The 57,671-nt window shown below is 62.5% G+C and carries 43 protein-coding genes, 1 tRNA gene and 1 rRNA gene (1 of these 45 running past the window's edge); 34 read left to right on the plus strand and 11 right to left on the minus strand.

The annotated features are described in order from the left end of the window. The first annotated feature begins 38 nt into the window (after positions 1 to 38). From rrf to HMPREF2674_RS07335, 22 genes are all read left to right on the plus strand, one after another. Positions 39 to 155, plus strand: a 5S ribosomal RNA gene (gene rrf / locus HMPREF2674_RS07230). Positions 156 to 502: 347 nt separating this feature from the next. Beyond that, the gene (locus HMPREF2674_RS07235) at positions 503 to 1,621 is read left to right on the plus strand and encodes a tetratricopeptide repeat protein (RefSeq protein WP_070825298.1); all 1,119 of its coding nucleotides are present in this window, start codon (positions 503 to 505) and stop codon (positions 1,619 to 1,621) included. A 184-nt stretch (positions 1,622 to 1,805) separates the two neighbouring features. Further along, entirely contained in the window at positions 1,806 to 2,843 is a 1,038-nt protein-coding gene (locus HMPREF2674_RS07240; protein WP_070825299.1) for an HAD-IIA family hydrolase, read from the plus strand. A gap of 13 nt (positions 2,844 to 2,856) precedes the next feature. Then, entirely contained in the window at positions 2,857 to 3,006 is a 150-nt protein-coding gene (locus HMPREF2674_RS07245; protein WP_239662766.1) for a GTPase, read from the plus strand. Between the two features lie 72 nt (positions 3,007 to 3,078). Beyond that, complete coding sequence (locus HMPREF2674_RS07250; RefSeq protein ID WP_049343494.1) at positions 3,079 to 3,831, plus strand: TlyA family RNA methyltransferase; 753 nt, start codon at positions 3,079 to 3,081, stop codon at positions 3,829 to 3,831. A 227-nt stretch (positions 3,832 to 4,058) separates the two neighbouring features. Beyond that, positions 4,059 to 5,075, plus strand: a complete 1,017-nt coding sequence (locus tag HMPREF2674_RS07255) for an NAD kinase (protein ID WP_084824451.1) — start codon at positions 4,059 to 4,061, stop codon at positions 5,073 to 5,075. A 101-nt stretch (positions 5,076 to 5,176) separates the two neighbouring features. Then, a complete protein-coding gene (gene recN / locus HMPREF2674_RS07260; protein ID WP_049343493.1) occupies positions 5,177 to 6,898 on the plus strand; it encodes a DNA repair protein RecN in 1,722 nt (573 codons plus the stop codon). A gap of 253 nt (positions 6,899 to 7,151) precedes the next feature. Next, positions 7,152 to 8,846 (plus strand): CTP synthase, encoded by a 1,695-nt coding sequence (locus HMPREF2674_RS07265; protein ID WP_049343492.1) that lies wholly within the window; start codon positions 7,152 to 7,154, stop codon positions 8,844 to 8,846. A 142-nt stretch (positions 8,847 to 8,988) separates the two neighbouring features. Then, positions 8,989 to 9,657, plus strand: coding sequence for an NUDIX domain-containing protein (locus tag HMPREF2674_RS07270; RefSeq protein ID WP_070825300.1), 669 nt, complete (start codon positions 8,989 to 8,991; stop codon positions 9,655 to 9,657). Positions 9,658 to 9,753: 96 nt separating this feature from the next. Then, positions 9,754 to 10,926, plus strand: a complete 1,173-nt coding sequence (locus tag HMPREF2674_RS07275; RefSeq protein ID WP_070825301.1) for a site-specific tyrosine recombinase XerD — start codon at positions 9,754 to 9,756, stop codon at positions 10,924 to 10,926. Between the two features lie 93 nt (positions 10,927 to 11,019). Then, on the plus strand, positions 11,020 to 11,880 hold the full coding sequence (locus HMPREF2674_RS07280) for a ParA family protein (protein WP_012903857.1): 861 nt from the start codon (positions 11,020 to 11,022) through the stop codon (positions 11,878 to 11,880). 256 nt (positions 11,881 to 12,136) lie between these two features. Beyond that, positions 12,137 to 13,150, plus strand: a complete 1,014-nt coding sequence (locus HMPREF2674_RS07285; RefSeq protein ID WP_049346523.1) for a segregation and condensation protein A — start codon at positions 12,137 to 12,139, stop codon at positions 13,148 to 13,150. Beyond that, entirely contained in the window at positions 13,143 to 14,105 is a 963-nt protein-coding gene (gene scpB / locus HMPREF2674_RS07290) for an SMC-Scp complex subunit ScpB (RefSeq protein WP_070825302.1), read from the plus strand. The genes HMPREF2674_RS07285 and scpB overlap by 8 nt, the downstream gene beginning before the upstream one ends. Before the next feature lie 81 nt (positions 14,106 to 14,186). Next, positions 14,187 to 15,326 (plus strand): pseudouridine synthase, encoded by a 1,140-nt coding sequence (locus tag HMPREF2674_RS07295; protein ID WP_049343488.1) that lies wholly within the window; start codon positions 14,187 to 14,189, stop codon positions 15,324 to 15,326. A gap of 18 nt (positions 15,327 to 15,344) precedes the next feature. Then, complete coding sequence (locus tag HMPREF2674_RS07300; protein ID WP_084824452.1) at positions 15,345 to 16,514, plus strand: prephenate dehydrogenase; 1,170 nt, start codon at positions 15,345 to 15,347, stop codon at positions 16,512 to 16,514. A 50-nt stretch (positions 16,515 to 16,564) separates the two neighbouring features. After that, the gene (gene cmk / locus HMPREF2674_RS07305; RefSeq protein WP_049332579.1) at positions 16,565 to 17,257 is read left to right on the plus strand and encodes a (d)CMP kinase; all 693 of its coding nucleotides are present in this window, start codon (positions 16,565 to 16,567) and stop codon (positions 17,255 to 17,257) included. A gap of 111 nt (positions 17,258 to 17,368) precedes the next feature. Next, positions 17,369 to 18,949, plus strand: coding sequence for a ribosome biogenesis GTPase Der (gene der / locus HMPREF2674_RS07310; protein WP_049346614.1), 1,581 nt, complete (start codon positions 17,369 to 17,371; stop codon positions 18,947 to 18,949). 252 nt (positions 18,950 to 19,201) lie between these two features. After that, positions 19,202 to 19,275, plus strand: a tRNA-Pro gene (locus HMPREF2674_RS07315). 694 nt (positions 19,276 to 19,969) lie between these two features. Beyond that, a complete protein-coding gene (locus HMPREF2674_RS07320) occupies positions 19,970 to 21,607 on the plus strand; it encodes an L-lactate permease (protein WP_049343486.1) in 1,638 nt (545 codons plus the stop codon). 521 nt (positions 21,608 to 22,128) lie between these two features. After that, on the plus strand, positions 22,129 to 23,751 hold the full coding sequence (locus HMPREF2674_RS07325) for an L-lactate permease (RefSeq protein ID WP_070825303.1): 1,623 nt from the start codon (positions 22,129 to 22,131) through the stop codon (positions 23,749 to 23,751). 569 nt (positions 23,752 to 24,320) lie between these two features. Beyond that, positions 24,321 to 25,943, plus strand: a complete 1,623-nt coding sequence (locus tag HMPREF2674_RS07330; RefSeq protein WP_070825304.1) for an L-lactate permease — start codon at positions 24,321 to 24,323, stop codon at positions 25,941 to 25,943. Positions 25,944 to 26,235: 292 nt separating this feature from the next. Continuing rightward, on the plus strand, positions 26,236 to 26,628 hold the full coding sequence (locus tag HMPREF2674_RS07335) for a DUF1304 domain-containing protein (protein WP_070825305.1): 393 nt from the start codon (positions 26,236 to 26,238) through the stop codon (positions 26,626 to 26,628). A 129-nt stretch (positions 26,629 to 26,757) separates the two neighbouring features. On the opposite strand, the gene HMPREF2674_RS07340 is transcribed toward HMPREF2674_RS07335, so the two are convergent. From HMPREF2674_RS07340 to HMPREF2674_RS07365, 6 genes are all read right to left on the minus strand, one after another. Next, the gene (locus tag HMPREF2674_RS07340) at positions 26,758 to 27,558 is read right to left on the minus strand and encodes a DNA-3-methyladenine glycosylase I (protein WP_070825306.1); all 801 of its coding nucleotides are present in this window, start codon (positions 27,556 to 27,558) and stop codon (positions 26,758 to 26,760) included. 263 nt (positions 27,559 to 27,821) lie between these two features. Then, positions 27,822 to 28,535 (minus strand): methylated-DNA--[protein]-cysteine S-methyltransferase, encoded by a 714-nt coding sequence (locus HMPREF2674_RS07345; protein WP_084824453.1) that lies wholly within the window; start codon positions 28,533 to 28,535, stop codon positions 27,822 to 27,824. An 86-nt stretch (positions 28,536 to 28,621) separates the two neighbouring features. Further along, positions 28,622 to 28,930, minus strand: coding sequence for an N-acyl-D-glutamate deacylase (locus tag HMPREF2674_RS07350; protein ID WP_070825307.1), 309 nt, complete (start codon positions 28,928 to 28,930; stop codon positions 28,622 to 28,624). A 679-nt stretch (positions 28,931 to 29,609) separates the two neighbouring features. Further along, positions 29,610 to 31,166 (minus strand): glycerol kinase GlpK, encoded by a 1,557-nt coding sequence (glpK, locus tag HMPREF2674_RS07355; protein ID WP_070825308.1) that lies wholly within the window; start codon positions 31,164 to 31,166, stop codon positions 29,610 to 29,612. Positions 31,167 to 31,205: 39 nt separating this feature from the next. Beyond that, positions 31,206 to 32,003, minus strand: coding sequence for an MIP/aquaporin family protein (locus tag HMPREF2674_RS07360; RefSeq protein ID WP_070825309.1), 798 nt, complete (start codon positions 32,001 to 32,003; stop codon positions 31,206 to 31,208). Positions 32,004 to 32,355: 352 nt separating this feature from the next. Next, complete coding sequence (locus HMPREF2674_RS07365; protein WP_070825310.1) at positions 32,356 to 34,101, minus strand: glycerol-3-phosphate dehydrogenase/oxidase; 1,746 nt, start codon at positions 34,099 to 34,101, stop codon at positions 32,356 to 32,358. 128 nt (positions 34,102 to 34,229) lie between these two features. Between HMPREF2674_RS07365 and HMPREF2674_RS07370 the strand changes: the two genes are divergently transcribed. The 3 genes from HMPREF2674_RS07370 (at position 34,230) to HMPREF2674_RS07380 (ending at position 37,598) form a co-directional block, all read left to right on the plus strand. Further along, entirely contained in the window at positions 34,230 to 35,177 is a 948-nt protein-coding gene (locus HMPREF2674_RS07370) for a sugar-binding transcriptional regulator (protein WP_070825311.1), read from the plus strand. Positions 35,178 to 35,443: 266 nt separating this feature from the next. Next, complete coding sequence (locus HMPREF2674_RS07375) at positions 35,444 to 36,820, plus strand: 6-pyruvoyl tetrahydrobiopterin synthase (RefSeq protein ID WP_070825312.1); 1,377 nt, start codon at positions 35,444 to 35,446, stop codon at positions 36,818 to 36,820. Positions 36,821 to 36,833: 13 nt separating this feature from the next. Then, the gene (locus HMPREF2674_RS07380; RefSeq protein ID WP_070825313.1) at positions 36,834 to 37,598 is read left to right on the plus strand and encodes a transcriptional initiation protein Tat; all 765 of its coding nucleotides are present in this window, start codon (positions 36,834 to 36,836) and stop codon (positions 37,596 to 37,598) included. Here HMPREF2674_RS07380 and HMPREF2674_RS07385 read toward each other — a convergent pair. Next, entirely contained in the window at positions 37,595 to 38,533 is a 939-nt protein-coding gene (locus tag HMPREF2674_RS07385) for a LysR family transcriptional regulator (protein ID WP_049332608.1), read from the minus strand. The genes HMPREF2674_RS07380 and HMPREF2674_RS07385 overlap by 4 nt on opposite strands. A gap of 563 nt (positions 38,534 to 39,096) precedes the next feature. Here HMPREF2674_RS07385 and HMPREF2674_RS07390 point away from each other — a divergent pair. The 6 genes from HMPREF2674_RS07390 to HMPREF2674_RS07415 all read left to right on the plus strand — a co-directional run bounded on the left by HMPREF2674_RS07390 (position 39,097) and on the right by HMPREF2674_RS07415 (position 48,845). Beyond that, positions 39,097 to 42,588: a bifunctional proline dehydrogenase/L-glutamate gamma-semialdehyde dehydrogenase gene (locus HMPREF2674_RS07390; RefSeq protein WP_070825314.1), complete on the plus strand. Its 3,492-nt coding sequence runs from the start codon at positions 39,097 to 39,099 to the stop codon at positions 42,586 to 42,588. 332 nt (positions 42,589 to 42,920) lie between these two features. Continuing rightward, complete coding sequence (gcvH, locus tag HMPREF2674_RS07395; protein WP_070825315.1) at positions 42,921 to 43,313, plus strand: glycine cleavage system protein GcvH; 393 nt, start codon at positions 42,921 to 42,923, stop codon at positions 43,311 to 43,313. Between the two features lie 580 nt (positions 43,314 to 43,893). Continuing rightward, positions 43,894 to 44,667, plus strand: coding sequence for a transcriptional regulator FtsR (locus HMPREF2674_RS07400; protein ID WP_049332614.1), 774 nt, complete (start codon positions 43,894 to 43,896; stop codon positions 44,665 to 44,667). An 817-nt stretch (positions 44,668 to 45,484) separates the two neighbouring features. Beyond that, the gene (locus HMPREF2674_RS07405; protein WP_141754217.1) at positions 45,485 to 46,054 is read left to right on the plus strand and encodes a MerR family transcriptional regulator; all 570 of its coding nucleotides are present in this window, start codon (positions 45,485 to 45,487) and stop codon (positions 46,052 to 46,054) included. A gap of 298 nt (positions 46,055 to 46,352) precedes the next feature. Then, a complete protein-coding gene (locus HMPREF2674_RS07410; protein WP_049332619.1) occupies positions 46,353 to 47,165 on the plus strand; it encodes a ParA family protein in 813 nt (270 codons plus the stop codon). 219 nt (positions 47,166 to 47,384) lie between these two features. Continuing rightward, positions 47,385 to 48,845 (plus strand): mycothione reductase, encoded by a 1,461-nt coding sequence (locus HMPREF2674_RS07415; RefSeq protein ID WP_070825316.1) that lies wholly within the window; start codon positions 47,385 to 47,387, stop codon positions 48,843 to 48,845. A 145-nt stretch (positions 48,846 to 48,990) separates the two neighbouring features. On the opposite strand, the gene HMPREF2674_RS07420 is transcribed toward HMPREF2674_RS07415, so the two are convergent. Both HMPREF2674_RS07420 and HMPREF2674_RS07425 read right to left on the minus strand, forming a co-directional pair. Beyond that, a complete protein-coding gene (locus HMPREF2674_RS07420; protein WP_070825317.1) occupies positions 48,991 to 51,186 on the minus strand; it encodes an AMP-binding protein in 2,196 nt (731 codons plus the stop codon). 82 nt (positions 51,187 to 51,268) lie between these two features. Continuing rightward, a complete protein-coding gene (locus HMPREF2674_RS07425; protein WP_049345248.1) occupies positions 51,269 to 52,198 on the minus strand; it encodes an alpha/beta hydrolase in 930 nt (309 codons plus the stop codon). Positions 52,199 to 52,474: 276 nt separating this feature from the next. Here HMPREF2674_RS07425 and HMPREF2674_RS07430 point away from each other — a divergent pair, with 276 nt between their 5' ends. Together HMPREF2674_RS07430 and HMPREF2674_RS07435 are read left to right on the plus strand one after the other, a co-directional pair. After that, positions 52,475 to 53,233 carry a lysophospholipid acyltransferase family protein gene (locus tag HMPREF2674_RS07430; protein WP_070825318.1) on the plus strand — a complete coding sequence of 253 codons (759 nt, stop codon included), beginning with the start codon at positions 52,475 to 52,477 and terminating at the stop codon, positions 53,231 to 53,233. A gap of 173 nt (positions 53,234 to 53,406) precedes the next feature. Continuing rightward, the gene (locus tag HMPREF2674_RS07435) at positions 53,407 to 54,780 is read left to right on the plus strand and encodes a class II 3-deoxy-7-phosphoheptulonate synthase (protein ID WP_070825319.1); all 1,374 of its coding nucleotides are present in this window, start codon (positions 53,407 to 53,409) and stop codon (positions 54,778 to 54,780) included. 241 nt (positions 54,781 to 55,021) lie between these two features. On the opposite strand, the gene HMPREF2674_RS07440 is transcribed toward HMPREF2674_RS07435, so the two are convergent. Next, positions 55,022 to 56,779, minus strand: coding sequence for a serine/threonine protein kinase (locus tag HMPREF2674_RS07440; RefSeq protein ID WP_084824454.1), 1,758 nt, complete (start codon positions 56,777 to 56,779; stop codon positions 55,022 to 55,024). 166 nt (positions 56,780 to 56,945) lie between these two features. On the opposite strand from HMPREF2674_RS07440, the gene HMPREF2674_RS07445 reads away from it, so the two are divergent. Beyond that, positions 56,946 to 57,314: an Rv2175c family DNA-binding protein gene (locus HMPREF2674_RS07445; RefSeq protein ID WP_049332634.1), complete on the plus strand. Its 369-nt coding sequence runs from the start codon at positions 56,946 to 56,948 to the stop codon at positions 57,312 to 57,314. 225 nt (positions 57,315 to 57,539) lie between these two features. Here the strand turns inward: HMPREF2674_RS07445 and HMPREF2674_RS07450 are convergent, their stop codons facing one another. After that, on the minus strand, positions 57,540 to 57,671 hold the end of the coding sequence (locus HMPREF2674_RS07450) for a polyprenyl synthetase family protein (protein ID WP_371441259.1). 951 nt of this gene lie beyond the right edge of the window; only the last 132 of its 1,083 coding nucleotides appear in the window; its start codon lies beyond the right edge, outside the window; it ends in the stop codon at positions 57,540 to 57,542.

A 57,671-nucleotide genomic window follows, 5' to 3' on the forward strand; every position in this document is an offset into this window, starting at 1 on the left:
GTTCACTGTATGGTTTTTGGATAACAATCCCGTAGGTTTGCGGTGATTATAGCGAGAGGGAAACGCCTGGTTCCATTCCGAACCCAGAAGCTAAGACTCTTTGCGCCGATGGTACTGCACTTTTGTGGGTGTGGGAGAGTAGGTTATTGCCGCTTTATTATTCAATAGCCCCGGCTTCGCCGGGGCTATTTTTGTTTAACAAACTATTCTGCTTGACGGGTAGTGCACCCGGTGGAAGAAACTCCGGGCAGAGAATAATAGGGGAGAGGTGCCTCTCCTCCCTAACGTCCACGGTCGAGGCCGCCCAGGCGCTTAGAGAGGCCGCGGATCCGCATCGTTACAGGTGCACGAAAGCCGCCCTCTATACTAGAATGGTATGGCTTATATTGGGCATTAAAGACGGGCCAAGCGCCCCTCCATAGAGTTGATGCCTCAGGCAGCGGACCGTCCGGACCGACTGCATCCACGACCCGCCACGAGCGGATACCTCCCAAGGAGATTCATGTCTGAGACCCCCCGCCACGAGTCTAACGGCTCCGGCCCCCGTCAGCACCGCAAGAACAACGGCGGCAAGGATTTCCGCTCCAAGAAGGGCGGCAAGAACTTCGGCGGTAAGGGCGGTTTCAAGCGTAACGATCGCGGAGGTAAGAAGTTCGACGGTCGCCGCTCTGACTCGCGTTCGAAGGCACCCCGCTCCAATGGACCCGAGGGTGACGCACCCCGCGAAGAGGTACGTAGCATCGGTGGCCGTGCAGGCTACCGTCCCGCTAAGCCCAAAGCACCCGAGATTGACAGCGATGTGACCGGTCGCGAACTGGACGGTGCAACCTACCGTCAGCTACGTGCCCTGGAGCCTCGTAACGCTGAGACCGTTGCCAAGCATCTGGTGATGGCGGGTCGTTACCTTGACATCGACCCCGAATTCGCGCTGGCGCACGCCGTTGCTGCCTCCCGTAGCGCCGGTCGTATCGCCGCCGTGCGTGAAGCCGTGGGTATCGCTGCCTACGTGGCAGAGGACTACGAGCTGGCCCTGCGTGAGCTGCGTACTCACCGTCGCATCAGCGGTTCCGTGGACCACCTTGCGCTGCTGGTGGACTGCGAACGTGCACTGGGACGACTGCCCAAGGCACAGGAAATGATTGCCGAATTCAAGCGTGAAGAGCTGCCTGCCGAGGTGCGTGTGGAACTGGCTATCGTCGAGTCCGGCATCCTGACCGATCAGGGCAAGAAGAGCCAGGCCGTGGTAGCCCTTCAGATTCCCCAGCTGAACCCCAAGCGCGCATTCGAATACAGCCCGCGTCTCTTTAGCGCCTACGCCGATGCCCTCGCCAACGCTGGCCGCAATCAGGAAGCCGAGCGTTGGGCACGCCTATCTGTCGTAGCTGAGGCAGCGCTGGGCCAGGGCAACTTCGCGGAGCCCGAAATCTTCGATATTTTTGGCGAGGCAGACCTCTTCGAGAAGGAAGAGACGCCCGCAGAACGCCCGGTCAAGGCTGCAGATGAGGAAGCCTCCGAGAAGGCAGAAGCAACCGGCTCCGAAGAGAATACCTCCGAGGACTCCGCCGCGGAAGCACCTGAAGATTCTGAAGCCGAGGAAAAGGCCGAGGCTGACGTAGAGTAATAGCCTGTACATACCGAACCGCCGGATGCGGCTCCCCGAGAGCTCGCCTCCGGCGGTTCGCGCTATATCGGAGAGGCTACCCGTCCGAATAGGAACTGCCCGTGACGAACGATAGGCCCCGGTAGTGCGGAACGGGTACGATAGAGGGAAAATACTAGCCGCTCAGACCCCGGAAGAGGTTCCTATGACCACGACCGCACTCCTTGCCCGATACGACGCGCTCCTCTCAGACCTGGACGGCGTTGTCTACGCTGGCCCCTTCGCCATCGAGGGAGCTCCCGAAGCCCTCAACCGTGCGGAGGAAGAGCTCAACGTACCGGTCATCTTCGTGACTAACAACGCTTCCCGTTCGGTAGAATCCGTCGCAGAACACCTTCGCGACCTTGGAGTGCACACCCTGGCAGAACGAGTCGTCAGCTCCGCACAGGCCGGCGCAAAGCTTCTCGCGCAAAAGATTCCTGCGGGCTCCAAAGTGCTGATTACCGGTACCGAGGCCCTCGCCGACTGTGTGCGCGACGCAGGCCTGGAACCCGTACGCACCGAGGCCGAGGGGCCAGTAGCCCTCATTCAGGGCTTTGACCCGAAGATGGGCTGGGAGGATCTCGCGGAAGCCGCCTACACCCTCGCTAACCCCGAGGTGCTGTGGATCGCCACTAACACCGATCAGACCATCCCTAAGGAACGCGGCCAGGCCCCCGGCAACGGCACCCTCGTCGCAGCCGTGGCAACCGCTTCGCGCCGTACCCCGCTCGTTGCGGGCAAACCCGAAGCCCCCATCTTCCACACCGCAGCACAGGCCCTGAACTCCGAGCGTCCCGTCATTGTGGGTGACCGCCTGGATACCGATATTCTCGGCGCTAATAACGCGCAGATGGACGGCGCGCTCGTGCTCACCGGTGTGCAGACCTACCGCGACGTCATCGAAGCCGTACCCGAACAGCGCCCGACCTACGTGCTGCGTACCCTGGACGACTTCTTCGCACCCTACCCCGAGATTGAGGTGCTCTTCGAAGGCTACGAGGTGATTGCGACCGGCCCCACCTGGCAGGCACGGGTGCGAGGCGAGAACCTGATTCTCACAGGCCCCGAGAACCTCGACGAGGGCACCTTCGCCGGAAGCGAGAGCGAAGCAGAGGCCTGGCGCGTCGCCTACGCCGCCTGGTGGGCAGCCAACCCCGAGCAGGCCGCCGTACCCGTCATCAAGGGTCTTCCCGGTGCCTAAACAGAACGAAACTATGAACGCCGAGACCACCGACCGTTCTATCGCGGATGCCGAATTTGAGCGGCAACTGGCGGCGACCCTCGCCATGGACCCGGTAGAACGCGTCAAACGTCTCGAAACGATGAGCGAGCAACTGGAAAAGGATCTCGAGAATCTCTCCTAACCTCGCGGCGGTGAGCTCTCAGACGGTAATGTTCTGAGGGTTCACGGCACTACACGACGACAGAAAGAAGATATGGGCAAAGACACCGCGCGCCTCGATAAGTACCTGGTCGAAGCCGGATTCGTGAGCTCCCGAACCCTCGCCGCAAAGCTCATTGCCGCTGGAGACGTGCAGGTCAATGGCAAGGCCGCGCGCAAAGCGTCCAGGCTCGTGGGACCGGAGGATACCCTCTACGTGCGTCAGAGCGAACTGACCGAATACGTCAGCCGCGCAGGCCACAAGCTCGCGGGTGCCCTCGATGCGTTCCCCGATATCGAGGTTGAAGGCAAGCGTTGCCTGGATGCGGGAGCATCCACCGGAGGCTTTACCGACGTGCTACTTCGTCGAGGGGCCCGGCATGTGGCGGCCGTGGACGTGGGGCACGGACAGCTCGTGGACGCGTTACGCGAAGATCCCCGAGTTGGCGTGTACGAAGGCCTCAACGTTCGTTACCTGAAGCCCGAAGATATTGGCGGACAGGTTGAGCTGACGGTCTCGGACCTGTCGTTCATCTCGCTGACCCTGGTCATGGAGGCGCTAGCGAACGCCACCGAAACCGGCGGTGATCTGGTGCTCATGGTCAAACCGCAGTTCGAGGTCGGCAAGCACCGCATCGGACGCGGGGGAGTGGTCTACGAAGAATCCGCCCGCCGTGAAGCGGTGGAAAAGGTACAAGCCTCCGCCATCAGTCACGGGCTGCGGGTGATGGGCATGGAGCCCAGTCCGCTCCCCGGTCAGGACGGCAACGTGGAGTACTTCCTATGGTGTCGAAAAGAAAATAAATAGCGTTGAGATAGTCTGAGAGGACTCCAATCGAGCGTGAGTAAAGCGCTACGGCCGGGGACTTCTCGGGCTATCGCGCTATCGAGGTGCCTTGGCAACGGGCCTCCGCAGATTATTCGAAATAATTTTCTAAAAATAGAGTATTTTAGAAAATTTTCGAGAACATATTCGGTATGATGGGTGTAGATACACCAACTCAATACCCCAACCATGAATGGGAGAGAGTCGTTATGGCAGAACAAAAGAGCCATGTAGAAAAGGGAGCTGCTCTCGCGCAGGTGCAGTCGGAGGGCGAGCATCACGCGGCGGAACGTTCAGTCAATCGCGGGCGAAAGATCTTGGTCTTTGCGCACGTGGGACGCAAAGAAGCACGAGATGCCGCTCGCCAGGCCTGTGCCCAGCTCTACAAGGCAGGGCTGACCCCCGTCATGACTCGCTCCGATCTGGAAACCCTGAGCGAGAACTGGGCTGAGCCCGTTCCCGTGCAGGTGGTGCATGAATCGGTGGCCCTTATCGATATTGAGCTTGGCGTGGTGCTGGGCGGCGACGGCTCGATTCTGCGTGCCGCCGAGATGGTGCGCCGAACCAGTATTCCCCTGATTGGCGTGAATCTGGGGCACGTCGGCTTTCTCGCCGAATCCGAAGAGAGCGACCTGAGTGAGACGGTGCGTCACATCGTTAACAGCGAGTACACGGTCGAAGAGCGTATGGCCATTGACGTTGAAGTCTGGAACGACGGTAAGCGCGTGCATAGCGACTGGGCACTGAACGAAGCCAGCGTCGAAAAGGGTAACCGCGAAAAGATGATCGAGGTCATCATCGAGGTAGACTGCCGGCCGCTGAGTACCTTCGGCTGTGACGGCGTGGTCATGGGGACCCCCACCGGCTCGACCGCTTACGCTTTCTCGGGTGGTGGTCCGGTGGTCTGGCCCGAGGTTGAAGCGATCCTGATGGTTCCGCTCTCGGCCCATGCGCTCTTTGCGCGCCCGCTCGTGGCGGCTCCCACCTCAACCCTGGCGGTAGAGCTCATGCCCGAAAACGGTGCCTCCGGTGTGCTGTGGTGCGATGGTCGCCGCACTGTGGAGCTTGACCCTGGCTCGCGTATTGAAGTGCGTCGATCCGAGAAGTCCGTGCTGCTGGCCCGCATCCACCCCGCGCCCTTCTCGGAGCGTCTGGTGCGCAAATTTGAGTTGCCCATCCGCGGCTGGCGCGGTCCGCAGGAGGCTGAGACGCAGTCCTCCAAGTAGGGGAGGCTACTTACAATATTCGCTGCGCGACGGCAATTGTCACCTCTGCAGAGGGGGGCGAGAAAAGTTCGAGACGGTCAAAAGAAAAGGAATGAACGTTCGTGATTGAGGAAATTCATATTCGAGACCTCGGCATCATTACCGATGCGAGGCTCCCCCTCGAACCGGGGTTCTCCGTTCTGACCGGTGAAACCGGTGCGGGTAAAACCATGGTTGTCACCGCCCTCGGAATGCTTCTGGGTGCTCGCTCGGACGCCTCCAGCGTGCGCAACGGCGCCAAGAATGCGCTCGCCGAGGCCGTCATCCGCTTGCCGCGAGGCCACCGTGCCCTCGCCCTGGCCGAAGAAGCCGGCGGAACCACCGAAGAGATTGACGAACAGAGCTCGGAGCTGTTGCTGGCTCGCACCGTCAACGCTTCCGGACGCTCGCGTGCCCACGTCGGCGGTTGCTCCGCACCCATCGGCACTCTCGCCCAGATTGGGCAGAGCCTCGTGGCCGTGCACGGCCAGTCGGACCAGCTACGCCTCAAATCGCCCGCAGAACAGCGCCAATCCCTCGACCTGTATGCGGGGGAGGAGCTGGCCTCCCTACTGGAGAAGTATCGAGAGAACTACGAACGCTACCGTGCCGCTGCCGCGGAACTCAAGGAAGTTCGGGAGAACTCTCGCGCTCGCGCACTAGAGGCGCAGAGCCTGCAGGGGGCGCTCGAGGAGATCGCCGCCGTCAACCCCCGCGCGGGTGAAGAGGATGAGCTCAAGGCCGAAATGGTGAAGCTCATGAACGTTGAGGCTCTGCGGATTGCCTCCGCGACCGCCCTGACCGCGCTGAGCGGTAGCGAATACTCGAGCGGCGAGGAAGCCAACGTTATGGGTCTGCTCGATGCCGCCCGTAGCGCCCTGCAGGGACAGGCCTCTGCCGATGAAGAGCTTGCCGCCCTGGAAGCTCGTGTCAACGAGCTCATGATCCTGACCACCGATATCGCCTCGGATCTTTCCTCCTATGCGGCTTCCCTGGATGTGGAGGGGCCCGAGCGTCTGGCTCAGGTGCAGACCCGCCGCGCCCAGCTGGCAACGCTCATGCGCAAGTACGGGGCGGATATCGCCGAGGTGCTTGAATGGGCCGAGGAATCCCGCGCCCGCCTGGACACCCTCGTTGACGACCCGCAGCGCCAGGAAACTCTCGAAACGGAACTCGTGCAGTTGCGCAAGGTCTTGGGGGAACAGGCAGAAGAGCTGACAAACCTGCGCCGCGCGGCCGCCCAAAAACTTGCCGATGCGGTGAGCGAGGAGCTGACCGCCCTGGCCATGCCGAACGCCTCCCTTGTGGTGGAAGTTGCCGAGGCGGAGAAATTCTCGGTACACGGCCGCGACACCGTCACCTTCATGCTGGCACCCCACCGCACCGCCGTGCCCCGCCCGCTCGGCAAGGGTGCATCCGGCGGTGAGCTCTCCCGCGTGATGCTCGCCCTCGAAGTGGTACTCGCCGAAGTGGATCCCGTGCCCACCTTCATCTTTGACGAAGTCGACTCGGGTGTGGGCGGCAAGGCCGCCATCGAGATTGGTCGCCGACTGGCCATGCTTGCCCGGCACGTTCAGGTGCTGGTGGTGACCCACCTGCCGCAGGTGGCAGCCTTCGCCGACCAGCACATCCTGGTGCTCAAGAACGACGACGCCTCGCTGTCTAAAGTGCAGGTGCTCACGGAGGAAGAGCGCGTGGTGGAGTTGGCTCGTATGCTCTCCGGTCACGACCAATCCGAGTCGGCTCGCGAGCACGCTCGGGAGCTATTGGAAGCCGGGCGACAGGTGTCCCAGAACCAGGGGTGAAACACCCCGAACCGCAAATAATGTACCTCGAAATCCACCGCCTGAAAACGGGAGTACCGGACGACCAAACCCGGCGCACGTGGGGCGGAGGGTATGAGATACTCAAGGGGTACTTGAGGAAAATCTATGAACGGAGTTGCGGGAATATAAAACCCCCGCAGACGTTACAGTGGAGACAGAACCCGAGGGGAGAGCTCCGGCCTGCGAGAATCATCTCGCGGCGTAGTTCTCTGCTTGGATAGCAGACAAGAAAATGGTAGGCTTGAATTCCGTGGTGAATGAAAAAAATAACGCTCAGAACGCGTCCTCTAACGACAAGGTAACCCGCCAGATTTTCGTGACCGGCGGTGTTGCATCTTCTCTCGGTAAGGGCCTGTCGGCCTCTTCCCTCGGTCAGCTTCTTCGCTCTCGCGGCCTCTCTGTGACCATGCAGAAGTTCGACCCCTACCTGAACGTCGACCCCGGTACGATGAACCCCTTCCAGCACGGTGAAGTCTTTGTCACCGACGACGGTGCAGAAACCGACCTGGACATCGGACACTACGAGCGTTTCCTGGACGAGAACCTCGACCAGTCCGCTAACGTGACCACCGGTCAGGTTTACTCCTCCGTTATCGCGAAGGAACGCCGCGGCGAATACCTCGGCGACACCGTCCAGGTGATTCCTCACATCACCGACGAGATCAAGTCCCGCATGCGTCACGCCGCGGAAATCGACAACGCCCCCGACATCATCATTACCGAAATCGGCGGCACCGTTGGCGATATTGAATCCCTGCCCTTCATGGAAGCTGCACGCCAGGTACGCCGCGATGTTGGACGCAAGAACGTCTTCTTCCTGCACGTCTCCCTGGTGCCCTACATCGGCCCCTCCGGCGAGCTGAAGACCAAGCCTACCCAGCACTCCGTCGCAGCACTGCGCGGCCTGGGTATTCAGCCTGACGGCCTGATTCTGCGCTGTGAGCGCGAGGTTCCCGCATCGCACCGCTCCAAGATCGGTAACGCCTGCGACGTGGACACCGACGCTGTCATCTCCTGCGCCGATGCCCCCAGCATCTATGACATCCCCAAAACCCTGCACAGCCAGAAGCTCGACGACTACATCCTCGACTACTTCGGCATCGAGGCACCCGAGCCCGACTTCACCCAGTGGGACCGCCTGCTCGACGCAGTGCACCGCCCCGCCGCAGAGGTGAACGTGGCCCTGGTCGGTAAGTACATCGACCTGCCCGACGCATACCTCTCGGTCTCCGAGGCTCTGCGCGCCGGCGGCTTCGCAAACAACGTGAAGGTCAACATCAAGTGGGTTGCCGCCGACCTGTGCGCAACCGACGAGGACGCAGACCACCAGCTGCGCGGCATGGACGCCATCCTAGTGCCCGGCGGCTTCGGCATCCGCGGCCTGGACGGCAAGATTGGCGCCCTCAAGTACGCACGCGAGCACAAGATCCCGACCCTGGGTATCTGCCTGGGTCTGCAGTCCATGGTGATTGAGTACGCGCGTAACGTGCTGGGTCTGCCCGAGGCGTCCTCCACCGAGTTCGACCCCGAGACCCCCGTACCCGTTATCGCCACCATCGAAGAGCAGAAGCAGTTCGTCGAGGGTGCCGGCGACCTGGGCGGCACCATGCGCCTGGGCCTGTACAAGGCAAACCTGGTGCCCGGCTCTCAGGTAGCTAAGGCATACGGCGCAACCGAGGTTGCAGAGCGTCACCGCCACCGCTACGAGGTGAACAACGAGTACCGCGAGCAGCTCGAAGAGGCTGGTCTCGTGATCTCCGGTACCTCCCCGGATTCCTCGCTGGTTGAGTACGTGGAGCTGCCCGCAGAGGTTCACCCCTACTACGTGGCAACTCAGGCACACCCCGAGTACCGCTCCCGCCCGACCCGCCCGCACCCGCTCTTTGCAGGCCTGATTAAGGCTGCCCTGGAGCGCCGCGGCGCATAAGGCGGCCGAACGCGTTGAGTGCCCCATCCGTCCCCTCGGCGGCTGGGGCGCTCGCCGTTTAACCGTCTTAACCCATCGGGGTCCGCCGAGTAACGGGGAGACGCGCGAGGGGGTTCCGAAACGAACCCTCTAGAATAGAAATATGAGCGAAAACCAGCATATTATCGACGAACCCTCCGAACGCACGATTCGCACCCGGACCGTCAAATACAGCGGATACGTCATCGAAACCGTGGTCGAGGATTACGAGCTGAACGAGGACACCGTACTCACCCGCGACGTCGTGGAGATGCCCGGTGCCGTCGCCGTAGCGGTTCTCAACGAACGCAACGAACTGCTGATGCTCAACCAGTACCGGCACCCGGTGCGCATGAACCTCTGGGAGGTGCCCGCCGGCCTGCTCGACATCGACGGTGAGGACCCTCTGCACGCCGCACAGCGCGAGCTCGCCGAGGAGACCGACCTGCGAGCCGCCAGCTGGCACGCCCTGACCGACTACTTCAGCAGCCCCGGCGCAACCAGCGAGGCGGGTCGCGTCTACCTGGCCCGCGACCTGAGCGAGCTGCCCCGCCAGGAGCGTACCGAACGCACCGAAGAAGAGGCGGAGATGACCTACCGCTGGGTTCCCCTGCAGGATGCGGTGCAGTTGGTTCTGGACGGTAAAGTGCACAACGCGCTGGCCATCCAGGCGATTCTGGCCACTTACGCCGCCTCAGCGCGCGGCTTCGAAGGCTTGCGCGAAGCCGCCGGCGGCTGGGAATTCCACCCCTACATGGGGCATCGCCGACAGAAGCCGCAGACCTTCCGTTAGGGTTCGGAGTCTTCTCGCCCGATCCCTCGAAGAGGCATTTCGCGCTACCGTGCGCATCCGAACAAATCCGAACGACCGCGTGGGAAGGGAAGAGATATGGCACAGCCCGCGCTGAAGAGCGCTACCCCCGCGGTTGAGGGGACCGGCGAGCAGACCCCCCTGGAGCGGGCCATCGACCAGTACCTGGTGCATCTACGGGTCGAGCGGGGTAGCAGCGAGAACACCATCGCCTCGTACGCGCGAGACTTGCGCCGCTACGCCGCGTACCTCTCCACCCTCGGGGTGATCGACCCCGAACGCATTACGACCGCGCAGGTGCGTTCATTTATGCGCGAGCTTGCCGCGCCCACCGTACCCCTACCTGGCCTGGCCGCCCCAGTTAAAAAGCGGCCGGGGGAAGAGAACTCCGTGGATGCCGAAGAGGCCGCAGAATCCCTGGCCGTCCTCATCGCCGCCGACGGGGGTCGCGGTACCGAGCCGGGGGAGCGGGGGAGCGGCGAGGGAAGCATCCCGCTGCCACTGGGTCCTAACTCCATCGCCCGCACCATGGCCGCCGTGCGCGGAGCCCACGCCTTCTGGGTCTCTGCCTTTCTGGTGGAAAAAGACCCCGCCGCGACCGTGACGCCGCCCAAAAACGTCAAGCGCCTACCCAAAGCTATTACCGTGGAGCAGATGCAGCGCCTCCTCGCCGTGCCGGATCGAGACACTCCCATCGGCCTGCGAAACCGCGCCATACTTGAATTCCTGTACGCCACCGGTGCCCGCGTGAGCGAAATGCTCAACGCCGATATCGACGACGTACACAGCGAAGAAACCCTGACCGACGAGGATGGCAACGACATCACCCTCCCCGGGTACGTGCGGCTCTTCGGCAAGGGGAGCAAGGAACGCCTCGTGCCCCTCGGAAATTACGCCCACAAGGCCATTCAGGATTACCTGGTGCGCGGCCGGCCCGCGCTCGTGGCCCACGGCAAAGGCACCGCCGCGCTCTTCGTCAACGGACGAGGCGGCAGACTCGGACGCCAGGGCGCCTGGCTCATCCTTAAGGAAGCCGCCGAGGCGGCGGGCCTCAGCGCGGACTTCTCTCCGCACTCCATGCGGCACAGCTTCGCAACCCACCTGCTGCAGGGCGGCGCCGATATTCGCGTGGTGCAGGAGCTACTGGGGCACGCCTCCATCGCGACCACGCAGGTGTACACCAAGGTCACTCCCGAGGGGCTCATGGAGGTTTACCGGATGGCGCATCCGCGTGCCCACGAGCGGGGATAAAACCCCGCCAATCCGCGGAACAGCCGCTCTTGAGGTAACCTTATAGACAACGCTTAAACTTAAAACTTCGAATTCATTGATGAAGGTGAACCATTGACTGAAGCTCAGGCACAAGAACTCGGCCCCACCGGTCGACCCCTGCGCGTGTACCCCGACCCGGCTCCGCTGAGCAGCCACGGTCCCGCCCGCATTATTTCTATGGTGAATCAGAAGGGCGGCGTGGGTAAGACCACCTCCACCATTAACCTGGGCGCGGCACTGGCAGAATGTGGCCGCAAGGTGCTGCTGGTCGACTTCGACCCGCAGGGTGCCCTCTCCGCAGGTTTCGGCGCGAACCCGCACGAGCTGGACCTGACCGTCTACAACGTCATGATGGACCGCAAGGTCGACATTAAGGACGTTATCCTGCCCACCGGCGTGGAGAACATCGACCTGCTGCCCGCGAACATCGACCTTTCCGCAGCCGAGGTGCAGCTGGTCAATGAGGTGGCTCGCGAGCAGGTTCTCGCTTCGGCCCTGCGCAAGGTGCGCGACGAGTACGACGTCATCCTCATCGACTGCCAGCCCTCCCTGGGCCTGCTGACCGTCAACGCGCTGACCGCCTCCGACGGCGTGATTATTCCGCTGATTTGTGAGTTCTTCGCCCTGCGTGCCGTGGCCCTGCTCGTGGATTCCATCGAGAAGGTGCAGGACCGTCTGAACCCCGACCTCGAGATTGTCGGCGTGCTGGCTACCATGTTCGATGCGCGCACCATCCACTCCAAGGAAGTTCTGGCGCGCATCGTGGACGCTTTCGGCGACAAGGTGTTCGACACCGTCATCAAGCGCACCGTGAAGTTCCCGGACGCATCGGTGTCTGCTGAGCCGATTCTCAGCTACGCCTCGAGCCATCCCGGTGCTGAGGCGTACCGTCAGGTTGCTCGCGAACTGATTTACAAGGGCGGCGCACGCTAGCCCTTCCCTCGATGCGCCCCCTACCGATGCGGCTTGCACGACCCCTTGAGCCGCGCCGGTAGGGGGCGTATAATTATGGGGATTCATTCCCACCCGCACCGGCTACTTCGCCGATTAACGACCGAAGATGCCGAAGATGCCACCGAGAAATCGCTGAGGGCGCGAGCCGCACGATACCGGCAGGCACGCCCGGCGCATCGACCGGATGCAACGCGCAGAACGCGGGACGGAAAACACATAAGGAGAACAGGTCTTTATGACCACACACGTCGCTGCCGTGAGGGTACCGACACCGAACGCAGAGGCCGCCCAGAACGCCCGACCCGAGGGCCGCGGCCCGCAGAACCCGGAACGCGGTTTCACCCTCACCCTCAGTAATTTTGAGGGCCCCTTTGATCTTCTATTGACCCTCATTTCGCGCCGCAAACTCGACATTACCGACGTTGCACTCGCCGAAGTGACCGATGAGTTCCTCGCCTACCTGCAGGCCCTCTACGCCGAGGGCACGGAGCGAGCCCTGGACGAGGCCAGTGAATTTCTGGTTACCGCCGCAACCCTCCTCGAGCTCAAGACCGCGCGCCTGCTACCGCAGCACCGCGAACCCCTTGAGGAAGATGTCGCCCTGCTCGAGGCCCGCGACCTACTCTTTGCGCGTCTGCTGCAGTACCGCGCCTACCGTGTGGTCGCCGATATCTTTGCCGAACGCTGGGCGCAGGAAGCGCGGCGTTTTCCCCGCGCGGTCGCCCTCGAAGAACGCTTTGCCCACGCCCTACCCGAACTGATTCTGGCCGGAGGCGCCGAAGAGTTTGCGCGCATTGCGGCCGCCGCGCTGAGCCGGCAGCCCGCCGAACCCGAGCCCGCCGCGGAAGAAATCGTGGAGGGGCTGAACGAGCACCTGCATGTTCCGGTCACCACCATCGCCGCCGAAGAACACTATCTGCTGCACGCCCTGCTTGACGCCTCCGGGCGCGAACTGCGCTTTGACGAACTTGTGCGGGGCGCGGGCGACCTGGAAATTGCGGTGGTTCGTTTCTTGGCCCTGCTGGAGCTCTACAAGGAGGGGGCTCTGCACGTGGAACAGGAGCAACCCCTGGGCGAGATTCTGGTGCGAGCCAGCGCCACGGCGGGAAGCTTCGTGATTCGCCCCGAGGCTCTCCCCGCAGCGCGGGACGGCTCGGAGCCTGTACTCCCCGAGAGCGCGGAAGCCCGCGAAACCCCGGAGGCGGAGTTCACCGAGAACGGCATCGACCCGGAGGAGGAACGTGACTAACCCCGAGAACGGATCGCGCTTCAACCGCGAATTCACCCCCGATGACCTGGCCATCGTGAACCTGGGTTACTGGGATCCGAACGCTGAGGACGATACAGAGCCGGCCGCCTCGGCGCCGGTCGAGTCCGCGGTCGAACCGGTAGCTGAGAACCGGGAGCCGGTAGCGGCCGAATCGGCTGAGCCCGATGCCGAACCCGCCGAGGAACCGGAAGAGCCTGAAACGGCGGAGGCACCCGACAGCCCGGAAGCACCGCAGGAACCTGCACCTCGTGCAGAGAAGAGCTCGGTGAAAATACCCGCGGGCGGGCCCTCCACAGCACCCAGCGTGGCGGTCGACCCCGACGCCGAGTTTTCCCGTGTCGAGGCTATCCCCGGCGGCGTCAAAAGCGCCATCGAAGCAATCCTCGCCGTCGCTGAGGCCCCCGTGAGCGTGCGCGAACTCTCCGCCGCGCTCATCGTCAGCGAACGAGCTGTTGAGCACGCGCTCGACCAGCTGTACCGCGAGTACAACGGCGAGGAGACGGAATACGGTGAGGAAGGCATCTCACCCGAGCCGCGCGGATTCCAGCTGCGTCGCATCGCCGGTGGCTGGAAGCTCTACGCCCGCGACGACTTCGCCCCCTGGGTGGCGCGCTTCGTGACCCGTTCCAAGAGCGCGACCCTGAGCAAGCCCGCCTACGAGACGCTTGCCGTGATTGCCTACCGGCAGCCGGTGACCCGCGCGAGGGTCGCCTCGATCCGCGGCGTGAACGCGGACGCGGCCATCCGCCAGCTGCTGCAACGGCAGTTGATTCGCGAGGCAGGGCGAGAAGCCGGAACCGGTGCGACCCTCTACGAAACCACGGAGCTGCTGCTGGCGAAGCTCGGTCTGGACTCCCTGGAGGAGCTGCCGGCGCTCGCGCCCTTCCTTCCCGATGACACGGAAGCCGCAGTGCTTGCCGAGGGCAACGACTAAGACAACAAATCAATAAGACGAACGAACGTTCGGGAAATGCCTGAAACGTTCGCACTATACGACAGAAAAGAGAAGAACACCATGGCATACGGAAACTCCTCCCGCGGCGGCCGCTCTGCATCCGGTCGCCCCCAGAACTCCCGCGGTGGCCGACCCGGCGCAGGCCGTCCCGGCCAGGGCGGCAAGCCCGGCGCTAAGGGCGCAGGCGCACGCGGCGGTCGCCCCGGCGCACCGAAGAACGGCGCAGGCAAGGGCGGCGTAAAGGGCTTCGGCGAGAAGAAGTTCGGTGACAAGAAATTCGGCGCGGGCCGCGCGGGTCGCGGTCGCGGCACCGAACTGCCCAAGCGCGAACGCCGCGCACCCGGCCGCCCCTACCGCTCCGGCGAAGCCTTCGCCCACGAGCGCGGCGAGTACCGCGTCAGCAACTACGCCGGCCCGCACCGTCCCCGCCGCCCCCGCAACGCGCCGGTCGACCACTACGAGTTTTACGACCACGACGGTGTGCGCCTGCAGAAGCTGCTGGCTCAGGCCGGCGTGGCCTCCCGCCGTGTGTGTGAGGAAATGATTACCGAGGGCCGCGTCACCGTCAACGGTGAGGTCGTGACCGAACTGGGTGTGCGCGTTGACCCCTCCAAGGTGACCGTGCAGGTGGACGGCATGACCGTGCAGACTAACGACAAGCTCGTCTACATGGCCTTCAACAAGCCCGCCGGCGTGGTCTCCACCATGGAAGACCCCGAGGGCCGCCCCTGCATCTCTGACTTCCTGCGTTCCTCCATGAGCGAGCGCGTGTTCCACGTGGGCCGCCTGGACGTCGAGACCGAGGGCCTGCTGCTGCTGACCAACGACGGCGAGCTGGCCAACCGCCTGACCCACCCCTCCTACGAGGTGCCTAAGACCTACCTGGTGCAGGTGCCCGGCCCCATGGAGCCCGGCGTCGGCGCAGCCATGAAGAAGGGTATTCGCCTGGAGGACGGCGTGACCCGCGTGGACGAGTTCAAGCTGGTGGATTCCACCCCCGGCCACGTGCTCGTTGAGGTGACCATCCACTCCGGTAAGAACCGCATCGTGCGCCGCCTCTTCGACGCCGTCGGCTACCCGGTCGAGCGCCTGGTCCGCGTTGAGATGGGCCCGATCCGCATCGGTTCGCAGAAGCAGGGCACGATTCGTAACCTCTCGAAGGTGGAGATCGGTCACCTGCTCGCTTCGGTGGACATGTAAGAATCCGAGGAGAGTGTCATGAGCCCCTCTACGACATCCCTTCTGCCGGAGCTGCCGATGAGCCCGACCCTGAACGGCCCGGTGCTCATCATCGGCTCCGGCCTGCTGGGCGCCTCGATTGGCCTGGGTCTGCACGCGGCCGGGTACGAGGACGTGTACGTTCAGGACATTTCACCCACCGCCGAGGCCGTGGCGCAGGATATTGGCGCCGGCACGAGCTTCTCCTCACTGACGGAGGACCAGCGGGCCCGCTTTGAGCCGCAGCTGGTGGTTGTGGCCGCCCCTCCGGATGTGGCCGGCACCGTGTGCGCGCAGGCCCTGCGGACGTACGGGCCGCGTCCCGAGACCGGCTACCCCGGCGCCACGGTGACCGATGTGGCCTCGGTGAAGGTGCGGCCCCTTGCGGATGTGCTGGCCTCCGGCGCGGATGCGTCGCGCTACGTGGGTTCGCATCCGATGGCCGGCCGTGAGAAGTCCGGGCCGGTGGCGGCCCGCGGTGAGCTGTTCCAAGCGCGCCCGTGGATTATCTGCGAGCACGATTCGGTTCGCCCCGAGTGCGTGCGCCTGGTGCGTTCCGTGGCGGTGGAGCTGGGCGCGATTGTGACGGCGCTGAGCGTACAGGAGCACGATCATACGGTGGCCCTCATCTCGCATGTTCCGCAGGCGATGAGCTCGTTGCTGGCCTCGCGCCTGCAGGATACCCCGCTGTATGCTCTGTCCCTGGCGGGGCAGGGGCTACGCGATACGGTGCGTATCGCGGCTTCGGACCCGACGCTGTGGGTTCAGATCTTTGCGGCGAATTCCGAGCCGATTGTGCAGACCCTCTACGGGGTTCGCGATAACCTGAACCGGCTCATCTCGACGCTGGAGAACCCGACGGCTTCCGGCGCTCGCCTGGATTTGGCGCAGCTGATGAGCGAGGGTAATGCTGGTGTCGCCCGCATCCCGGGTAAGCACGGTACGGCTCCGGCGGCCTTCGCGACGATGACGGTGCTGGTGGACGATACCCCCGGCACCCTGGCCCGGTTGCTCGCCGAGATTGGTGAGCTGGGCGCTAATATTGAGGACCTGCGGCTGGAACACTCGACGGGTGCTCCGGTGGGTATGGCTGAAATCTCGGTCAACCCCTCGATTCTGGAGTCGCTGGTCCGCGATTTGTCGGCCCGCGGCTGGCGTGTGGTGAAGTAGAGTTAATGCTGTATTTTCCGGCATGGAGCGAGACGAATTAAAGGAGTGCAATGCACGAGAACCCTAAACTGACGATTGCTATCGACGGACCTTCCGGCTCCGGCAAGTCGTCTGTGTCTAAGGAAGTGGCCCGTCACTTTGGCCTGGCCTACCTGGATACCGGTGCGATGTACCGCGCCGCAACCTACCGTGTGCTGGAGCTCGGCATTGACCTGAATGATGCCGAGGCCATCGCGAAGGCCGTCAAGGAGATGCCCCTGGTGTTCGGCACGAACATCAACGAGGAAGAGATCATGATGGGTTCCACCGATATCCGTGAGGAGATTCGTAGCGAGCGCATTTCTTCGGCCGTGTCTGCCGTGGCTTCGGTTCCGGCTGTTCGCGAGTACCTCATCGGTCTGCAGCGTTGGACGATTGACCACGCCGTGAACGGTATGGTCGCCGAGGGTCGCGATATTACGACCGTGGTGGCTCCCGATGCTGACGCACGCATCCTGCTGACCGCCTCCGAGGAAGTACGCATGGCTCGCCGCGGCCTGGAGAACTCCGAGAAGTCCGGCGCTTCGGGTGATTTGAGCAAGCAGATCGCCGAGCGTGACGCGAAGGATGCGAAGGTCAATAACTTCATGGAGGCCGCCGAGGGTGTGACCCTGGTGGACAGCTCGGACCTTGATTTTAATGAGACGGTCTCCGCGGTGATTAACGCCGTGAACGACCAGTTGAAGGCGAAGCGCGCGGGCTAGGTTCCGTGGAAACGCCGGGGGAGCGGGGTATTCGCTCCCGAGAAGACGTTGAGCCGCGCTCGCGTGCTGACCGATGGGTTGGCCGCGGGGCGGGTAGAGAAAGGAGCGCGCATGGCTGAGGACGCTATCCGCGACGATTACGAAGAGAAGTACCTGGGCGGTGGCGAGGACGACGTTACCGAGCGCCTGGCTGAGATTGACGACGAAACCGCCGACCAGCGTGCCCAGGCCTTGCTGGAGGGCCTGGAAGACTACGACCTGGATGAAGAGGACCGCGCCCTGCTGGGTGCCTGGGGCTTCGACATTGAGGAAGAGGAAGAGCAGCTGGCCGACCCGGTGGTGGCGATTGTTGGCCGCCCGAACGTGGGTAAGTCGACCATCATCAACCGTATTCTGGGCCGCCGTGAGGCCGTGGTGGAGGATAAGCCGGGCGTGACCCGCGACCGCGTGTCCTACAAGGCCGAGTGGCTGGGCAAGAGCTTCACCCTGGTGGATACCGGTGGCTGGGAGTCTGATGCCCGCGGTATTGATGCTCAGGTGGCCGATCAGGCCGAGATTGCGGTGGAGCAGGCCGATGTTGTGGTCCTGGTGGTGGATGCCCGCGTGGGCGTGACCGCCTCGGATGAGCAGATTGTGCGCATGCTGCGTCGCGTGAAGAAGCCGATCATTCTGATCGCCAACAAGATCGACGACGCCCACCTGGAGCCGGAGATTTATAACCTCTGGTCGCTGGGTATGGGTCAGCCGTTCCCCGTTTCGGGTCTGCACGGCCGCGGCCTGGCGGATGCCCTGGACGAGATCCTGGAGGTCATGCCGGAGCACTCGCAGTTCGCGCAGCCGGAGGCGCTGGGCGGCCCGCGTCGTGTGGCCCTGGTGGGTCGCCCGAACGTGGGTAAGTCCTCGCTCCTGAACAAGCTGGCGGGTTCCGAACGTGCCGTGGTGAACGACCTGGCCGGTACCACCCGCGACCCGATTGACGAGATCATCGAGCTGGGCGGCTACCCCTGGCGTTTTGTGGATACCGCGGGTATTCGCCGCCGCCAGCACATGGCGAAGGGCGCGGAGTTCTACTCCTCGCTGCGCACCCAGACCGCCCTGGAGCGTTCCGAGGTTGCCGTGGTGCTGCTGGATGTTTCCGAGCCGATTTCTGAGCAGGATGTGCGCATCGTGCAGACCGTGATTGACTCGGGCCGCGCGATGGTTCTGGCCTTCAACAAGTGGGATACCCTCGACGAGGATCGCCGCGAGATGCTGGAGCGCGAGATTGAGCGCGACCTGGCGCACGTGAAGTGGGCTCCTCGTGTGAATATTTCGGCGAAGACCGGTTGGCACAAGGACAAGCTGGTCCCGGCCCTGGAGCACTCGCTGGAGTCGTGGGATTCGCGTATTCCGACCGGCCGCCTGAACGCATTCCTGGGTGAGATTGTGGCCGCGCATCCGCACCCGCTGCGCGGTGGCAAGCAGCCGCGCATCCTGTTCGGTACTCAGGTGTCTTCGCGCCCGCCGAAGTTTGTGCTGTTTACGACCGGCTTCCTGGATCCGGGTTACCGACGCTTCATCATGCGTCGTCTGCGTGAGACCTTTGATTTCACAGGCACCCCGATTGAGATTTCGATGCGCGTGCGTGAGCGCCGCACCCTGGGGGAGCGCCAGAGTGCGAAGGCTAAGAAGGGTAAGGGTGGCCGCCGTTAGCGCGGTCTCGGCTCCTTGAATCGGAATGGGCTGCGCGCCGGGGTGACGGGTTGTGCCGTTGCTCCGGCGCGCGGTGCGTTCGGTGCCGGTTGCGTTTTCGGGAACGAGGTCGGCGGACCGACAGTAGATGCGTCCAAAAGATTTTTAAGATTTTTTCTAAAAACCGTGAATCTGGCTTGCGAGGTGCCGAAAACACCGGTATAGTTATTCGAGTGTTCGGGGGATGCCCCGGGCTAATCGTGAATAACGAATCGGGTTGTGGCGCAGCTTGGTAGCGCACTTGACTGGGGGTCAAGGGGTCGCAGGTTCAAATCCTGTCAACCCGACAGATAAAGCTCCGGGAGGATTTTCCTTCCGGAGCTTTTTTGTATGCTCTGAATCTTATACGGGCCATTTATCCGATTCGTGAGTATCGGCTGTTTGGCGCGACTGACGCGGTCGTGCGCTCGCTGGCGGTTAGAAAGTCCTTGCGCTTGTTCCACCCGTTGATGGAACCCTGGGCTAGGCCCGAGGAACCACTGAGCAATCTCTCCCGGCGAGAGCCTAGCTGACCTGTGCGCCAAGTGTATGTTGCGTTATGTTACCTCCTGCGGGCACAGATTTGGACGGGGGAGGGAGGGCTCGAGTCGCGAAACTGCCGATGGGACGGGTAGTTTGGGTAGAAATGTAAATATGAGCTTGAATCTAAATGTTGGAATACATCTGAATATGTGGGTATTCGATGGTACATTGGATACCAAGGAACCGTGTTTAAAGTTACGCAAACCACCCTTCAGGGGTTTAGATTTCCTTGATGTATCAAGGAATATTTGGGTTTATGTGACCTAAACACGGTCTGGCACACTCAGAATTCACAGCCGTAAAACCAACATAAACCCACGCGAAGACACCTCTTCGCACAGTACCTTTCTGGCACGACGAGAAGGACGCTCTCGGTATATCCCGCAGGGCAGGGAATCAGGCAGGTTTACGGCATAACGATCCCGCCCCTCGGGGCGCGGAAAGGAACGCAATACAATCATGTGGCAGCAAGTCTACGACCCGCTACACTCGAGTGCCCTCTCTGCACTCGTGGCAGCAGTCCCGATTATTTTCTTCCTTCTGGGCCTCACCGTCCTGAAGCTCAGCGGTATTAAATCTGCCGTCATCTCCCTGGCGCTCGCACTCGTGATTGGTTGCGCTATCTTCGGTATGCCCATCACTGCCGGTGCAGGCTCCATCCTCTACGGCTTCCTCTCGGGCATGTGGCCCATCGGCTGGATCGTGCTCATGGCAGTGTGGCTCTACCGCATTTCTGTGCGTTCCGGCGGCTTCGAAATTGTTCGCTCCTCCATCTCCTCCATCTCTACCGACCAGCGCATCCAGATGCTGTTGATCGCATTCTGCTTCGGCGGCTTCCTTGAAGGCGCTGCAGGCTTCGGTATCCCGATTGCTATCTGTGCTGCACTGCTCGTGTCCCTGGGCTTCAACCCGCTCAAGGCCGCAATGTTCGCACTGATTGCTAACGTGAGCTCCGGTGCATACGGCGCTATCGGTATCCCCGTGACCACCGCAGCAACCCGCGGCGGCGTGGACCTGCATGCACTGTCCATCGAAATGGTCCTGGTTATCCAGATCATGGCGGCTCTCATCCCCGTACTGCTTGTTGCTATTCAGGACGGTCTGCGCGGTATCCGCGAAGTCGGTCTGGTAGCACTGATTGTTGGTCTGATTTACTCTGGCGGCCAGTCTGTCCTGCTCGCAGGCCTCGGTAACCCCGAGCTCGTCGACATCATCCCGCCGCTACTGGCTCTGATTGCTCTGGCACTCATCATGCAGAAGTGGCAGCCCAAGAACATCTTCCGTGAGCCCACCGCTCCCTCCCTGGAAGAGGTTGAGGCTCAGCAGAGCGTCAAGCACACCGGTGGCGAAATCCTCAAGGCATGGAGCCCCTTCGTCTACCTGTCCGTCGTGATTCTGCTCTGGTCCACCGCGATGAAGCCGCTCTTTGCTAAGGGGGGCCTGCTGGCCTTCAGTAACATCACCTTCCCCGTTCCGTGGCTGCACCAGACCATCCAGCAGACCGCACCGATCGTTGCAACCCCCAAGGCAATTGACGTGACCTACACCTGGAACATCATTGGTGCTTCCGGTACCGCAATTCTGGTGGCTGCAATCATCACCATCCTGACCTCCTCCATCAGCTGGGGCGAGGCTATTGAGGAACTCGGTGCAACCTGGAAGCAGCTGCAGACCCCGATCATCATGATCTGCCTGGTCATGTCCGTTGCTAACGTCATGAACTACGCGGGTATGATTACCTCCATCGCACTGGCTGTTGCCGCTGTGGGCGCAATCTTCCCGCTGCTGTCCCCGATCATCGGTTGGATCGGCGTGTTCGTGACCGGCTCTGTGGTGAACAGCAACATCCTCTTCGCTGGCCTGCAGGCTACCACCGCACATCAGATTGGTGTCAGCCAGACCCTGCTGATTGCATCTAACACCGCCGGTGGTGTGATGGCGAAGATTGTTTCCCCGCAGTCCATCGCAATTGCAGCTGCTGCAGTAAACAGCGCCGGCGAGGAATCCAAGATTACCTCCATGGCAATCAAGTACAGCGCAATCCTGCTGGCTATCACCTGTGTTTGGAGTTACGTTCTGTCCCTGGTTGTTTCCTAAACAGCGTGAAGCTTCGATGCGTGTAACCTGCCTTCCCTGAAAGGTGAGGTACCGCGACACGGTTTAGCGAAAGCCCCCTTCTACTTCGGTAGGAGGGGGCTTTCGCATTTCTGTGTTTGTGTGCTGGGGAGGAGGTTCGCGGCTAAGGAGCGCAATTATGCACATAAGTATCATTTGTGCACACTTAAGGTCACCCTATCCTGAAGTCTCGAGGAAGACCTGTTAGCTTAGACAGATAAAGTCAAGAGCACCTAGTGAGAGGGAAAGGTTCCGCTCACCGCCGCCGCGCCACGGTATAGTGCCACGGTATATGGCCACGGTATATTGCCTCGGCATATCGCCACGTCATACAACCAAACGCCCGGCAGCTCAAGACCATCACGCTTCACCGATGGACCCATCCACGACGCAAGGACTGGGGCCATCGGTTTTTATGCGGCCTAACGCTTCCATACAGCGCAGGTGCCGTACCGGAAGAAGCGACCGCTAATACACACAGACCGAAAGGAACACCCCGCCCTATGTGGCAGCAAACCTACGACCCGCTGAACTCACCGGTGCTCTCCGCGCTGGTTGCCGCAGTGCCCATCATCCTCTTCCTGCTGGGCCTGACCGTCCTGAAACTCAGCGGCCTCAAATCAGCACTGCTGACCCTCGGCACCACCCTCATCATCGGTTGTGCCGTCTTCGGCCTGCCCATCACCGCAGGTGCCGGTTCCATCCTTTCCGGCTTCCTCTCGGGCGCATGGCCCATCGGCTGGATTGTGCTCATGGCGGTGTGGCTCTACCGCATCGCCGTGCGCGCCGGTAACTTCGACATCGTGCGTTCCTCCGTCTCCTCCATCTCGAACGACCAGCGCATCCAGGTGCTGCTGATTGCATTCTGCTTCGGCGGCTTCATCGAAGGCGCGGCGGGCTTCGGTATCCCGATCGCTATCTCTGCGGCACTGCTGGTATCCCTGGGCTTCAACCCCCTCAAGGCATCCATGCTGGCGCTGGTAGCTAACGCCGCATCCGGCGCGTACGGCGCCATCGGTATTCCCGTGACCACCGCGGCTAAGGTCGCCAACCTTGACACCGCGCACCTTTCCGCCGGTATGGTCCCGGTCCTGCACATCTTTGTGGCCATCGTACCCCTGCTCATGGTCGCCATTCAGGACGGTCTGCGCGGCATCCGCGAAGTCGGTCTCGTGGCGCTACTGACCGGCATCATCTTCTCCGGCGGTCAGGCAGCTATCCTGATGCTGCTCGGCTCGCCCGAACTGGTCGACATCATCCCGCCGCTGCTGTCCCTGGTAGCGCTGGCGCTCGTGATGCAGAAGTGGCAGCCCAAGCACATTTACCGTGAACCCACCGCACCCAGCCTAGAAGAAGCCCAGGCGCAGCAGAACGTCAAACACACCGGTGGCGAGATTGTTAAGGCGTGGAGCCCCTTCATCTTCCTCTCCGCAACCATCCTGCTCTGGTCCACCGCCCTCAAGCCGCTCTTTGCGGCTAACGGCCCGCTGGGCGCCGCAACCCTGACCTTCCCCATTCCCGGGGTGCACGAAGCTATCGTTACCGGGGCGGGTAAGACCATAACGGCGACCTTCTCCTGGAACACCCTGGGGGCTTCCGGTACCGCAATTCTGGTGGCGGCACTGATTACCGTGCTGACCTCGAAGATTAGCTGGGCTGAGGCGTTCGAGGAGTTTGGCGGCACCTGGAACCAGCTGAAGATGCCGATTCTCATGATCTGCCTGGTGATGTCCGTGGCTAACGTGATGAACTACGCCGGCATGACCACCTCCATCGCGCTTGCGCTGGCTACGGCCGGTTCGCTCTTCCCGCTGCTCTCGCCGGTCATCGGTTGGATCGGCGTGTTCGTGACCGGTTCGGTGACCAACGCGAACGTGCTCTTTGCCGGCCTGCAGTCCACCACCGCAACCCAGATTGGTGTTGACCCGACCATGCTGGTGGCCGCTAATACCGCCGGTGGTGTGATGGGCAAGATCGTCTCCCCACAGTCGATCGCCATTGCGGCGGCGGCTGTGAATAGCGCCGGCGAGGAATCTAAGATTACCTCCATGTCTATCAAGTACAGCGCTATTCTGCTGGTCCTGGTGTGTGTCTGGTCCTACACTCTCTCGCTCATGGTGGGCTAATGCCGCTCACGGGTGCGGTTTGTGGGGCGACGGCACGATAGCCTCCCGACAAGCCGTAATGCGCCGGCCCCCTTCCCGATCGCCGACGGTCGGGAAGGGGGCCTTCGTGTTGAAGCGGGGAGTGTAAAGATGGCGTAAGGCTTGCGCTGTCCTCCCAGTCCGGGGACGCGGAATACAGAGCATGGATAATCAACATAGATAATCAATAAATGATAATGACACTCAAATGGTATTTCGCTCTGTAAAAGCTCCTAACATTCAACAAACGATGGTGATAACCTTCTATATGGGCATTGGCGCCGAAGGCGAGCTACGGACTGAGAGATTTTAGCCTCGAGGCCTCCGGCGAGAGAACCGATGCCCCATATCGTGCCATATCCTTTCCCGCGCTACGCCTTCCGTCAGAGCCCAGCACACAGACATGATGTTGCTACGCCTTCCGGGCGAAACTCGCAGTAGCAGAGGCGGCGTGAGGTTGCGTCTCCGCGCATCCCAAAATGGTAAACGGGCGTACCTTACAGCGACATCCAAGCCGCTGTAGGTACTCCTGCGGCGGGGAAGGACAGCATATGTGGTCTCAGACCTATGACCCTCTCAACGCCCCGGTGCTTTCGGCACTCGTGGCGGCATCCCCCATCATTCTTTTTCTGCTCTGCCTTACGGTATTCAAACTCAGCGGCATTAAATCAGCCCTGATTACCCTTGTCCTCACCCTGGGTATTGCACTGGGTGTTTTTCGGCTACCCGTGACGGCGGCGGCCGGTTCAATCCTCTATGGTTTCCTCTCCGCGTTCTGGCCCATCGGCTGGATTGTGCTCATGGCTGTGTGGCTTTACCGCATCACGGTGCGTAGCGGAAAATTTGCCGTCGTGCGAGCCTCGGTTTCCTCTATTTCACCGGACCAGCGCATCCAGGTGCTGCTCATCGCCCTCTGCTTTGCCGGATTTATCGAGGGTGCGGCTGGTTTCGGCATCCCGATTGCTATCTCGGTGGCGCTGCTGGTAGCCCTGGGATTCAACCCGCTCAAGGCCGCCATGCTCTCCCTGGTCGCCAACGCTACCGTGGGCGCGTACGGCGCGGTCGGCATTCCGGTGACCACCGGTGCCGCCATCGGTAACGTGGACCTGGGACATCTCTCCGACCAGATGGTCTGGGTTCTGCAGATTTTCGCGGCCCTCGTGCCTGTACTCGTGGTCGCCATTCAGGACGGCCTGCGGGGCGTCCGAGAGGTCGGCCCGATTGCTCTGGCTACCGGCATCGTGATTTCCGGCCTGCAGAGCATCATGCTGTGGGTCCTGCAGGCCCCCGAGCTCATCGGTATTCTGCCCCCGCTGGTCGGTCTGGTCTTCCTGGCAACTGTCATGCGTTTCTGGCAGCCCAAGCACATCTACCGAGAGCCCACCGCCCCGACCCTGGAGGAGCTGGCGGGGAAGAAGGACCCGGCCTACAGCCTGCGTGAAATTGCCAACGCCTGGAGCCCCTTCATCTTCCTTTCCGCGACCATCCTGCTCTGGTCCACCGTGCTGAAGCCCGTCTTCGATGCTAATGGGCCGCTGGGCTTTGCAAACCTTAGCTTCCACGTGCCCGGTATTCACCACCAGATTGGTGATGGCGAGGGCCTGGCAATTCACGCGGTCTTCAACTGGAACATTCTGGGTGCCGCAGGTACCGCGATTCTGGTGGCGGCTCTGCTCTCCGCCCTGACCTCGAAGATTACCGTGCGTGAGACCCTGCAGGAGCTCAACGGATCCTGGCAGCAGCTGAAGAAGCCCATCTATATGATTTGCCTGGTGATGTCCGTGGCAAACCTGATGAATTACGCGGGCATGACCTCTTCTATTGCTCTTGCGGTAGCTTCCGCCGGTGCATTCTTCCCGCTCTTCTCTCCCGCCATCGGCTGGGTCGGTGTGTTCGTGACCGGTTCGGTCACCAACAACAACGTGCTCTTTGCCGGATTGCAGGCAAGCACCGCGCAGCAGATTGGCGTGGATCCCGCTATGCTGGTGGCTGCCAATACCTCCGGTGGTGTGATGGGTAAGATCGTTTCCCCGCAGTCGATTGCGGTGGCGGTGGCCGCCGTGAACCAGGCCGGTCAGGAGTCGAAGGTTACCTCAATTACCATCAAGTACAGCCTCTTCCTGCTGGTGCTGCTGTGCATCTGGACCTACCTCCTCTCTCTGTTTATGCACTAGCCCGTCCCCGACTTCTCCTCTGAAGAAGTACGAGAGCTGAAGGCTTCTCGAGCGCCCGTTGCTACACGCCGTAGCGGCGGGCGTTCGCCGTATGCTCGGATGTCCGAATCTGAGCATGTGCGGCGGTGCAATGCAGGCATTACCGGGGAAGAGTAAAATGGGTGCTTGTGCCCATGCACCGAAGACGACGGGTGCGGAGGCGGCCGCCGGGTTGCCGGTCAGACAGTTACCCGCCCGTATATTGCGATGGATGCACACCTGACAGACGACCTACTAGTATGAGGAGACGGCGATGCAGAGCCTTGCAACGGTTACCACCGTTTTCGCCTTCGTGGCAATCGCAATTCACATCTACATCTGGGTTATTGAGTCCTTCCTCTGGACCAAGCCCAAGGGCCGTGAAATCTTCGGCATGACCGAGGAATTCGCGGAATCCACCAGGGAAATGGCGGCTAACCAGGGCCTGTACAACCTGATGATCGCGTGGATTGCGGCAACCGGCCTGCTGGCTTTCTGGTTTGGTTCCCCGCAGGTTGGTGTGGCTCTGCTCTTCGCGGGCCTGGGCGCCATGGCTATCGCCGGCATCTACCTGTTCCTGACCTCCCCGGCTAAGCGTAAGCCCGCGTTGATCCAGCTGGTTCCGCCGCTGCTGTCCCTGATTTTCCTCTTCGTGGCCATCCGCTAAGACCTGTCGGGCTCGCAGAGGAACGCCAATCTTCAGGCCGCGCGCTGCATCGAAAGATGCGACGCGTGGTTTTTCTATGCCCTCCGCGGTCGCGCCACGGCTGATCGCACCATGGGTGTAGAGGCGCGGCTAGTTGAAGAGGCCTGAGCATCCGCGCCGGTGCGAATCGAGCAGGTGCGCATCCACCATGCCCACCGCGCACATGAGCGCGTACGCGGTCACCGGCCCCAGGAAGACCCCACCCAACGCTTTGAAAGACTTGGCGAGCACCGCGGACTCGGCGGTATCGGTTGGAATCTCCTCCAGAGTGCGCGGTGCAATGGTCTCGTTCGGCGCAAAGGACCACAGCCATGCAGGGAGCCCACCCGGAACGCGCGTACCGTCGGGTAGGGTGCGCTCGCGCATCCGTTCCAGCTCTTCAATGCTTAGCGTTCGGCCCCGGCGACGAACCGTGCGCGGTACCTCGGCCTGTGGAGGTTCGGTGCGGCCCGCCTCGTTGGGGGCGGAGGAAGATGCGATGAGGGGGAGCGGAATCCCCTCGGCGGGAAAGCTATCGGAAGCTGCGGCCAGCTCGCGCATCCGCAGGGTGAGCTTGGCATTGGAAATTACCGCCCGAATCTTGCGTTCGTTACGGATGATGCCCTCATCCTCGAGCAGTCGCGCAACATCTTGCTCGTTAAAGGAAGCCACACGCTCGGGATCGAACCCCTCAAAAGCTCGTCGGAATGCCTCACGTCGCGCAAGAATCGTGCGCCAGGAGAGACCCACCTGGAACGCTTCGAGGCTGAGAGCCTCGAAAAGCCCGCGCTCATCGGTGACGGGAACGCCCCACTCCGTGTCGTAGTAGCCGCGCAGGAGGTCGTCGGTCACCCATGCGGGGTAGCTCGGGGAGCTCTTGGCGGTGACGTTATTGGGAACCTGCGAAATCATGATTGCTCCTCTCTGAGAATCTCGGTCAATTCGCGTGCCCCGAAAGTTATTCCGGAGATATGTTCTATTTAAACACTACCGCTCTGCGCGGTAATTTCGCAAGTATATTCGATGCAGTGTTGCGTGAGGGCTTGGAATCGAATACGAGCGTAGGAATACTGGTACGCAAAAAGGGTGGGACGCCCACCGATAAGCGGCGTACATCCCACCCTCTGCGCGGATTCTGTCTTCAGCCTCGCTTTGCCAGGTGAGCACAGCTGACGTTAGAAGAGCCTCGCCTCCCGCACCTCGGCGGGCTCCTCCAGAGCTAGCAGGAAACGCTTGCGGTCCACGCCCCCGGCATAGCCGGTCATGCTACCGTCGGCACCAACCACGCGGTGGCAGGGGATCATGATGGAAATCTTATTGCGGCCCACCGCCTGGCCCACCGCCTGCGCGGGGGCTCCCGGACCCACGGCCCGCGAAATGGCGCCGTACGTGGTGGTGTACCCGGCCGGGACAGTCTTTAGATGCTCCCAGACGATGAGCTGAAAGTCCGTGCCCTCCGGGTCGAGAGGGAGGTCAAAGGAGGTGCGCTCGCGGGTGAAGTACTCGTCCAGCTGCGTGCAAGCCAGCGCGAGTAGCTGTGCGGCGGCGTATTCGCCGGCCAGTTCGTCATCTTCCGCCGTGCCGTGTTCTCGCAGGTAGGCCTCAGGATTTTCGATGCGTGTGCCCAGCTCGTGGGGGAGAGGGAAGTGCTTCTGCTCCTCGTACCAGAGGCCTGTGATGGCGTCGGCTTTGGCCGCGATGTAGAGCGTGCCGACGGGGCTGTCGTGCCGGGTGTGCCACCGGGTGGCTCCCTCTTCCTCCGAAGCCAGCGGCGCGATGTGCGGGGGCTGAATATCAGCGGGCGGGTATTCGGCTGGCGGGACTTCACCCGTTGGGAGATCGGTGGGCTGGGGGTCCTGCGAGTGCGGGGATGCGGTCGCTTCGGTCATGGTCTTCCTCGGTGGGCTTGCGGGCGCGGTTAAAGGGTGGTGCCCCTCCATCCATCATAGGGGAGGGGCACCTGTACGCCGTCATCTTAGCGTTCGGGCTGCGCATCCTTATGCTCGTGGTGCAGGTGCGGCAGGTGGGTCGAGTGCAGATCGTGACCGAGCACGTCGTGCGCATCGGGGTCCTCAGCGGGGAGCACATGCGAGTACTCGGAGTAATAGCGGTAGACGGCGTAAGCACCAATCACGCTCAGAACAATAGCCACGCCAAGGGCCCAGGGTACGGCCGCGGCGGAATAAATCAGCGAGAAGATAACGAGTAGCCAGGATAGCGCGGCGGCGAGAACCGAAACGTTCATGGCGATAATAGCAAGCTTGCGGCGACGAACATCGACCATGGGTGGCGCGGCCTAAGCCGCTTCCTCCTTTCGGGAGCCAATGCTCCGCTACGGTAAACATCGGTATGCATCGTGCGCGCGCCTATCGTTATCGACGACCATGAGCGCGCCCCTATCTGCTGATATATCCATTGTACGGCGCTTTCAATAGACAGAGAAGGTGGGCAGTGGCGGGGCGTTGCGGCAGTCCGTATCGCAAGATGAATGCGGAATGTTTGCCCGGGGTGATGCCGGCCGGCGGTTAAAGACCCGTCCGCCGCGGCGTACGAGACGGCGCGGCGGACGGCGATAGGAGCTGTACATGTAGCAATAGCGCGAACCGGCGAGTCCAGCGGGAAAATACATGAAAACCATGCAAAAGACCCGTGCGACACTGACACCTCACGAACAGCGCAGCATTATGTAATCACCGGAAGATGCTACATCTACATTCACTAACGTTACAACGGCATTGAGAGTATTAGAAATTGCCTTGCAACAAACGCTAAACGCTACGTCATAAAAGGTCTGGCGCTGAGGCACTGGGACATCGGCCGCTCTCTCGGCGCTACGCCCCAGTGCGGGGCGCCATCCACGGTTGAAGGGGTATGCGAAAGGGCCGGGCACCCGTAGCGGGTGCCCGGCCCTAGCACATGCTTGAGGGAAAGAGCGCTAAACCAGCGCCAGCGCTCCAGATTGCTTAGGCGGTCTGAACGTCCTCGTCAACCCACTCGAGGGTGCGGGAGACAGCCTTCTTCCACAGGCGGTACTGGCGGTCAACCTCTGCGGGCTCCATGGAGGGCAGCCAGCGCTTGTCCTCAACCCAGTTGTCCACGACGTCCTGCTCGCCGTCCCAGAAACCAACGGCGATACCCGCGGCGTAGGCTGCACCCAGGGCGGTGGTCTCAACGACCTTCGGGCGAATCACGGGAACGCCCAGGATGTCAGCCTGGAACTGCATCAGGAACTCATTGGCGGTCATGCCGCCGTCCACGCGCAGCTCGGAGAGCTCAACACCGGAGTCGGCGTTCATTGCGTCCAGGACCTCGCGGGTCTGGAACGCGGTTGCTTCCAGTGCCGCACGCACGATGTGTGCGCGGTTCACGTAGCGGGTCAGGCCCACGATGACGCCGCGAGCGTCGGAACGCCAGTGCGGTGCGAACAGGCCGGAGAACGCGGGAACCACGTAGCAGCCACCGGAATCCTCAACGGAGGTAGCCAGACCCTCGGACTCTGCGGCGTTCTCAATCATGCGCAGGTTGTCGCGCAGCCACTGAATCAGGGAGCCACTCATCGCGACCGAGCCTTCCAGCGCGTAGACGGGAGCTGCGTCGCCAATCTTGTAAGCGACGGTGGTCAGCAGGCCGTTGTTGGAGAAGACGGGCTCGTTGCCGGTGTTCATGAGCATGAAGTTACCGGTACCGTAGGTGTTCTTCGCCATGCCCTTCTCGAAGCAAGCCTGACCGAAGGTTGCAGCCTGCTGGTCGCCCAGAATACCGGCGATGGGGGTGCCTGCGAGCAGACCGGTTGGGCGGCCGAAGCCGTATACCTCGGAGGAGGACTTGATTTCGGGCAGCATGCTCATGGGGATGCCCATGTCTGCAGCGATCTGCGGATCCCACTGCAGGGTGCGGATGTTCATCAGCAGGGTACGGGATGCGTTGGTCACGTCGGTGACGTGCACGCCGCCGTCCACACCGCCGGTCAGGTTCCAGACCAGCCAGGTGTCGGTGTTGCCGAAGAGCAGGTCGCCGCGCTCGGCGCGCTCGCGTGCGCCTTCAACGTTGTCCAGGATCCACTTGATCTTGGGGCCGGAGAAGTAGGTGGAGAGGTTCAGGCCGACGATGTCGTGGTACTTGCCAACGCCCTCTTCGCCTGCGAGCTCTTCAACGATTTCCTGGGTGCGGGTGTCCTGCCAGACGATTGCGTTGTATACGGGCTCACCGGTGTTCTTGTCCCACACGACGGTGGTTTCACGCTGATTGGTGATGCCGACTGCAGCGATTTCGTGGTGGTTGACCTCGCCGTTCGCCATGGCGGTTGCTACGACCTTACGGACGTTCTGCCAGATTTCGATTGCGTTGTGCTCGACCCAACCGGCCTTGGGGAAGATTTGCTCGTGCTCGAGCTGACCGTGCGCTACGTTCTCGCCTGCCTTGTTGAACAGGATTGCGCGGGAGCTGGTGGTGCCCTGGTCGATGGAGAGGATGTACTTGCGCTCGGTGTCGAGGGTTGCGGAGTGCAGAGAAGTCGTCATTGATTTTTCCTTAGAAATGAAAGAGCGGGTAGAAGAGGTTTAGAGGGGCAGAACTGCCGGAACGATCAGGCCTGCGAGGACTGCGCCGATGATCGGGCCAACAACCGGAACCCATGCGTAAGCCCAGTTGGAGCCGGTCTTACCGGGGATAGGCAAGAAGGTGTAGGCGATACGGGGGCCGAGGTCACGTGCGGGGTTGATAGCGTAACCGGTTGCGCCACCGAGGCTCATGCCGATAGAAACAACGACCAATGCAACAGCCAAGGGGCCAATCTGGGCGGGGGTCTTACCGGATGCGATAATCCAGCCAATCAGGACGAAGGTGCCGATAATCTCGGTGAGCAAGTTCCAGCCGTAGGACTTGATGGCGGGGCCGGTTGCGAAGATGCCGAGGCGGTCGCCGGGGTCCTCATCGAAGTGCTTCTTGTAGGTGAGGTAAGCAGCGACCGCGCCGGCGATTGCGCCGAGCATCTGAGCGACGATGTACAGGGCGATGTTGCCTGCGGTTGCGGGAACGCCAGTTGCCAGGTCGCGGCCTGCGGTCGCCAGGCCAACGGTCACAGCGGGGCTCAGATGTGCACCGGAGAGGAAGGAGAGGTACACGGCGGTGAACACTGCCAGACCCCAACCGAAGGTGATAACAACCCAGCCTGCGTCCTTAGCGTAGGACTTCTTCAGGGTCACAGCGGCACATACGCCGGCACCGAGCAGAATCAGGATGAAGGTACCGAAGAACTCGGATGCGAAGATACCGAGAGCGCTGGGATTGCCGGAGGCATCCACGAGGGCGGATGAACCGGCTGCAAGTGCAGTTCCTGCGGAGGCAAGAAGAGACATTGGTGCTCCTAGGGGTGAAGCGTTCGGAAGGACTCGCGAACCGTTGCGTGCCGTATCCAGTGCGACCTTTGCCGTTGTAACGGGTCGGGGCACAACGCTGTGCTGATATACGTAGCGGATTGCTACGAACAAGTTGGTAAAAATGGGGTAAGAAGCAGACCGCACCTGGGGAACGGACCCGTTGATGGGTTTCTACTTCTTGAGTTGGGGTTTTAGTAAGGGGATTATCGTAACGGTTACCTCACCTTTCGTCCTCCCCTCACAGGATTTGGACTAGTCCATGCCCTGTGAGGGGAGGGCGGCAGGTTCGTACCGGGTGAACCGGTTACGAGGGGTGTGGAATCTCTAGCGATTAGAGCTTGATGCGGGGATCAACCGCGGGGACGGCCTCAATCTTGGCCGAAGCCTCGGCGTCGGTGGAGGTGGATTCCGCCTCGCGGATAGCCTGCACGCGTGCGGCGTAGAGGTCACGCTCTTCCTTGACCTTCTGATCGTCCCAGCCGAGCTCGGAGCGCAGAATCTCAAGGATTTCATCGGCGGCAGCCAGGCCGCGGTCGCGCTGCTCGAGGTCGAGGCGTACGCGGCGGACCAGAACGTCCTCCAGGTGCAGGGCGCCCTCGTAGCGGACAGCGAAGACGACGTCTGCACGCAGGAACTGGGGTGCCTTAGCCAGGGGAGCGCCGAGGGAAGGATCAGCGTCGATGAGGGCACCGAGGTCCTCAATCTGCGCGCCGTAACGCTCGAGCAGGTGGGTGATACGGTCTTCATCCCAGCCGTAACGCTCGGCGTAGCGTGCGCGGTTAGCAGCGATGGCGTGGTATCCGTCTGCGCCGACCAGGCCGATGGTTGCGGTCACAGAGGGGTTCTGCTTAGCCTGCTCGCCCAGTGCGAAGTCGACAGCGTCGGCAGCCATGACACGGTAGGTGGTCAGCTTGCCGCCCGCAATGGCGCTCATGCCGGGGGCAACCTCGGTCACGGTGTGCTCGCGAGAAACCTTGGTGGATGCGGCGCCGTCCTTGACCTTGGGCTGCAGCAGCGGGCGCAGACCGGTGTAGGTGCCGATGATGTCCTCGCGGGTCAGCGGGTTGGCGATGAGCTTGTTCGCCTGCATCAGTACGTAGTCGATGTCCTTGCTGGTGGCGACGGGGCGCTCGCGGTCCTCGGTGTAGGGGGTGTCGGTGGTGCCGATAATCCAGTAGCGCTGCCAGGGGATGATGAAGAGCACGGACTTTTCGGTCTTGGTGAAGATGCCGCTGGTCGCGTTGATGCGGTCGCGGGGAACCACGATGTGGATGCCCTTGGATGCGAGCACCTCCAGGCCGCCGTCGGGGTTGGCCAGGGACTCGGATTCTTCGGTCCACACGCCGGTTGCGTTGATGACGTGCTTGGCGCGTACGTTCAGGCGCTCGCCGGTTTCCAGGTCTGCCAGCTCTGCACCGATGACGCGGCCGGATGCATCCTTGTCGAAACCGATGACCTGGGTGCGGGATGCGGCCAGGGCGCCGTAGCCTGCGGCGGTGCGGACCACGTCGATGACCAGGCGTGCGTCGTCAACGCGTGCGTCGTAGAACTGGATGGCGCCGGTGAAGGCGGAGTCCTTGATGTCGGGGAAGACGGTCTTGGTGCCGGCCTTGGTGAAGTGACGCTGCGAGGGAACGCCCTTGTGGCCGCGCGAGCCGAGGAACGCCAGGGTGTCGTACATGCCGATACCGATGGCGGAGTAGGCGCGCTCGATGACGGGCATCTTCAGGGGCCAGAGGAAGGGCTGTGCGTGCACCAGGTGGGGTGCAATCTTGTTCAGCAGCAGGCCGCGTTCGGTGAGGGCCTCGGTCACGAGCTTGAAGTCGAGGTTGTAGAGGTAGCGCAGGCCGCCGTGCACGAGCTTGGAGGACCAGGCGCTGGTGCCTGCGGCCCAGTCGCCGGCTTCGACGATGCCGGTGCGCAGGCCGCGGGTTGCGGCATCGAGGGCGATGCCGGCGCCGGTGATACCGCCGCCGACCACGAGGACGTCGAGTTCTTCATTGGCCATGCTCTTGAGAGCCTGGGTGCGGGATGCAGCGGTCAGCTGCGACTGCTGTGCAAAGTGCTGGGAGCTCATGTGCTGTTCTCTTCTTTTCTGTGAGAGCCGCTACGGGGCGGCGTTGCCTGTCGTCTTGACTTAGTAAAACCCGATAATGAAATAATTACCAAGTAGAATGAACGGATTTTCACAGGGGGTCTTTGCCCATGAACGAACGCGCTAGCCACACCTACGAGGCCGCGGAGCTCTACTACATCCACAACATGACCATGGATGCCATCGCGAGTCGCATGGGAGTCTCGCGCGCCACGGTCTCGCGGTTGCTCAAAAGCGCCCGAGAAAACGGCATGGTGCAGATCCGACTGGACGACTCCTTCCGTACCCGCAGCGAGCTGGAGCGGCGCATCGGCGAACGCTACAAGGTGCGCGTGACCCTGGTGAACGTGCGCGCCGACGCCACGCCGATTGCCCGCATGAGCCGGGTTTCGCGCACCGCCGCCTCCCTGCTGGACTCGCTCATCGACGACGGCACCCGCCTGGGCGTGGCCTGGGGCTCCACCATGACCGAGGTGTCTCGGCACCTGCCGCGCCGCCCCCTGACCGGCGTGAAGGTCGTGCAGCTCAACGGCGCGGGCAACGCGCACCACTCGGGTATTCCGTACCTGGGTTCTCTGTTGGGGCAGCTGGCCAACGCCTACGAGGCGCAGACCGTGCACTTCCCGGTTCCTGCCTTCTTCGACTACGCCGAGACGAAGGAAGCCATGTGGCGCGAGCGCAGCGTGCAGGCAAGCCTGCGGGTGCAGCAGAGTGTGGACCTGGCCATCTTTGGCGTGGGTGCGTTCGGCGGCCCGATTCCTTCGCACGTGTACTCGGGCGGGTATTTTGACGCGGAGGAGCAGTACCGCCTGCGCGAGCTGGGAGTCGTGGGGGATATGTGCACCGTGCTATTGCGCGAGGATGGGTCGTGGGCTGATTTGGAGCTGAACCGGCGCGCATCGGGGCCCACTCCCAAGGAGCTGGCGCGTATCCCGCGACGTATTTGCGTGGCTTCGGGGGTGCACCGCGCGAGGGCGCTCCGCGGGGCTCTGCGCACCGGCGCGATTACGGATTTGGTGCTGGACGATGCGCTCGCCAAGGTTCTGATGGATAGGTAGCTTTCTCGGGGGGGGAAGGAGGTACTCCTCGACCGCCGCGAATTATTCGAGCTCGGCCTGAATGATGCTTCAAGGTGACACTGAAGTGTCGTCGTGAGGCGGTTCTTAGACGTACAATGTGAGTCGTTTGCACTGCACTCGGTGCAAATTTTTGCTTGCGGATGCAACATTCGCCTGCAGAACACCGATACAGAACACCGATGTCTACCGCTTACGTGCGCACCGCACGAATTGGCGAGTCACTCACCGTTGAAAGAACCAGCCACATGAACATCACCTATAACGCCCAGCGGAACCCGCACCTGGGCGCTCCCGGCGTCACCACCATGCACGGTGAGGCTCAGTCCTCCGACGCGACCCCTCTGCCCGGCCCCGGCGCGGGGCAGTGGCGCATCACCGGAACCAAGCTTGGCGGCGCCTGCCCGACGATCCTTGCCGGGCGCGACGGCTTCATCCAGGTGCTGTGCACCCAGGTCTTTGCGCACGGAGAATTCATCACCCCGAAGCTTTCGATTCTTGACCCCCACACGGGCCGCGAGCTTTCGCACCTGGACATCCCCAAGGGGGCCCTGCTGGGAGGCGTGTACGCCTACCTTGACGCGAAAGACCGCATGGTTCTGGTGGACGGTTCGCAGTGCCTGCTGAAGCTGGGGCACTCGAGCGACGGCCGCAGTATTCGCGTGGAGGAGCGCATCGACCTGAGCCGCATGCTGGCCCAGAGCCCCAAGGACGCGGTGGTCGGCCTGGTGCCCGATTGGGGCGGGCGCATCTGGGTCGCCACGAAGAACGGCTACATCGCGGTCGTTGATGCGGAGCGCGGCACGATTCGTTCCATGCGCTTGAACAGGGTGTCGGTGGCCGGCGAGCGCATCGACAACTCGATCTCGGCCTGCCCGCTGGGGGTGAGCGTGGTGACTTCCCACGCAATCTATATGCTGCAGGTGAGCGCCGCGGACGAGCCGACCCTGCGCTGGTGGCACGCCTACGACCGCGGTACCGCCCGCAAGCCGGGCAAGCTCGCCTGGGGCTCGGGCGCCTCTCCGACCTTCTTCGGCCCGAACGGCTCGGACTACGTGATGCTGACCGATAACGCGGACGTTCAGGAATCGGTCATCGTGTACCGCACCGAGGATGGTTCGAAGGTGGGGAGTGCGGGGTTGTTCACCGCGGGTGCTTCGGGCACCGAGAACTCCATGATTGGCGTGGGGAACACGATGGTGGGCGCGAACACCTACGGCTATCCGTACCCCAAGTATCCGGAGGGGGCGGGCCCCTCGGTTCCGGCGACGGCTCTCTTCGCGCCCGGCATGGAGCGCTGGGATATTACCGACCGCGGCCTGCGCAAGATATGGGACCGCAAGGATGTGTATTCCTCGGCGGTTCCGCGTTATTCGGCGGCCGACGGGCTGATTTATACGTGTGAGCGTCGCCGCGGCCCGGCGGGGGTGGCGAACGGCGCCTACGCCTGGGCGGTGGCCCTGGATATGAAGACCGGCCGCACGGTGCACGAGCAGCGCCTGCCGCAGCACGTGAGCCTGCTGCTCGGCGGCGGCGATACCCTGCAGATGGTGGGCACGATTGATCGCTTTGGCACGTGGTGGCAGGGCACGATTAGCGGCGTGTACCGCATCGCAAAGGCTTAGGAAGGGCAGAAGAATGGAACGACACGCAAAGAACACTTCCCGCCGTACCGCCCTGAAGGTGGCCGGCACCTCGGCGATGCTGGTGGCCGGCGGGGCCGCCCAGGGCGCGCAGGCCGCGACCCGTTCGGGTGGCCGTCGCTCGGCGAGCCCGCGACCGGTGACGCAACGAACCGGTGGGGGTGCCGCGTCGGCTTATCTGACGCGGGTCCCGGTGCGGTTTACCGAACCGAGCGTGCGTCTGGAATTGCGCGCGCAGAACCCCGAGGCGGTCACCCCGGTGCCGCTGCAGGATCGGCCGGCCCGAACCCTGAACCTGCGGAACCTGCCGAATCTTATGGGCATCGTGAACGAGGGAAATACGACTCTGCCGGTGGGCACGCGCCTGCTCATTCGCGCTCGCGCTCAGGATCCGGCGACCGGTCTGCTCCTCACCCCGGAGGCAAGCTTGGTCGTCTCCGGCGGCGAGGCGGTTGCGGCCGGTGGGTCTGGCCCTTCGGTCCTGGTGCCTCCTGCGGATGCCCTCAGCCTGCAGGCCCTGGGCCGCGATGAGCTGAACGGCGCGGCCGGAGCGGGCGGGGAGAGCGTGCTGGAGCTACGCGTGGCTATTCCGGCGGGTCACCGCCTGGAGGTGCGCCTGCGCTACGCGGTCGCTTCGGGGGTGAGCGCCTCGCGCCTGAAGGGCGTGCACTGCTCGGCTTCCCTGGACATGGTTGCGGCTGGTCTGTCGCGGGGCTTCCATGAGGTGCAGAGCCCGGGCGTGGTCGCGGCGCTTGCCTAGTCGCGCCCCTGGCGTCCGCCGTCGGCTTCGTGCTCGCCGAAGGCCACCTTGACCGCGTGGTGGAGTGCCTCGCGCACCATGGCGATGGCGGGGTTGGCGGCGGACTCTCGGCGTACGGCGGTGAAGATTTTGCGGCAGGGCTTGCCGGGTAGCTCTACGATGCGTAGCCCCTCGGTGGTGGAGAGCGAGGAGAGGATGAAGCCGGGCACGATGGTGACGGCGAATCCTGCCTTGACGAGGTTGGAGTTCGTAATCATGTCATTGGCGCTGTAGCGGATGACCGGCTCGAATCCTGCGGTACGGCACTGGTTGAGCGCCCAGCTGCGGGAGGTGTTCTGTTCCATTTCCAGGACCCAGGGGAGTGCGTGCGCTTCCTCAATTGAGGTGATGGTGGAGGTGCTGGGCACGATGAGGCTGAGCGGGTCTTCGGTGAGTAGCTCGGAGTGCAGTTCGGGGTATTCGGGGATGTGGTGGTGCGGGTATGCCTCGGAGAGCACCATATCGTACTCGCGGCTTCGGGTCAGCGAGGTGCCGGTTTCGGGGTCAATCTGCAGCACCTGTAACGTGAGCGAGGGGGCGTGCTCGGCAAGGTAGGTGAGCGCGGCCGGTAGCAGGGCGAAGGCCGCGGATTGGAAGATGGCCAGGCGCACGCGTCCTGCGGGTTCTCCGGTGAGGTTGGCGACGGAGGTCTGCATGCGATCGAGCTCGCGCAGGATGCTGCGGGCGCTTTCGACGACGATGAGCCCGGCGCTGGTGAGCTGCACGCGCCGTCCAATGCGTTGCAGGAGTGCGGTGCCGGTTTCTTTTTCGAGGGTTGCAATCTGCTGCGAGACTGCGGAGGGGGTGAGGCTGAGCGCCTCTGCCGCGGCGATGATGGTGCCCCGCTCCTGGATTTCGAGGAGCATCTGCATGCGTCGGATGTCGTAGATGGACACGGTGTACTCCTGCTTTCTCCCGTGGGTGCTCCCGTCGAGGTTTTCGTTTCGGCGGGGGAGCGTCGTGCGCGGGTCAATTTCCTTGCGGCTGGGCGTCTCTGATAGTGGACTCTCGTCCATAGTAGCGCGCTCGGCAAACGCCAAAAATGTGCCGCCTTCGTGGGGGAATCGCTTCGGGGAAGGGGCGTTCCAAGCGAGTAGCTCGCGGATAGTGTCTTGTCCGGGGCTTTCTGCGGGTTGTGAGGGGTTTTCCGAGGTGCTTTTGATTCTGTTTTTGATGTGTTCGTATGTTACGGTCTAGGTTCGTCGTTTGGCCCCGGAAGTGCTAGCCTGGGAGGGATGGATAGCGATGTCGCTATCGTTTTTGCCTGTCCTCGCTGAACACGGTGTTTTGTGAGGGGAGCGGGCGGAATCATCCCTCGGGTTTATTTAGGAAATCTAAACAAACTTTGGAAAAAACATTCAGTTTTTCTAATGAGGTGTTCAGCACTCTTTTGTGGTGAAATAGAGACATCGCCAAACGTGGTGTGTACCGCACACAGTGAATTAGTTAGGAGTCAAGGATGACCCATCCTTTCGCATCTGAGCACTACCAGAAGATGGCTCAGGAAGCTCGTCAGCTCGTTCGTCAGTGGGTGAACGAGTCCCAGTCGATTAAGCCCACCTTCGCGGCTGAGCAGCTGGCAGGCGTTCTGAAGGACCCGAACGGTCTTCCCTTCACCGTCGGCTTCGTCGATGGCGTGATTCGCCCCGAGGATGACAACGTCTCCGGTCGTAACCTGTCCCGCATCGCTGGCCTGGCACCGTCCTTCCTTCCCTGGTACATGAAGTCCGCCGTTGGCTTCGGCGGTAAGCTGGCCGGCAAGGTTGCCTGGCCCACCGTTCCCGTCGCACGCCGCGTTCTGCGTGAGATGGTTGGCCACCTGATTGTCGACGCTTCCGAGGAGAAGCTGGGCGACGCTATCGCAGAGCTGACCAAGAGCGGTAACCGCCTGAACGTCAACCTGCTCGGCGAGGCCGTGCTGGGTGACAAGGAAGCTGAGCACCGCCTGTCCGAGACCAAGCGTCTGCTGGCTCGCGACGACGTCGACTACGTCTCCATCAAGGTGTCCGCAGTCTCCGGCCCCCACCAGCACTGGGCATTCGACGAGGTCGTTGAGACCGCTGTTCGCCGCCTGACCCCGCTGTACGAGCTGGCTGCTTCTTCCTCCCCCAAGAAGTTCATCAACCTGGACATGGAGGAGTACAAGGACCTCGACCTGACCATCGAGGTGTTCACCAAGATTCTGGACCAGCCGCACCTGAAGGACCTGGAAGCCGGTATCGTGCTCCAGGCATACCTGCCCGACACCCTGGGCGCTATGCAGCGTCTGCAGGAATGGGCCGCTAAGCGTGTGGAGGCTGGCGGCTCTGGCGTCAAGGTCCGCCTGGTGAAGGGTGCAAACCTCTCCATGGAGATCGTGGAAGCCGTCATGCACGGCTGGCCGCTGACCACCTGGGACACCAAGCAGGCTGCTGACACCAACTACAAGCGCGTTCTGGACTACGCACTGCGCCCCGAGCACGTGAAGAACATCCGCCTCGGTATTGCAGGCCACAACCTCTTCGACGTTGCTTTCGCACTGCTGCTCTCCGAGGACCGCGGCGTGAAGGATCGCGTCGAGTTCGAGATGCTGATTGGTATGGCCGAGCAGCAGGCAGAGATCATCCGCCGCCGCGTGGGTCACCTGCTGCTGTACGTGCCCGTCGTGAACCCCAAGGAATTCGACGTTGCTATCGCATACCTGATCCGTCGTCTCGAGGAGAACGCCTCCTCCGAGAACTTCATGTCCGGTATCTTCGACCTGGCAACCGACGAGTCCATCTTCAAGCGCGAAGAGGACCGCTTCATGCGTGCACTGAACTCCGTCACCGACGAGGTTCCCGCATCCAAGCGCACCCAGAACCGTCTGACCGAGAACGAGGACAACGTCTTCGTGCCGGCTGGCCGCTTCGAGAACACCCCCGACACCGACCCCGCACTGGCCGGTAACCGCGAGTGGGGCCGCGCAATCCTCGAGCGCTCCAAGACCACCAAGCTGGGCATCGACACCCTGAAGGCTAACGAGCTGACCAGCGTTGCTGAGGCCGAGAAGCTGATCAAGGAAACCGAGGAAGCAGGCAAGGCTTGGGGCAAGCTCTCTGGCCACGAGCGCGCAGAGATTCTGCGTAAGGTCGGTAAGGCTATCGCCCTGCGTCGTGGCGATCTGCTGGAGGTCATGGCAGCTGAGGCTGGCAAGACCCTGGAGCAGGGCGACACCGAGGTCTCCGAGGCAATCGACTTCGCATACTACTACGCAATGCTGGCCGAGGACCTCGAGAAGATCGATGGCGCAAAGCCCAAGTCTGTGGACCTGACCCTGGTTGTTCCCCCGTGGAACTTCCCGACCGCTATTCCCGCCGGTGGTGTTCTGGCAGGTCTGGCAGCCGGCTCCGCAGTGATCTTCAAGCCCGCAACCATCACCGCTCGCACCGGTGCCCTGATCGCAGAGATCATGTGGGATGCAGGCGTCCCCAAGGAAGTTCTGAAGCTGGTCAAGGTTGTCGACCGCGAGGCCGGTAAGGTCCTCATCTCGCACCCCGAGGTGGACCGCCTGATCCTGACCGGTGGTTACGAGACCGCTGAGCTCTTCCGCTCCTGGCGTGATGACCTGCCCCTGTTCGGTGAGACCTCGGGTAAGAACTCCATCATCGTCACCCCGAACGCTGACATCGACCTCGCCGTCAAGGACGTCGTCTACTCGGCATTCGGTCACGCAGGTCAGAAGTGCTCCGCTGGCTCCACCGTCATCCTGGTTGGCTCCGTTGCACAGTCCGAGCGTTTCCGTCGTCAGCTGCTTGACTCCGTCAGCTCCCTGCACGTGGCACACCCGCAGGACATTGAGTCCGAGATGGGCCCCGTCGTTCAGAAGCCGGAAGAGAAGCTGCTGCGCGGTCTGACCACCCTCGGCCCGGGCGAGCGCTGGCTCGTTCAGCCCAAGGAACTGGACGAGACCGGCCGCCTGTGGAGCCCCGGTGTTCGCGAAGGCGTCAAGCCCGGTTCCGAGTACCACATGACCGAGTACTTCGGCCCCATCCTGGGTATCATGACCGCTGACACCCTGGAAGAGGCAATCGAGCTGCAGAACGCACCCGACTACGGTCTGACCGCCGGCCTGCACTCGCTGGATGCCGACGAGCTCGAGCTGTGGCTCTCCAAGGTTCAGGCAGGTAACCTGTACGTGAACCGTGCAATTACCGGTGCAATCGTTCAGCGTCAGCCCTTCGGTGGTTGGAAGAAGTCCACCGTGGGTTCGGGTACCAAGGCCGGTGGCCCCAGCTACCTGATTGCCCTGTCCGATTGGGAGCCCGTCCAGTCCACCGCAACCGCAACCACCCACTCGGTGACCGTTCGCGAGACCCTGGCTACCATCGAGAACTCCGAGCTGGGCAAGCGCGATGACTTCGCCTTCATCAAGCGCGGCGTCTCCTCCGACGCACACGCTTGGGATACCGAATTTGGCTTCGGCCACGACCCCTCGAAGCTGGGCGTCGAGCGCAACATCCTGCGCTACGTTCCCACCCAGGTTCTGGTTCGTGCCGACGAGTCCGCATCCCCGGCAGAAGCCCTGCGCGTTGTGCTCGCCGGCCTGGCAGCTAACGCACCGGTCGCTCTGTCCGTCGGTAAGGACCTGCCGGTCGACGTCCGCGGCGTCCTGGAGAACAAGGGTGTCAAGTACGAGGTCAAGTCGGACGCACAGTTCCGTGAGTACCTGGCTTCGAACGCCAAGACCCCGGTTCGCGCACTGGCCGGTACCCCGCTGGAAGGCACTCGTATCCGCTACATCGGCGACGATGTGAAGTCCATCTACTCGGCACTGGGTGGTCGCCCGGATGTTGCAGTGTACTTCGCACCGGTCACCGAGGCTGGCCGCATCGAGATGCTGCCCTTCCTCCGCGAGCAGGCCGTTTCGATTACCGCACACCGTTTCGGTAACCCGAACCGCTTCTCCGAGCGCGTCATTTCTTCCCGCTAAGGCGCTGTGAGAGTTTAGCTCTCTGGCCTAGGCTCAGGGCCCTGCACCTTCATGGTGTGGGGCCCTGAGCCTTTTGGTGTGTCTGATGGCTGTCTGCTGGAGGTGAGTAATAGGGGTGCTTCTAGGGCCTTGGGAAGGGGTGATTGTTGGGCGGTTAGATAGGATAAGGAAAATATAGTGTCATAGAAGTGGTACGGGGGTGTTTGGACGTGCCCCGCGTTACTTCTTATGTGATAATTGGTGTAGGACGTTCCGTCATCCCACATACGGAACGACACCGTGCGCGGGACGGTCCGCGCTACGCAAGAACACACTGAAAGGACACCGCTGCTATGAGCAACGTTCCCGCAGAACTCTCGTACACTTCTGAGCACGAGTGGGTTTCCGCTCTCACCGCCGAGGGCACCGTCCGCGTCGGTATTACCGACCACGCTCAGGATGCACTGGGTGACGTCGTCTACGTCGACCTTCCCTCTGTCGGCGATTCTGTAGCTGCTGAGGATAGCTTCGGTGAGATTGAGTCCACCAAGTCTGTCTCCGATCTCTTTGCACCCATCTCCGGCGAGGTTGTCGCCGTCAATGAGGGCCTGGAGGACGACCCCGCACAGGTGAACTCCGATCCCTACGGTGAGGGCTGGATCGTTGAGATTCGTCCCGAGAACGCTGATGACCTGGCAAACCTGCTGACTGCAGAGGGCTACCAGGCAGAGCTGGACAAGCTGTAAGCCTTAAGAACCCGCCCCTGTAGGGGTGTCTAGAGTTAAAGCGGCGAGACCAAATTGGTCTCGTCGCTTTTCTTTGTAGGTGCACACAAACGCAAATAAACGGGCATCCTTAAGGTTCTTTGCGAGGATTTCTGAAGTCATTGAAGGAGGGTGAAATAGTGCTAAACCCCAAGTGGGGGGGCTCTTTGAGGTTAAATGTGATGAAAACTTCAACCATCGCGAGAAGATAAAATTTTCCTTGTAAAGCAGTCCAATATTTGGAGGTTATGTTTAGCTTTCGGGTTTCTTGCTAAAATTGGTACCGTTACTGCGGAATTGTGTTTGAATTTGTGGTTATTTTTGGTTCCAGAAGGGCTTGAAATGACCCTTCTGAATAGCGAAATGCCTTGTGAGGCTATAAGATTATCTGGAAGGTTCACGGTTTATCATTTCGTGATAAACAAATGAGCCGATCTATCACACTCTCAACACAAGAAGCAAAGACAACCGGCACGAAGCGATACCTTTTCCTCGAAGGGGCGCACTACTCACTCAACTCGGTGCGTAACGTAATCGGCCGGTACATACCCGAAAGACATAGATGACCTCACGCATCGATGATGGCTTCAGCAAGTCTGAGGCCGCACTGGACAGCGCGGAGCACGGTGCCTCTGACCGTAACCCGCGCGAGGTGAAGAGCCGAACCATCGGTCAGGTTCTAAGCCAGCTCGACCTGGAATTCCCCGGGATCAGCGCCTCCAAGATCCGATTCCTGGAGGAGCGAGGCCTGGTGCATCCCAGCCGTACCGAAACCGGATACCGCAAGTACTCCCAGACGGATATCGAGCGTCTGCGCTACATCCTTACCATGCAGCGCGATCACTACATGCCGCTGAAGGTAATCCGTCAGCACCTGGATGACCTGGAGGCCGGTCGAGTCCTGAACTCCATGCCGACCACCGTCAGCGAGGAAGTCCTGGACAGCGTCCTCGGTACCAACGCACAGGAGGGTCGTACCTACACCCTGCGCGAGCTGGCCGAGTATGCGAACACCACTCCCGAGCTCATCCGTGACCTGATTGACTTCGGTCTTTTGGAAGACGGAGCGGACCACGAGTACACCGACTACGATGTGCTGATTGCCCGCGTTAGCGCGGAACTGACCCAGCACGGTATTCAGCCTCGTCACCTGCGCGCCTTCAAGTCGGCCGCGGATCGCGAGATTTCCCTCGTGGAAATCGCTGTGGCCCCTCTGGCCTCTCGTCGCGATGCGGCGTCGCAGGCCCAGGCGCAGGACCGAGCCGATAAGATTCGCAAGCTCTGCCTGCAGTTGCATGCGACTCTCGTCGAGTCGGCCATGCCCACCTACGAGTAGGAGGGCGACTCCGCGGCGCGGTTCCTTAAAGAGTCGGTCGCGACCGGGTGGTGTTATCTGCCCTTTCCCCGGGGATGCGTCCTTTGTGGCGTAAGCCCATGGTTACCGTCCGTACGCGGATGGTAACCCCCAAGATTTGGACGATGCCGCTTCTAAAACGCGGATTTCTACCCCTTCGTCCAACACGAAGAGCTTCTATACCAGGGGCTCCCGGCCTGCCAAAGGCTATTCACTTAACTCAGCGGCGAATGCGTGCCAATCTCCGGATTGGCGCGCATTCGCTATTTAAGGCCGGGGGAGGGGGAGAGCGCGGAAGCGGAGGCCCGTGGGCTCGATACCCGACGAAGAATTGTAACTCGGTGGCAGCTTCGCCTTCGGGACGACCCCGCGAGATTACCCGGGGCAGATATCGTGGGCTTGCCGTGGGGGCGTGAGGGGCATCCTGAGCGGATTCTGAGAGGAGAAAGAACGACTCTCACGGTGCGTTCGATTTTAAGTAGGGCACCGTATCGGTTAAAATGGAGTGAATGAGCCGCGCCTATCGCGCACCGGTCGCTCTGTCGACCCTCGAATCGTTCTCCAGCGGAACGACGTATTCGGGGCGATACCGGCCGCCGATTGATGGGGCGCGGTGTATCGCTTAACGGCTCCCGCTACGCCCAACGGGCATCCGGGAACCGGGCGAAAACTAGCTAAGACGCGTGACTGGCATTCTGCGGATGCCGCATACGAGGACACAAAAGGAGGGGCCGTGGTGGAGCACCAGACCGGCGAGAGCGCAGGCACTGACGAGGCGTACCCGAGCTTCGACCAGCCCCTGGACGGATTCGACGCGCTCTTTCCCGCGGCACCGCCTCCTCGCGGTGAACAGGGCGTGCTCTTCGCAGACCCCGTTTCTGTGGTGGAGGAAAACCTGGGTTACCGTGGTGCCGTCGCCTGCAAGGCAGCCGGTATCACCTACCGCCAGCTCGACTACTGGGCCCGCACCGACCTTGTGGTTCCCACCGTGCGCGGCGCATCCGGTTCCGGTACCCAGCGCCTCTACAGCTTCCGCGACGTTCTCGTGCTCAAGATCGTGAAGCGCCTGCTCGATACCGGCGTGTCCCTGCAGCAGATTCGCCTCTCCATCGAGCACCTGCGAAGCCGAGGCCTGGATGACCTGGCCGATATCACGCTCATGAGCGATGGCACCACCGTGTACGAGTGCACCTCGCCCAGCGAGGTCATCGACCTGGTACAGGCCGGTCAGGGTGTCTTCGGCATCGCTATCGGTCGCGTGTGGCGAGAAATCGAGATGAACCTCAATGGTCAGCCCGGCGAGGAAATGCACGAATCCTTCGAAGGTGACGAACTCGCCGCCCGCCGCGCCCGCCGCGCCCAGGCCTAATACCCGTCTGACCCGCCGGTCATAGTTGCGGGGCTCCAGCCCCCACAGACCCCATACTTTTTCTTCTGCCCGCCCGAGCACCAACGATGCACGGGCGGGCAGAACGCTATCTGCGGGGGAGAGGGTAAGAACACTCAGGGCCTAAAAGGCGCATCGAGACCGCATGGTGGGCATAACGAGCAAATATTCAAGGACAGGTTGAGAAAATACTCACGTTACCCCCTGTCAGGTCCGGAAGAGGCACATGGATTCGCTAGAATGAAGGAGCATTACACCTCACTCATATCACGGATTCTCAATGTCCCGAATCGTTAGTATCAGTAGCCTCAAGGGCGGCGTGGGTAAAACCTCCATCACCCTGGGGCTCGCCTCCGCGGCGCTACACAGCGGCCTTTCCGCACTCGTTATTGACCTCGACCCTCACGGAGACGCCAGCACCGGCCTAGCCGTCGACGAAAGCATCCCCGACGTGGCCTCCCTGATTGCCAGCACCAATGAACGAGCCTTCGCCGATGAAGCCGGAGAGTCCGCCTGGAACAGGCTGGTGGGCAAACCGACCCTGCTGACCAACACCCCCGTCGACACCGGTAGCGTACGGGTCGCCCGCGGGTCGGCACGTTCCACCCTCGTGGACCGTCAGGAAGCCGCACCGTTCATTCGCAGATTCAAGCGCATGGTGGACGCCGCGGCGGGCGCCTACGACGTGATTCTGATTGACTGCCCGCCCTTCCTGGGGACGCTTTCCTCGATGGGCTGGGCCGCCAGCCAGCGCATCCTCTCCGTGGCCGAGCCCTCCCTCTTCTCTGTGGCCGGCACGGAACGCACCCTGCGCGCCATCCTGCGCTTCCAACAGGAGAGCGGCACAAGTATCGACGGGGCCGGGGTCGTCATCAACAAGATGCGCCCGGACGACAGCGAGCACCAGTACCGTCGAGACGAGATGCGCTCGCTCTTTGGTGACCTCGTGGCTGAGCCCGTCCTGCGAGAAAGCCCCGTGCTGCAGCGCGCTCAGGGTGCAGCCTACCCGATTCACTTCTGGCCCGACGAAGAATCCGTCGAACCCGCCGTGGACTTTACCCGACTGCTGGTCGGGCTCATGGCCGACCTGTAGGTCGTCAACCGGATTGTCGACCGGGCGAAGAGGTGAACGTTCGAGTTGCGTGCCGCATCATGTTCCGGGCTGATCTGGCGATAGGGGCTTCTACGGGAATAGCCGTGCTCCCCGACGCGTTATAGTGGCAGTAAAAGAGCTGCACGCCCGTAGGAATCCCCGAACGTTGTACAGGGCCGCGGTCGTACCGCAGATAAGACAGAGAAAGAGAAGAACATCGTGAGCATCGAACACCTGGAACGCATCGACGGGGTAGCCCAGTACGACCTCATCGTGATTGGTTCCGGCTCGGGCAACACCCTTATCGGCCCCGAATGGGACGATAAGAAGGTTGCACTGGTCGACGGCGGCATCTTTGGCGGAACCTGCCTGAACGTGGGCTGTATCCCCACCAAGATGTACGTCTACCCGGCAACCATCGCGCAGAAGACCCGCGAGGTCAAGCACCTGGGCGTCGACGCGCACGTGGATGCCGTGCACTGGTCCGAGATCCGCGACCGTATCTTTGCCTCCCGCATCGACCGTATTTCCGAGGGCGGCCGCGACTGGCGTGCAGGCCTGCCCAACGTAGACTTCTACGCTCAGTACGCACGCTTCGTCGGTTCGCACACGCTGGAGCTGACCGACGGCACCCGCCTGCACGGTCGGCAGGTCGTGATTGCCGCTGGATCCCGTGCCGTGTTGCCTCCCGTGCCCGGTATTGACTCCTCCAAGGTCTACACCAACGACAACGTCATGCGCCTGGACGAACTGCCCGCCCGCATGGTCGTCATCGGCGGTGGTGTGATTGCGGCAGAATTCTCCCACGTTTTCTCCGCCCTCGGTACCGAAGTAACCCAGCTGAACCGCTCCTCCCGCCTGCTGCGCGGGGTGGATGCGGAGGTCGTGGCACGCTTCGAAGAAGCCGCAAGCAAGCAGTGGAACATCGTCAAGGAAGCCTCCCTCTCCGAAATCCGTGAGAACGCCGACGGCAGCGTAACCGTCGTAGCGAAGCGCACCACCGAGAACGGTGAAGGACTGCTCGAAATCCCGGCAGACGCTGTGCTTGTGGCCACCGGCCGCCGCCCCAACACCGACGTGCTGAACGCCAAGAACTACTTCGACGTGCAGGACGGCGGCCTGCTCAGCGTCGATAAGTACCAGCGCGTGCTCTACAACGGCGCGCCCGTCCCCGGCGTCTTCGCCCTAGGCGATGTCTCCAGCCGCTACCAGCTCAAGCACGTGGCCAACCACGAGGCGCGCGTCGTGCAGTACAACCTCAGCCACCCCGAGGATCTGCGTGCGAGCGATCACCGTTACGTGCCGGGCGCGATCTTCAGCAACCCGCAAATCGCCATTGTTGGCATGACCGAGGAGCAGGCCCGCGAGGCTGCCGCTCGCGAAGGATTCGAGATTACCGTCAAGGCCCAGAACTTCGGCGATACCGCCTACGGCTGGGCCATGGAAGATCAGATTGGCCTGTGCAAGCTCATCGCGCGCAAGGACAACGGCGAGCTGCTCGGTGCGCACCTGGTGGGTGAGGAATCCTCCGTGCTCATCCAGCCGCTGATTCAGGCCATGAGCTTCAACCAGGATGCCCGCACCCTGGCCCGCGGTCAGTACTGGATTCACCCGGCACTGACCGAAATCATTGAGAACGCGCTGCTCGGCCTGGAATTCGACGAGCCCGCTCAGGCCTAACGCCCGGGCACATGGAACACCTCTGAAGCCTTGAATCTCGGGGGCGCAAAACACCAAAGGAGGGGGTCGCACCGAATCGGTGCGACCCCCTCCTACTTGCGTTTATTGCTTTGGCCAGAACTAGAGCGGCGCGGCCCTAGCTCCGCTACTCGGGCTTCTTTTCTGCGTGCTGAGCTTCTGCCCGCGGAGCATCCTGCGAACCCGGCTCTTCTGCGGTCTCGGCAGACGTGTCGGCGCCCTTCGCGTTTTTTGTGCTTTCCGCGGATTCCTCAGTCTCTTCAGAATCCCCGACGGCTACCGCACGGTTCTCCTGGTATTCCTGAATCATCTCGACGGCCTGTTCACGCAGCTCGCCCAGGCGCTCGGTTGCTTGGTCACGGAACTCGGCCAGACGCTCGGCCTGCTGATCGGCGTACTCGGCCAGGCGCTCGGTCGCCTGGTCGCGCAGCTCCACGAGTCGCTCCGTCTGCTCGGCGGCGTAGTCCTGCAGTCGGGACAGTGAATCCGACGTGGTGGCGGTAACCCGGCCGTACATTTCATCCACGTAGGAGGAGAAATCCTGCAGCACCTTCGCACGGCGAATCTTGTGCGAGGGGGTCAGATAGCCGTCCTCCTCGGTCAGGTCGCGGTTCATGATGCGGAACTCACGGATACCCTCGGCGCGCGAGACCAGCTGATTCGCCTCGTCCACAATTCGCTGCACGGCGGCGCGTACCGCCGGATGCACGGCCGCCTCCGGGATGGACAGTGAACGCGGCAGCCCCAGGTGCTCGAGCTGCTCGGGCAGGGTATCCGGATCCAGGGTCACGAGGGCCGCGATGAAGGGCTTCTCATCCCCCACCAGCATGGCCTGAGAGACCAGGGGAGAGGTGCGCAGATGGTTCTCCGCAATGCCCGGAATGACGTTCTTGCCGCCGGCGGTGACGATGATTTCCTTCTTGCGTCCCACAATCTTCAGCAACCCGGCCTCGTCGAACTCGGCCAGGTCGCCGGTGCGGAACCAGCCGTCCTCGGTGAAGGCCTGGGCGTCCTCCTCGGGGTTCTTGTAGTACCCCTTCATGACGCCCACACCGCGCACCAGCAGCTCGCCGTCCTCGGCGATGGTGCCCTCGGCACCCGGAAGGAGCGGGCCGATTCTACCGATCTGATACGGGGTGATACGCCCGGCCGCGATGGGAGCGCAGGTCTCGGTCAGGCCGTAGCCCTCGATGACCTGCACGCCCACCGCGTGGAAGAAGTGCGCGAGGCGCTCGCCCAGCGGGCCGCCTCCGGAGACAGCGTAGTGTAGCTGCCCGCCCAGGGCCGCACGCAGCTTGGAGTACACGAGACGGTCGTACAGGGCGTACTGCGCCGCGAGCTTGAAAGATACATGGCCGGTGACCTTCGCCTTCGACCAGGCAATCGCGATATCCACCGAGCGGTCGAAAAGAGCCTTGTTGAGAGAACCGCCCTTTTCGGCCTTGGCCTTGGCCCCCTCGTACACCTTCTCGAAGACTCGGGGGACTACCAGCAGCATGGTCGGCTTGAAGCTATCAAGATTGGCCGCGAGGTTCTTAATGTTCGGGGAGTGGCCGATAACCACACCGGCGTCCAGGGCCAGCACCTGAATCAGGCGAGCCAGCACGTGGGCCAGCGGCAGGAAGAGAATCGACGAGTTGCGGGGGTTTGCAATCTCGCTTTCCACGAAGCGCGTGTTGGCGCTCAGGTTCAGGAAATTGCCGTGGGTGAGCGGGCAACCCTTGGGGCGGCCGGTCGTGCCGGAGGTGTACACAATGGTCGCGATGTCATCGCAGGTGGCGCGGGTGCGTGCCTGCTCAAGCTGTTCGTCGCTGACCTCGGAAGCACGGGCGCTCAGTGAATCCAGGTCGCCGTTCTCGATGACCCAGCGGTGCTTCAGCTGCATGGGCTCTTCGGCGGATGCGGAAAGCTCCTCGGCCTCCTTGATGCGGCCCAGCAGCTTCTCATCCTCGACGAAGACCGCGGTGGCCTCGGAGTGGGAGAGCGCCCAGGAGGCCTGGGCGGGGGCATTCGTTTCGTAGACCGGCACGGAGATAGCACCGGCGTACCAGATGGCGAAGTCGATTACGGTCCACTCGAAGCGGGTACGGCTCATAATGCCCACGCGGTCACCCGGGCGGATACCCGCGGCAATCATGCCCTTCGCCAGGTCGGCCACCATACGGTAAAACTCGCTGGCGCGTACCGGCTGCCAATTGCCCGGGGACATCTGGCGACGGTACAGCACGGGGTCCGCGCTGTTGGCGCGGTGACGCTCAACGAGGCTCGTGAGGTTCAACGAGGGGTCGACAATGACCTCTGCGGGGGAAGAAAAGACTTTCATGATGCGCCTTTCGGTTGGGGCGGCCTCTGCACGGTCCCGGTGCGGCTCTACGGGAGTCGCGGGGTGGAATACGGTACTGCGCCTACGGGGTGATGCGGTCCGCGGGAGCAGGGCGGTGGGCTATTTCGGTGACAAAATCCTGGAGCGAGGCGAGCACATACTCGGCGTCGTAGTCGAGCGTCGCCACGTGGTAGCTACGGGTTAGCCATCTAAATTCTACAGGAGCTGAACAATGTTCGAGAAAATATTTATGGGAGCTATCGGACACAGTGTGATCGCCTAGCGAGCGAAGGCACAGCACCGGCGCCTTCAGGCGCGGCAACAGCTCGCGGGTCTCGGCCCCCAGCAGGTGTAGCTGGTACACCGAGGCGGTGGGCGTCAGCCGGTACGCGCCCTCGCTCACGCCCGGAATGGCGATGTCCGAGCCCACCGACTTAAGCGCCGGCAGAAGCTTCGAGACGACCCCGGCGTGGCGCATCAGCGGGTTCACATCCACCATGTAGGGGTTAATGATTGCGGTGCCGAGCACCGGCAGACGCGCGGAGAGGTTCACGGCCAGCGTGCCACCCATCGACATGCCGATGACGACGACCCGAAGGCCCTCGTCGGTGAGGCGACGGTAGGCGGACTCGACCGAGTTCAGCCAATCGCGGTAATCCGTCAGGCGCATATCCTGCCAGCGGGTACCGTGCCCCGCGAGTAGCGGCATCTCCACGGGGTAGCCCAGCGCCGCGAAACGCTCGGCGATGGGGCGCATGCTGTGCGGGGAACCGGTGAAACCGTGCACGATAAGGATGCCCACGCCGGGCTCAGAGGCTCCAACCCCGCGGGAACCTTCGGCGCTCTGGGGCTCCGGACGGAAGGATAGCGGGGAATGATCGAAGACATTGGGGTCGCCCCCGAAACGGTGCTCCAGCATCTCTCGCACCTCCCGGGTGGCCAGGAGGCGGCGCTCGCGGGCCTTGCGCCGCATACGCTTAATTGGTTCAAGCGAGCTATCAAAAATACTCATGGCCCTCCTTAGACAATGCCGGGGGCGCGGGCTAACGGCCGGCGCGGGGGAGAGACGCGCACCGCCCCTCGGCCCTAGAATACCTCGCCCGCCTCGACGGCACCTGTGAGGTGAGCCTGCCGGCGGGGGAGGACGACGGATTCAGCGGAGGGCGGAGCAGGTAGCCGACTCGTGGCGCACATTCGCCGTAATGCGGACGCGGAATACGGTGGCGGTCGGGGAGAGCCGCAGAGACAGGCTAGAATTGAGCCGGGAATATTCAGAGAGGAGATCCCCATGCCGACCACCGCCCTGTACCGAAGCCTCAAGATTATTGGTTCGCCACTGCTGACGGGCCTGTACCACCACGAGGTGACGGGGCTAGAGAACCTGCCCAAGGGCCCCTTCATCGTCGCCAGCAATCACCTGGCGTTCTGCGATTCCATTTTTATTCCGCTTGCGCTGCCCCGCACCGTGAACTTCCTCGCCAAGAGCGACTACTTTACGACCCCGGGGCTCAAGGGCCGCGCGATGGCCACATTCTTCCGCGGGGTGGGCCAGCTGCCCATGGACCGTTCCGGCGGTCAGAAGAGCCAGGAATCCCTCGACGCCGGCGCGCGGGTTCTCGCCGAGGGCGGCATCATCGGCATTTATCCCGAGGGAACGCGTAGCCCCGACGGCCGCGGCTACCGTCCCAAGGTGGGCGTGGCCCGCCTGGCCCTCGAGTCACGGGTGCCCGTCGTTCCCATCGGGCAGATTGGCACCGACCTGATTCAGCCCTCCGGTTCGAACCGCATCCACCTGCGCCACGATGGCGAGCCGATTCGCGTGCGCACCGTCATCGGCAAGCCCCTCACCTTCGAGAAGTACACCGCCGACGTCGAGATCAGCTACCGCTCCCAGCGCGAGGTTGCCGATACCATCGGCGCGGCGATTCGCGCCCTGAGCGGGCAGGAGTACGTGGACGTCTACGCGGATCGCGTCAAGAAGCTCATGGCCGACGAGCACCTGAGCGCCGACGAGGCCGTGTCCCGACTGCAGAACGAGAAACGCTAGAAGGCATAGGCGGACGGCACGGCCACACGGGCCGACTAGGGGTTATCTGAATCCTGAGATGAAGCCCCGGCCCGGGGCGTTCGTAAACACCGTAAGAGTACAATATACCCATCTCTTCCCCGTCCGCGCGGGGTCGAGAGACGACGCACAAGACCATCCCGACGGAGTGAATGATGAGCACCCAGAACCTCAACACCGCGCAGACCGACGACCACGGTCTGGATAACTGGCGCGAGCTGCACATTGACCAGCAGCCCACCTGGAGCGAGCACGAAGACTTCGCCAGCACCATCGCAGAGCTGAACTCGGTTCCCCCGCTCGTCTTTGCCGGCGAGGTGGACGCCATGCGCCAGGCTCTCGGCGAGGTGGCCGAAGGTCGCGCCTTCCTGCTGCAGGGCGGCGACTGCGCCGAGACCTTTGCCGGCGCAACCGCCGACAAGATCTCCGGCCGCGTCAAGACCATCCTGCAGATGTCCGCTGTGCTCACCTACGGCGCCTCCATGCCCGTGGTGAAGATGGGCCGCATGGCCGGCCAGTTCTCCAAGCCGCGCTCCGCAGACATGGAAACCCGCGGCGACGTCACCCTGCCCTCCTTCCGCGGCGAGACCGTCAACGGTTTCGACTTCACCCCCGAGGCCCGCGTGCACGACCCCAAGCGCATGCTGCGCGGCTACCATACCAGCGCTTCCACCCTGAACCTGGTGCGCGCCTTCACCAAGGGCGGCTTCGCAGACCTGCGCGCCGTGCACCAGTGGAACCGGGGCTTCACCTCCAACCCCGCGCATGAGCGCTACGAGAAGACCGCTAATGAAATCGGTCGCGCCCTCAAGTTCATGGAAGCCTGCGGTGTGAACTTCGAGGCCCTCAAGACCACCGACATGTACGTTGGCCACGAGGCCCTGGTTCTGGACTACGAGCGCGCCCTGACCCGCATCGATTCGCGCACCCAGCTGCCCTACGACACCTCCGCACACTTCCTGTGGATTGGTGAGCGCACCCGCGGCGTCGACGACGCCCACGTGGACTTCCTCTCCAAGGTCCGCAACCCCATCGGCGTGAAGCTCGGCCCGACCACCACCACCGAGGACGCACTCGCACTGATTGACAAGCTCGACCCGAACCGCGAGCCCGGCCGCCTGACCTTCATCACCCGCATGGGCGCGAAGAACATTCGCGAGAAGCTGCCCTCCATCGTCGAGGGCGTGCAGGCCGAGGGTGCGAAGGTCGTGTGGGTGACCGACCCGATGCACGGCAACACCATCTCCGTGCCCTCCGGCTACAAGACCCGCCGCTTCGACGACGTGCTCGACGAGGTTCGCGGCTTCTTCGAGGTGCACGAGGCTCTGGGCTCGTTCCCCGGCGGTATTCACGTGGAGATGACCGGCGACGACGTGACCGAGTGCCTGGGCGGCTCCGACGCTATCGACGAGGCAGCACTGGCCGACCGCTACGAGTCCCTGTGCGACCCGCGCCTGAACCACTCGCAGTCCCTGGAAATCGCGTTCCTGGTCTCCGAGTACCTCAAGAACCGCGGTAGCCGCGGCTAAGGACGTTTTCGCGTCATCGCTTCTCGTACGCCCTTGCGACGTACTAACGGGCCCGGCCCCTCAAGAGTGAGGGGCCGGGCCCGTATCGTTTAGTGAAGACGGCGCTTAGCGAAGACAGCGTTTAGCGGCGAGGGTGCTTGGAGCGTTCTGGGGTGAGGAGAGATTCTGAGCTCCTAACGGTTTGGTCCCCGGCAGGATCCCGATGAACCTCGATTCCCGATGAATCCCGGCGGCTGAGCATCTAATAGCCCAGGCCGAAGAAGCTCGCGAAGTTCTTCCACCACTCCGACTGCAGGATGGAGGTCGCGAGCCACCACCCACTGAAGCTGGCGCTCATGCCCAGCAGAATCACCATCAGCGCCCACACACCCATCGCCGCGCCTGATGGAGGAGGGGTGAGCTCACGTACCGGCAGTCGGCGGTCGCGGTGGAGAGCATCCCGCGACGTGAAGCCGGAGGAATCGGCGGAACCGGTGCTCCCGCCGGAACCCCGCCGAGAAGTATCAGGGGTGTGCGCCCCGTCCGGGCTTTGCGCGGCATCGGAGTAGTCGGGGTAGGCGTTGAGCGCGCGCTCGGCGTAGATGGGGGCGTACTCACCGAAGGTCGAGATAAACTCCTGCTCGGTCTGCGGCCCGATGCCGACGGACGGTGCATCGGATGCATCGGATGAGGCGCCGGAGCTTTGAAGCCCCTTCGACCCCCGCGAGTCATCGGCCTCGTTGGGCTCGCCGCCATCGGAGGCAGCCGAAACCTCGGGGGCCGAACTCTTGAGCGGGGGAATACCCTTGGGGTTGAGCACCGAGTCCTCCGCGTCCACGTCGGCCAGATGCACCTCCTCTCGGGAACCGGTGAGCAGGCTATCCGGAGAATAAACGTCGTAGGCGAGCAGGTCCCCGGCATCGCTAAACGCGCTGATGGGGGTGTTGCGCACCATCTGCCCCGCGCCGCTGCGCTCGGCAATCTCGGCCACCGCCTCCCACAGGCTTGAGGTAGGCTCCGGGACGCTCGGAGCGCGCCAGGACAGCTCGGACTCGCCGAGAGACTCGGCAACCTCCTTGAGGGAGGCAAAAAGCTCGGTGGCGTCCTCGGGGCGGGCCTGCGGCTGCTTGCGGGTGCACCAGGCAATAATTCCGGCCACGTCGCGGTCGATGCCCGGGGCGATATCGCCGAGCGGGGGCATCTCAATATTGGCGTTGTGGTACAGCACCTGCTGGTCGTTCTCCAAGCCCACGAAGGGCAGACGTCCCGCCAGCATGCGGTACATCATGACGCCGAGCGCGAAGATATCGGCCTGCGCGCCCACCTTCACCTGCGGGTCCAGGACCTCCGGTGCCACGTAGGCGGGAGTACCCATGGGGGCGCCGGAATCCACCTGATCGTCGCGGCGTGACAGACCGAAGTCCGTCAGCTTCACCTGGCCGTTGGCGTCCAGAAGAATATTGCCCGGCTTAATATCACCGTGCAGGTAGCGGTTGGCGTGCACCTCCGAGAGGGCATCCACCACCGGCAGCAGAACATCCAGCGCCTCGCCCAGGCTCAGGGCGCGCCGCGTGCGCAATAGCTGGCTGAGCGTGCATCCGTGCACGTATTCGAGCACGATATACATGACCATCTGCCCGGCCACGTACTCGGTGCCCGAAGAGATGACACCCACCGTGTGTCCGCCGCCCACCTGGCGCATCGAGCGTTCCTCGCGGTGGAATTTCTGCCGGTTGGCGGCGTCCTGCGCCAGGGAAGGGGAGAGGATTTTGAGCGCCACAGGATTGTTCGACCACAGATCCAGCGCGTAGTAGACCTCGCTCATGCCGCCCCGCCCAATCAGCGAGCCCACCTGGTAGTGCCCCTCAATAATGGCACCGCTCAGCCACTCCGAAGAGCCGACCGTGGCACCCTGTGCGGGCGCGGTGGTGGCCGGAGGAACCGTAGAAGAGGCGGGAGGATGCGAGGGCGATGAGTGAGTGTGCGCGGAAGAACGGGGGCGCGGGAGGGGAATATTCATACGGCCTCTATCTTATCGCTCGGTCCAATCGCGCGGCGGGGAAAAGGTTATCGGGAGGGTAATACTCAGCTGATTCTAAGGCAACCGCCTGAGCGGATTGTGACGCTCCGCGCGGCTGAGCGGGTCGAAAGTGGTAAATATGAGTCGGCTCTGGCACTCTTAAAAGGTGACTAACGAAAATATTGCTCAGACCTTCGCCCTCGTCGGCGATTGGGTCACTATTCCCGATATTGCGCAGGCCCTCGATCTGAAGGTGACCCGCGTGCACAACCTGATTTCTGACGGTACGCTCATCGCCCTGCGCGACCCCGAAACCAATGTGCGCAAGGTTCCCGCGCTGTTCCTGAACGGTTCGCGCGTGCTGGAATCCCTCAAGGGCACCCTCGTGGTGCTGAAGGACTCCGGCTTCAGCGATGAGGAAGCCATCGTCTGGCTGTACACCGAGGACGAATCCCTGCCCGGCCGCCCGATCGACGCACTGATTGACGGCCGCAAGACCGAGATTCGTCGCCGCGCCCAGGCCCTGGCCTGGTAGCACCGGAGGGTAGCGCCGCAACGCGGAGGCGCAGGGGGCCGGTAAACACTCCGGCCCGGGTGCTCTTCGCACGGCGGGAACTCAACTGATAAAACAGCGGATGGGGTAGCGTGAACGCTACCCCATCCGCTGTCGTTTAACGGTCTCTTCGCTGCGCCTCGCCGCTATTCCTACGTCTTTTCCACGCCCCGCGGTGAAGGCCCCGCGGGCTGAAAACACGCCCGTTTAGGACTTGCGACGTAGCGCGCGGTCCACGATATCGCTCAGCGCCGCGCGCACGAGCTCGTCGAGCTCCAGCGCATCCAGAGCCTCAAAGACCGCATGGGACTTCTGCTCAATCAGCCGCTCGTGCTCGGC

The sequence above is a fragment of the Rothia sp. HMSC062F03 genome, from assembly GCF_001836905.1.
Taxonomy (GTDB): domain Bacteria; phylum Actinomycetota; class Actinomycetes; order Actinomycetales; family Micrococcaceae; genus Rothia; species Rothia mucilaginosa_A.

What these genes read in the sequence shown, in the direction of transcription:
- HMPREF2674_RS07235 (WP_070825298.1), top strand. Translation starts at nt 503, where the DNA reads ATGTCTGAGACCCCCCGCCACGAGTCTAACGGCTCCGGCCCCCGTCAG.
- HMPREF2674_RS07240 (WP_070825299.1), top strand. Translation starts at nt 1,806, where the DNA reads ATGACCACGACCGCACTCCTTGCCCGATACGACGCGCTCCTCTCAGAC.
- HMPREF2674_RS07245 (WP_239662766.1), top strand. Translation starts at nt 2,857, where the DNA reads ATGAACGCCGAGACCACCGACCGTTCTATCGCGGATGCCGAATTTGAG.
- HMPREF2674_RS07250 (WP_049343494.1), top strand. Translation starts at nt 3,079, where the DNA reads ATGGGCAAAGACACCGCGCGCCTCGATAAGTACCTGGTCGAAGCCGGA.
- HMPREF2674_RS07255 (WP_084824451.1), top strand. Translation starts at nt 4,059, where the DNA reads ATGGCAGAACAAAAGAGCCATGTAGAAAAGGGAGCTGCTCTCGCGCAG.
- HMPREF2674_RS07265 (WP_049343492.1), top strand. Translation starts at nt 7,152, where the DNA reads ATGGTAGGCTTGAATTCCGTGGTGAATGAAAAAAATAACGCTCAGAAC.
- HMPREF2674_RS07270 (WP_070825300.1), top strand. Translation starts at nt 8,989, where the DNA reads ATGAGCGAAAACCAGCATATTATCGACGAACCCTCCGAACGCACGATT.
- HMPREF2674_RS07275 (WP_070825301.1), top strand. Translation starts at nt 9,754, where the DNA reads ATGGCACAGCCCGCGCTGAAGAGCGCTACCCCCGCGGTTGAGGGGACC.
- HMPREF2674_RS07285 (WP_049346523.1), top strand. Translation starts at nt 12,137, where the DNA reads ATGACCACACACGTCGCTGCCGTGAGGGTACCGACACCGAACGCAGAG.
- HMPREF2674_RS07295 (WP_049343488.1), top strand. Translation starts at nt 14,187, where the DNA reads ATGGCATACGGAAACTCCTCCCGCGGCGGCCGCTCTGCATCCGGTCGC.
- HMPREF2674_RS07300 (WP_084824452.1), top strand. Translation starts at nt 15,345, where the DNA reads ATGAGCCCCTCTACGACATCCCTTCTGCCGGAGCTGCCGATGAGCCCG.
- cmk (WP_049332579.1), top strand. Translation starts at nt 16,565, where the DNA reads ATGCACGAGAACCCTAAACTGACGATTGCTATCGACGGACCTTCCGGC.
- der (WP_049346614.1), top strand. Translation starts at nt 17,369, where the DNA reads ATGGCTGAGGACGCTATCCGCGACGATTACGAAGAGAAGTACCTGGGC.
- HMPREF2674_RS07320 (WP_049343486.1), top strand. Translation starts at nt 19,970, where the DNA reads ATGTGGCAGCAAGTCTACGACCCGCTACACTCGAGTGCCCTCTCTGCA.
- HMPREF2674_RS07325 (WP_070825303.1), top strand. Translation starts at nt 22,129, where the DNA reads ATGTGGCAGCAAACCTACGACCCGCTGAACTCACCGGTGCTCTCCGCG.
- HMPREF2674_RS07330 (WP_070825304.1), top strand. Translation starts at nt 24,321, where the DNA reads ATGTGGTCTCAGACCTATGACCCTCTCAACGCCCCGGTGCTTTCGGCA.
- HMPREF2674_RS07335 (WP_070825305.1), top strand. Translation starts at nt 26,236, where the DNA reads ATGCAGAGCCTTGCAACGGTTACCACCGTTTTCGCCTTCGTGGCAATC.
- HMPREF2674_RS07340 (WP_070825306.1), bottom strand. Translation starts at nt 27,558, where the DNA reads ATGATTTCGCAGGTTCCCAATAACGTCACCGCCAAGAGCTCCCCGAGC.
- HMPREF2674_RS07345 (WP_084824453.1), bottom strand. Translation starts at nt 28,535, where the DNA reads ATGACCGAAGCGACCGCATCCCCGCACTCGCAGGACCCCCAGCCCACC.
- HMPREF2674_RS07350 (WP_070825307.1), bottom strand. Translation starts at nt 28,930, where the DNA reads ATGGTCGATGTTCGTCGCCGCAAGCTTGCTATTATCGCCATGAACGTT.
- glpK (WP_070825308.1), bottom strand. Translation starts at nt 31,166, where the DNA reads ATGACGACTTCTCTGCACTCCGCAACCCTCGACACCGAGCGCAAGTAC.
- HMPREF2674_RS07360 (WP_070825309.1), bottom strand. Translation starts at nt 32,003, where the DNA reads ATGTCTCTTCTTGCCTCCGCAGGAACTGCACTTGCAGCCGGTTCATCC.
- HMPREF2674_RS07365 (WP_070825310.1), bottom strand. Translation starts at nt 34,101, where the DNA reads ATGAGCTCCCAGCACTTTGCACAGCAGTCGCAGCTGACCGCTGCATCC.
- HMPREF2674_RS07370 (WP_070825311.1), top strand. Translation starts at nt 34,230, where the DNA reads ATGAACGAACGCGCTAGCCACACCTACGAGGCCGCGGAGCTCTACTAC.
- HMPREF2674_RS07375 (WP_070825312.1), top strand. Translation starts at nt 35,444, where the DNA reads ATGAACATCACCTATAACGCCCAGCGGAACCCGCACCTGGGCGCTCCC.
- HMPREF2674_RS07380 (WP_070825313.1), top strand. Translation starts at nt 36,834, where the DNA reads ATGGAACGACACGCAAAGAACACTTCCCGCCGTACCGCCCTGAAGGTG.
- HMPREF2674_RS07390 (WP_070825314.1), top strand. Translation starts at nt 39,097, where the DNA reads ATGACCCATCCTTTCGCATCTGAGCACTACCAGAAGATGGCTCAGGAA.
- gcvH (WP_070825315.1), top strand. Translation starts at nt 42,921, where the DNA reads ATGAGCAACGTTCCCGCAGAACTCTCGTACACTTCTGAGCACGAGTGG.
- HMPREF2674_RS07400 (WP_049332614.1), top strand. Translation starts at nt 43,894, where the DNA reads ATGACCTCACGCATCGATGATGGCTTCAGCAAGTCTGAGGCCGCACTG.
- HMPREF2674_RS07410 (WP_049332619.1), top strand. Translation starts at nt 46,353, where the DNA reads ATGTCCCGAATCGTTAGTATCAGTAGCCTCAAGGGCGGCGTGGGTAAA.
- HMPREF2674_RS07420 (WP_070825317.1), bottom strand. Translation starts at nt 51,186, where the DNA reads ATGAAAGTCTTTTCTTCCCCCGCAGAGGTCATTGTCGACCCCTCGTTG.
- HMPREF2674_RS07425 (WP_049345248.1), bottom strand. Translation starts at nt 52,198, where the DNA reads ATGAGTATTTTTGATAGCTCGCTTGAACCAATTAAGCGTATGCGGCGC.
- HMPREF2674_RS07430 (WP_070825318.1), top strand. Translation starts at nt 52,475, where the DNA reads ATGCCGACCACCGCCCTGTACCGAAGCCTCAAGATTATTGGTTCGCCA.
- HMPREF2674_RS07435 (WP_070825319.1), top strand. Translation starts at nt 53,407, where the DNA reads ATGAGCACCCAGAACCTCAACACCGCGCAGACCGACGACCACGGTCTG.
- HMPREF2674_RS07440 (WP_084824454.1), bottom strand. Translation starts at nt 56,779, where the DNA reads ATGAATATTCCCCTCCCGCGCCCCCGTTCTTCCGCGCACACTCACTCA.